The following is a 57,671-nucleotide window of genomic DNA, read 5'->3' as shown; positions in this document are numbered from 1 at the left end:
CGCGGCGAGCCCGCTCGCGCGGGGGTGGGGCGTCGAGGTCGGGCTGACCGTCGACGTGCTGCTCGCCGGGATGCAGGTCGAGGAGGTGCCCTGCGAGCTGCACCACCGGGTGAGCGGCTCGGACTGGCGCGGCCAGGTGCACCGCGCCAAGCAGTACCGCGATGTCGCGCTCGCCCTCACCCAGCGCCGGGCGCGGCGCCGGCTGCGGTAGGCGGTCGCGTTCGTGGCGGCCCGGCTCCGCACGTGGCTGGCGTCCGTGCGGACGCCGGAGGACGTGCCGTGGACGCCCGGGCGCGTGCTCGCCTTTGCGTTCCTCGCGGTGTCGACCCTGCTGCTGGTCGCTGTCGGCACGGCCGGAGAGAGCGCGGCCAAGCCGGGACTGGGACGGAGTGAATGGGCCCCGACCGGGCTGTTGTCGTCATGGGCGCCGGGACCGGCTCTGGTCACCGGGATGCTGTGGGCCGCCTACGGCCTCGGCGCGGCCGGCGTCCTCCTGCACCTGCATCTCGGGTTGCCGAGGCTCTCGACGCGTGGAATGCCGTGGTGGCTGAGGCTCGGACTCACCTACCTCGCCGTGCTGGCCCTCTGGTCGGTGGGGCCGTTCGGTTCGGCCGACCACACCAACTACGCGGCGTATGGGCGGATCGCCGCGCTCGGCGGCGACCCCTACCTGACCCCACCCAATGCGTGGCCCGGCGCCGATGCCGTCATCTCGGCAGTGCGGCCACCGTGGGACGGGACGCCGAGTGTCTACGGGCCCTTCGCCACGCTGCTCCAGATGGTGGCGTCGTGGTTCGGTGGCGACAACCTGCACGACACGGTCTGGGCCTGGTTGCTCGTCGTGATCCTCGCCTGGGGGGCGGTGCCGGCGTTGCTCGTCTCCGCGGGCGCCCCCGCGACGCGGGTCCGGGCGCTGTGGACCGCCAACCCCCTCATCCTCGGTGTCGGGCTGTTCGGCGCGCACGTCGACATCCTCGTGGCGGCGCTTGTGGTGCTCACGATCTGGGCGGCGCCCCGCAGCGCGTGGGTCGCCGGCCTGTTTGCCGGGCTGACCGTGTCGACCAAGATCACCGCGGGTGTCGTGCTCGTGGGGGTGCTGGCGGCGTGGTGGTCACAGGAACGACGTGGGTTCGCCTGGCGGGCAACGCAGTTCGTCGGTGTGGCGCTGGTGACCGCGGGGGCCCTGCTCTGGTGGGCCGGGTCCCACGTCTTCGACCAGCTCGACCGTGCGCGGCGCTCGATCTCGTTCGCGACGCCGTGGCGGCCGCTGTTCCAGGCGCTGGCCGGACCGATGAGTGCGTCGAGCGCGCGCAACCTCGTGGCCGCCCTGTCGATCCTCGTGGCGCTGGTGCTCGTGGTCGTCCTCACCCGGCTGACGCAGCGGCTCGCGCCGGCGACCGTCGTCGGCGCCAGCGCCCGGTGGACGTTCGTCCTCGCCACTGCCTACGCCCTCGCGGCGGCATACTCACTGCCCTGGTATGTCCTCACGTCGTGGGCGCTGCTCCCGGTCCTCGCCGCGAGCGTCCTCGACCGTGCGATGCTGCTGCACCTGTTCGCCGTGACGGTCGCCTATGTGCCGGGTCGGGTGGAGACGATGACTCCGGCGGTCGAGCGCGTCACGCTGTGGGTGCGTCGGGTGCCGGTGCCGTATGCCGTGCTGGCAGTGTGGGCGTGGCTCACCCTCGCCGCAGTGCGCGGGTCGAGGCGCCCGTCTTCGCCTCGTCCTCCAGCACCCTGACCGCCACGGCGATGATGAGGGGGACCGCGATGACCGCACCGTTGGCGGGGATCGCGACGCCGGAGTCGTTGATCGCAAAGCCGATCGTCATGGTGATGAGCAGCGCGATGAGGCCGGGACGCAGGGTGGGGACGGCATCGTACGACCGCTGCAGCGCTCGCGACCCCCACGACGTCGGGCGGGCCAGGATGTAGATGACGAAGACGAGCGCGATCGGCACGAGCAGCGTGAGCCGGTAGTTGCCGAACAGGATGTCCATGTTCTGCTGGAACTTGCGGATGACGATGTCCGAGGCCGAGCCGTTGTTGCCGAGCAGCGCCTCGAAGAACCTCCCCAGGTGCGACTGCTTCTCGGGCGCGCGGAGCGAGTCGAGGAAGCCCACGAGCAGGAAGAGGGCGGCGGTGCCCCCGAGGATGATCGCGGCCCGCTTCCAGGTGATCTTGATGCCGAGGATGGCCAGCACGAGGTAGGCGAGCCCGGGCAGCAGCGCGGGCGGCCCACCGCCGTCGGCTCCCCAGCCGGGGTAGCCGTCGACGAACACCGCGACGAGCCCGATCGTCCCGGCCGCCACGGCCGCCGCCGTGCGCTGGCCCTTGCGCACGAAGTGGCTCGACACCGAGATCGCGAGCAGCAGCGCACCGGTGGCGAAGAGCGCGAAGGTCACGTTGCCCATGCCGTAGAACCGGCCACCGACGACCGGCTGCAGCCCCATGAGCGAGGAGATCTGCAGCCGCGACCCGAACATCACGTCGAGCCCCAGCACCAGCACCGTGGCGAGTGAGACGACGGTGAGCGGGCCGGTCACCCGGCGTGCCCACGGGCCGAGCAGCGCGAGCATCGAGATGATCGCGACGAAGACCCCGACGGACGCCACGACCGCCAGCATCGGCACGGGGAAGCGCCACCACGGGATGAGGTTTGCGAGGAAGGTCGAGGCCGGAACCGACGCGGCGACCACGGCCACCCGCCGCGTGATCCGCAGCAGGCGCAGTCGCAGGTCGGTCGACCCGAAGTCGCGCCGCCACACCACCGCGGCGAACAGGTAGATGGCCAGCTGGGCGTAGACCAGCCAGCTGAAGAACGGTGGCACCAGGGCGTGGACGTCGTGGCTGGCGTCGTCGAGGTCGACGAGGTGCTGCAGCCTGTCCTGCGCCGCGTCGGGGGAGTTGGACCCCTCGTCCCCGCGCTCGAGGACCGCGCCGCCGAGCCCCACGGGCTTCTTCATGCCGGCGAGCGAGAGGACCGTGGTGGTGAGGTCGGCGGCCTGCACCAGCGCCGGCTGACGCGTCGAGGGGGAGTAGAGGGTGCCCGAACCGTAGTGCGGCCCCTTGGCTGCGACGAGCCGCAGCCGTTCGCTGGAACCGGCGTCGGACAGGCTGGCGACGATGACGTCCGAGCCGCTCGGCGCCGCGGCCAGCACCTCACCGATGCGGGCGTCGATCGCCTTGACCTGCTCGGCGCGCGAGCCGGGGATGTCCACCCGCTCGCCCCGGGGGATGTCCGCGGGGTCACGCAGGGCACCGACGTCCACGAGGGTGACCCGGCACCTCGAGACGAGGCCGGTGAGCTGCTTGGCGTCGTACGCGGCATACCGGGGCACGGCCCCACTCCCGTAAGCCGCGCCGACCCCGCCGCCCGGCCCGACGGCCTGGATGCACTCATCGTTGGTGGCGAGGGTGTCGCCGAGGGTGCCGAGGGTGCTGTCGAACCGCAGCGCCTCCGTGGCCTTGACGAACCGGTCCCAGCCCGGCACCACGCCGCTCTCGACGGCCGGGATGGCCGGGCACGGGTCGGTGGTCGAGCGGCCGGAAGCCTTGCCCTGGCCCGGTGCGGCGGCGCGGTTGCCCGCCGACAGGCCGAGCCACCCGTCGATGGGGCAGGTGTTCGGGTAGACCGAACGCACCGACAGGGCCGCAGTCGAGCCGTCGCGCAGCAACGACCACAGGGACGGGGTGTCCTTGCTGTTGACGTCGGTCCAGGTGAGGCCGCCGGTGCCGACGAGGATGACCGGTGTGGGGGTGTCGGCCGAGGCCGCGGCGGAGCGCGGGGCACCCATCCCGAGCGTCGTGCCCACCAGCGCTAGCAGGCCGACGAGCAGGACGAGGGCGCGGCGGGTCACCCCTACAGGCTACGGGGCGGGTGGCACGACAGAATGCAGGCGTGACCGCCCTGCGCCGCATCGCCACCTGGTCGCCCGCCGCGAGGTGGGCGCTCGGGGCGGCGATCGTGCTCGCGGGCGCGAGCATCCCGGTGCTGCGCTACCTCGTCTTCTGGCCGATCGACCAGTGGCAGGTCGACGTCGAGGTCTACCGCGAGGCGGGGGTGTCGATCCTCACCGGTCGCCCGGTCTACTCGGCGATGACCGAGGCGCCGCAGCTGTTGCCGTTCACCTACCCACCGTTCGCGGCCGTCGTCGCGATTCCGTTGGCGTTCTTGCCGTTTGGCGTGGTCGGCTGGCTGTGGACGTTCGCCCAGATCGCGGCCACGACAGCGATCGTCTGGTATGCCGGGTGGCGCCTCATCCATCGCACGGGCGCCTGGGCGCCCATCACGTTGGCGCTGCTGACCGTGCCGATGATCTGGCTGCACCCGGTATCGGACGGCATCCGGTTCGGTCAGGTCAATGCGTTCATGGTGCTGGCATGCCTCATGGACCTGCGCCGCCCGCGGCCGGGTGTGCTGCGGCACGTGCCCGCCGGTGTCCTCGTCGGCCTGGCCATGTCGATCAAGCTGACCCCTGGTGTGTTCGTCATCCACTACATCGTGACCAAGCGGTACCGCGAGGCCGTCACGGCGGTTCTCACGGCGGTCGTGGTGACGGTGGGCGCGTGGGTGCTGCTGCCGGAGGCGTCGTTCGCGTTCTGGGGCGGTGCGCTGCAGGACCCGACTCGGCTGGGGCCGAACGCCGGCACGTCGAACCAGTCCATCCGCGGCTTCCTCCTGCGGGTCGGCCCCGACGGCGCCGCCGGCACCGTGCTGTGGCTGGCCATCGTCGCCGTCGTCGGCTTCTTCGGCTACCGGCTCGCGCGCCGGGCCTACCGTGCCGGTGACTCGATCAGCGAGGTGGCGGCGGTCGGGCTCATGGCGGTCCTGCTGTCGCCGGTCGCGTGGATCCACCACCTGCACTGGATGGTCGTGGTGGTCTTCGCGATCCTCGGGGTCGACCCGCTGCGCGACCGCCGACGGCTGTGGGCCGCCGGCTTCATCACCGTGTTCTTCCTGTGCCGTATGCCGTGGTGGGGCATCACCTGGCTGAACCACCCCGAGTGGCCGCGATGGTTCGGTCGTGTGCTGCAGAACGCCGACACCTTCGGGTCGATCTTCGCCCTGGGGCTGCTGTGGTGGGCGCTGCACCTGCGCGAGCCCTGGTCGACTCCGGGTGAGGACGGCACGGATGCCGTCGACCACACGGATGGCGCCGCCCGCTCCGTGACAGGACGAGGTCGGTGAGGCATCCTCATGCCGTGATCCGCCCGAACTCCGCCTCCGGCACGGCGCCCGCGTCCATGGGTGGAGGCGCACACCGTGCCTAGCGCGGGAGTCGCGAACCTGCGACGGGACAACGCTGGGCTGGTCGCGCGGGCGGTGTTCGACGAGCCGGGCGTGAGTCGGTCGGACCTCGTCGAGGTCACGGGCCTGAGCGCCGGGGCCGTGACGAAGATCGTGAGCCACCTGCTGTCGCAAGGCGTCGTGCGCGAAGGTGCGCCCACGACCAGCTCGGTGGGCGGGCGACCTCGGGTGCCGCTGCGGCCGTCGGACGAGCCCTACCGGGTGATCGGGATCCACATCGGCCTGCGGTGGTTGGTCGGGGCACTCGCCGACCTGGGCGGCACCATCGTGCACGAGGAGACGGTGGCTCACGGCTCGACCAAGCCGGGTCCGGTGCTCGACGGAGTCGCTGCCCTGCTGGACCGGTTGGAGAGGGTGGCAGGGCGCCGCCACGTCGTGGCGGCAGGCCTGTCCACCGCCGGGTGGGTCGACTCGCGCCGCCAGGTGGTGGTCGCCAACCCGGACATCGGCTGGGTCGACGTCGACCTGCGTCCGCTGCTGGCCCAGCGGCGTTATGCGACCCATGTCGACAGCACCGTCCGTGCCCTCGCCTCGGCCGAGTCGCGCTTCGGAACGAGCCGTGGTGTGGACGACAGCGTGCAGGTGTTCGTCGGAAACTTCGTGGGAAGTGCGGCCAGCCACCGGGGTGTCATCCAGCGTGGCTCGCACCAGGCGGCGGGGCTCGTCGACCACCTCCCCGTCGGTGCACCCGGCCCGGTGCGCTGCCGGTGCGGTCGGTCGGACTGCTTCGGAGTGCTCGCCACCGACCTGGCCGTCGCCGAACAGGCTCGCCGTGACGGGCTGATCGGCGAGTCCGGTCAGATCGAGGACCTGCTCGAGCTGTGGCGGTCCGGCGACCGCGGTGCCGACCGGTTGCTGCGCCGCCGGGCGGTTCAGGTCGGGCGTGCGGTCGGTCTCCTGGCCAACCTCTACGACCCGGACACGGTGGTCGTGTCGGGGCACGTGGCTCAGGAGCAGCACCTCATCGATCTCCACAAGGGTGCCGCCGAGCGCCTCGAGCGTGCGGACATCGTGTCGCGGCTGGTCCACCTCACCGCGCTGGGCGAGCACGCGCTGACCCGGGCGCCGGCGGCCGTCGCGCTCGCTGCCTTCTACCAGGACCCGCTCGGCGCGCTCGGGGCGCTCGGCTCGGCCTGACCCGCCGTAGACCCTGCGTCCACGGGTCGGACTTTTTCGCTGAGGTACTTGCGTCGTCGTTGCACGCATGGAATATTTCCGATGGAAAGAAACCCACCCCGAGGACAACGATGTCTGACCATCGCCTGAACCTGTACCGCGTCGCGGTCTCGCCGCGCACGACGTGGTGGTTCATTGAGCTGCACACGCCCGCCGGCACCGGCCTCGGCGAGTGCTCGGACGCCGGTACGGCTGCAGCCGTGCTCGACGAGGTGGTCAGGGCTGCCGACGCGGTGCGTGGGCGCGACGTCCTGGGTGAACGCGAACTCGTGGTCAGCGGGCTTGCTGCCCGAGTCGGGGAGCTGCACGCCGCACGGGCGCACACCGCCGCCACCGTGCTCGGCGGGCTCGAGCAAGCCCTCAGTGACCTCGCTGCGCGGCACAAGGGCATCCCCCTGTGGGAGTGGCTCGGCGGACGTCCCCAAGGCCCAATCCCGTTGTACGCCAATATCAACCGTATGCCGGGATCCCGGGCTCCGGAGGCCGTCGCCGCTTCCGCGGCCGACGCCGCCGCGCAGGGCTTCCGCGCCGTGAAGTGCGCCCCGTTCGACGTCCCCGACGCCTCACTGCCGCTGGCCGACGTGGGAGTGGCTCGTCTGCGAGCGGCCTCGGCCGCGCTTCCCGACGGGGTCGAGCTCTTCGCCGACTTCCACGAGCGGTTGACGTGGCAGGAGGTCGAGTCAGTGCTTCCGTGCGTCGAGGACGCCGGTGTGGCCTGGGTCGAGGACGTCGTGCCCGTCGACGCGGTCGACCGCCTCCGCGAGCTGCGTGACCGGATGCCGGCCAAGGTCGCCGGCGGCGAGATGATCTTCCACGCCGCGGAGGCCGAATCCGCCGCCACCGCAACGGTTCTCGACGTACTCATGCCCGACGTCAAGCACGCAGGCGGCGTCACCCGCGCCGCCGGCATCGCGGCGGCATACCCCGAGCTGCTCATCTCCCCCCACAACCCCTCAGGGCCCGTCGCGACCCTCGCCGGGGCCCACCTGCTCAGCACTGCCGTCCGACCCGGTCTCCTCGAGTACGCCCACGGCGAGGTGCCGTGGCGTGCTGAGGTCCTGCGCGGTGCCGAACGCGTCGAGGACGGCTACCTGCACCTGCCCGACGCACCCGGTCTCGGCGCCGACCTCGACACCGACCACCCCTCCGTCCAGCTCGTCTGGTCCTGCCCCCTCTAGGAGTCACCATGGCCAACCCCCTCACCACGGCCCCGTTCAGCCGCCGAGCACTGCTGGCCGGTGCAGGCATCGGCACGGCATACCTCCTGGCGGGGTGTCGCTCGGCAGTCGACACCCAGGGCCAGGCCAGCAGCGGCACAGCCACGGCGAAGCGAGGCGGCACCCTGCGCATCGTGCAGGGCGCCGACATCGCCCCCACCAGCGTCCTGGCCCAGAACAACGTCAACCTGTCGTTCCTGCGCCTCGTCTACAACACCCTCATCGAGCTCGACCACAAGACCCTCGAGCCCAAGCCGTCGCTCGCCGAGTCGTGGACACTCTCGCCCGACAGCAAGAACCTCGAGTTCCGGCTGCGCGACGGCGTCACCTTCCACAGCGGACGCGCGTTCACCTCCGCCGACGTGGCGTTCACCCTCGACTACATCCGCCGTGAGGAGGTCGCGAGCCAGCTCAAGCACGTCGCCAAGCAGATCACCGACGTGCAGGCCAAGGACGAGCGCACCATCGCCATCACCTTCGGCAAGAGCATGTCGAACGTGTGGGACCTCTTCGAGCTGCTGCTGATCCTCGACAAGGACACCGCCGCCAAGATCCCGAGCGGCACCTTCGTCGGCACCGGCCCCTTTGCCGTGGCCAGCTACGCACCCGGCTCCAAGCTCACGCTGGGGCGCCACGAGAAGTACTGGAAGGACTCGCGTCCCCTCCTCGACGGTGTCGAGATCGCCATCGTGCGGCAGTCGCAGTCCATGCTGTCCTCACTGCGTGGCGGGCAGGCGCACCTGGCCGTCGACCTCGCCCCGCTCGACGCCGCCAGCATCAAGGGCGACTCCCGCTTCGAGGTCGTGCGCGCTGACCCGCAGGACTCCGCGTTCTACGTCGGCACGAATGCCGCCGCGGCGCCGTTCACCGACAAGCGGGCGCGGCAGGGAGTCGCGTGGGCCATCAACCGAGAGCGCATCCTCACCCAGGTGCTCGGCGAGATCGGGCAGACCAGCTCGCTGCCGTGGTCGCCCACCTCACCGGCCTACGACAAGGCGCTCGCGGGCACCTACTCGTACGACGTGGCCAAGGCCAAGGCGCTCTTCGAGCAGGCCGGGGTCGCCGGCGCGCCCGTGCAGGTCAACTACAACGCGGGCCTGGCGACCAACGCCGCGATCGCCGAGATCGTGACCTTCGACCTCAAGGCCGCCGGCCTCGCCGCGACGACCACGCCGCTGCAGGGACCGGACTTCCAGGCCAAGCTCACCGGCGGCGGGCTCACCGGCCTGTTCGTCAACAACCACGGGTTCGGGCAGCTCGCCCCGGCCACGCTGGTCAAGGGCTCGTTCCCCTTCAACGCAGACAAGAACGCCGCGAGCTTCGACAACGCCGACTACAAGGCGCTCGCCGAGAAGCTCTGGACCACGACCGACGAGGCCGGCCAGAAGTCCGTGCAGGACGAGATGAACGCCTTCCTCCTCGACCAGCAGTTCATCGTCGACCTCGTGGTCAGCTCGCACACCTTCACGATCTCCAACCAGGTCAAGGGCATCGCCTACTCCATGTACGACTACCTCAACCTCGACGACGCGGGCATCGCCTGAGTCGCGCGTGGAGAAGCCAGCCATGTGGTCCTACCTCCTGCGTCGAGCGCCCTCAGCGCTGCTCGTGCTCCTCATCTCCTCGGTCGTCATCTTCTTCGTGCTGCGACTGGCCCCCGGTGACCCCGCGGTCCTGGTCGCCGGACCGGACGCGTCCGCAGAGACCATCGAGGCGGTGCGGCGCCAGCTGGGTCTGGACCAGGGGATCGTGAGCCAGTACCTCACCTGGATCTCCGGGCTGCTCACGGGTGACCTCGGTCGCAGCTACGTCCTCGGCGCGCCGATCGCGCAGCTCATCGCCACCGGCGCCGCGGGCACGCTGACCCTCACCGCCGCTGCGTGCGTCATCGCGGCGGTGGCCGGCGGGGCCGCCGGGGTCATCCTGGCCACCACCGGCAACCGGTGGCTCCGCTCGGTCGTCGACGCCCTCACCTCGCTTGCCTTCGCGGTTCCCACCTACGTCAGCGGGGTGCTCCTCGTCCTCGTCTTCGCGGTGACCCTGCGGATCCTCCCGGCGAGCGGGCAGTACCCCGGCGGCTTCTGGAGCGCCCCGGACCTGGCCCTGCAGTACCTCCTCATGCCGGCGATCTGCCTGGCCCTGCCGGCAGCCGCGGTGGTGGCGCGGTTCCTTGCGGCGGCGATGCGCTCGACGCTCGACGAGGACTTCATCCAGACCGGGGTGGCCAAGGGACTTTCCAAGCGCCGCAACACGATGCGGCACGTCCTGCCCAACTCGCTCCCGCCGGTGGTGACGGTGTTCGGCATCCAGGTCGGTCAGATGCTCGGTGGTGCGATCGTCGTCGAGGCCATCTTCGCGTGGCCGGGTGTGGGTCAGCTGCTGCTGCAGGGCGTCCTCAACCGCGACTACCTGCTGGTGCAGGACCTGCTGCTGCTCGCGGTGACGGTGTTCGTGGTGATCCAGCTCCTCACCGACATCGTCCACGCGCTCATCGACCCGCGGATCCGGGAGACCCTCTGATGTCCACCGCTCTCGTGCGCACCTCCCCAGACGCGGGCCTGGCCCGCCCCGCCCGGGCCGCCCGCCTGCGCGGCCTCGGAGCCCAGGCCCTCACCGGGCTGGCCCTCGCCGGATTCCTCCTGCTGGCTGGGGTGCTCGCGCCGTTGCTCGCGCCGCACGACCCGCTCGGCCAGAGCGCGCAGTCCCTCACCGGGCCGAGTGCTGACCATCTCCTCGGCACCGACGAGTTCGGTCGCGACCTCTTCTCGCGGGTGCTCTACGGCCTGCGCCAGGACGCCGTCGTCGCCCTGCTGGCCGTGCCCGTGGGTGCCGTCGTCGGCACCCTCCTCGGGCTCCTCGGTGGGGTGAACCGGTGGGCCGACGCGATCATGCAGCGCACCTTCGACGTCCTGCTCGCCTTCACCGCCCTCATCATGGGTGTCACCGTCGCCTCGATCATGGGCCCGGGGCTGCCGGCGGTGGTCCTCACCGTGGCCCTGGTCAACATCCCGATCTTCGGACGCATCGCGCGCAATGCCGTTCTTGGGCAACGCAATCGGGACTATGTGGTGGCCGCCCGGGTGCTCGGCGTCTCACCGACGCGGGTGACCTTCCGGCACATCCTGCCCAATGTCCTCGACGGGCTGATCGTCCAGGTTGCACTGTCGCTGTCGATGGCGGTGTTCATCGAGGGCGCCATGAGCTTTGCCGGCATCGGCATCACGCCTCCAGAGCCCTCGCTCGGTTCGCTGCTGCGCACGAGCATCGCCTTCCTCGACCAGAACCCGGCGTATGCCGTGGGGCCGATGGTCGTGGTGACCCTCCTCGTCGTGAGCTTCCAGCTGGTGGCCGAGGGGCTGACCAAGAAGCTGCTGCGCCGATGAGCTTCGAAGTCGTCGGAGAGGTGCGGGCGCACCTGGGGGAGAGCCCCAGGTGGGACGCAGCCCGTCAGCGGTTGGTGTGGGTTGACCTGTGGGGCAACGCAATCCACTCGACCGACCCCACGACCGGAGTCACCACGACGATCGACACGGTTGACCCGGCCACCTCCGTCACGCCGACGACGTGGGGACACCTCGCCACGATCGGGGACCGCCTCTATGCCGTGAGTGACGGTGAGGTCCTCGCGGTCTCCGAAGCGTTGGCCCGGCCGGGCGGGCGGTGCAACGACAGTGGCGTCGACCCGCGTGGCCGAGTCGTCGTGGGCACGATGGCCTGGACGGCTGCCGACCCGGGCCTCGGCGACCTGTGGTCGGTCGACCCCCGGTCCGGTCGCCGGTTGCTCGTGGCCGATGTGGGCCTGGCCAACGGGATCGCGTGGAGCGCCGACGGCGCCACGCTGTGGCTGGTCGACACCCGCGCACGCACGCTCACGGCATACCCCCACGATCTCGAGTCGGGGACCGTCGGGGAGCCGACGGTCGTCGTCGACGTGCCCGAGGGCGACGGCGTGCCGGACGGCATCGCCATCGACGCCGCCGACCACGTGTGGGTGTGCCTGCACGGAGGTGGCGTGGTGCGCCGCTATCGGCCCGACGGCACCGCAGTCGGTGACCTCGAGGTGCCCGTCGCGGGTGTCACCGCGTGTGCCTTCGGCGGACCCGACCTCGACCAGCTGTTCGTCACGACCGGCCGGGGCCCCCGTGTGAGCGCAGGCGAGGTGGATCCGCTCACGGGACGCGTCTTCGTGGCGCAGATCGGCACGCGTGGAAGGCTCGTGGCCACGGCCGACTGGCCGGCGCCGAGCGTGAGGAGCACCCCGTGACCGACAGCCAGATCACCCTCGTCCTGCCCGACACCGTCGTGGTCGCGGGCGCCGCGCGCGGGATCGGCCGGGCCATCGCCACCGACCTGTCCGCGCTCGGCTGTGCCGTCGTCGCGGTCGACGTCGAGGCCGCGGTCGAGGAGTTCGCGTCCGCCGGCGGGCGACGCTCCGCGCTCGTCGCCGACGTCACGGCTGACGACACCGCCGCCCGGGTGGGTGAGCTGGTCACCGCTACCGAGCCCGGCACGACCCGTCTGGTCTACGCCGCGTTCACCGAGGAGCGCGCGGCCTTCACCGACGGCACGCGCGACGGCTGGGGCCGCACCTTCGAGGTCAGCGTCGGGGCCGCAGCGAACCTGCTGCGCGCCTTCGCCACGTGGCCCGGCGCGCGCTCCGCCGTGCTGGTCGGGTCGGTGCACGCACGGGCGACCATGCCGGGCTTCTCGGCGTATGCCGTGGCCAAGGCCGGCCTGACCGGTCTCGTCCGCGCCGCTGCGCTCGAGCTCGGACCGCTCGGCATCCGGGTCAACGAGGTCGACCCCGGCTTCGTCCGCGTCGAACGCAACGAACACGTCTGGTCCGACCCGGCGCAGCGTGACCGCGTGGTCCGCTCCTACCCCCTCGGTCGCCTTGCCGAGCCGCGCGACGTCTCCACCGTCGTGCGGTTCCTGCTGGGCGACGACTCCGCCTACGTCACCGGGGCCAGCATCCCGGTCGACGGCGGACTGCTCACCCAACTGCCGGAGAACCGATGACCATGACCCCCTCACTGTCCGCCGAGCCCACCGTGGCCGAGCCCGTCGACGAGAGCATGCCGCTGCTCGAGGTCACGAGCCTGCGGACCCACTTCCAGACCCCGCGGGGGACGCTGCGCGCCGTCGACGGGGTGAGCTTCGACCTGCTGCCGGGCGAGACGTTGGGCATCGTCGGTGAGTCGGGGTCGGGCAAGTCGGTGACGGCGATGTCGTTGCTGCGCATGGTCCGTCGGCCCGGCAAGGTCGTCGGGGGCGAGGTGCGGTTCCGCGGTCAGGACCTGCTGGGCATGGACGAGGACCAGTTGCGCACGGTGCGTGGCAGCGGGATGTCGATGGTGTTCCAGGACCCGATGTCCTCGCTCGACCCGATCATGCGGATCAAGGACCAGCTGGTCGAGGCGATGCTGAGCCACGGGAAGTTCTCCGGGGCCCAGGCGCAGGCGCGCGCCCTCGACCTGCTGCAGCAAGTGGGCATCCCGGACCCGCAGGCGCGGCTCGACGACTACCCGCACACCTACTCCGGCGGCATGCGGCAGCGCGTCATGATCGCGATGGCGCTGGCCAACGACCCCGACATCATCATCGCCGACGAGCCGACCACGGCCCTGGACGTGACGATCCAGGCGCAGATCCTCGACCTGCTGGCCGAGCTCAACCGCGACCTCGGCACCGGCATCATCCTCATCACCCACAACCTTGGCGTCGTGGTGCGAGTCTGCTCCAAGGTCGCCGTCATGTATGCCGGCCGGGTCGTCGAGTCGGGACCGACCGAGGAGATCTTCGCCGCACCGCGTCACCCCTACACGCAGGCGTTGCTCGCCGCGACGCCCCGGCTCGAGGCCGACCGCGACGCACCTCTGTTGCCGATCCCCGGCCGCCCGCCGGGTCTCGTGGAGCCCATCGCGGGCTGCGCGTTCGCCTCGAGGTGCGCGCATGCCGACCAGCGGTGCCACGACGAGGCGCCACCCGTCAGCGCCGCTGACGGCCGCGCCTGGTCGTGCTGGCGGTCCGCCGAGACCGGAGTCCTGGCGCCGCAGCCACGACCTGCGGAGGCAGATGAGTCGACGGCTGTCGACGCGGAACCCGCCGCCGCGCAAGACAGTTCGTCGTCCGATGCCAAGGCACTGTTGTCCGTGACGGACGTCAGCAAGGAGTTCGCGTCCAGGGGACGTGGCCTGCTGCGGCGCGAGCGGCACGTGGTCAATGCCGTCGAAGGGGTGACGATCGACATCGCGCCCGGGGAAACCGTCGGCGTGGTCGGTGAGTCCGGCTGCGGCAAGTCGACCCTCGGCAAGCTCATCATGGGCATCCACGACGTCACCCGTGGGCGCATCGAGTTCGACGGGCGCGACCTCACCCACGCGAGTCGCAGTGACCGGGACTGGTTCCGGCGCAACGTGCAGCTCGTCTTCCAGGACCCGATGTCGTCGCTCAACCCGCGCATGACGATCGGCGACGCCATCCGCGAGCCCCTGGAGATCCACGGCATCGCCACCGGCGCGGCCGCCCGCACCCGGGTCGCCGAGCTGCTCGAGCTGGTGGGCCTCGACCCCGCGGTGGCTCCCCGCCTGCCGCACGAGTTCTCCGGCGGCCAACGACAGCGGGTCGTCATCGCGCGGGCGCTCGCGGTGGAGCCGCGCCTGCTGGTGTGCGATGAGGCCGTCGCCGCCCTCGACGTGTCGCTGCAGGCGCAGATCGTCGGTCTGCTGCAACGACTGCAGCGTGAGCTGGGGCTCGCCTACCTCTTCATCAGCCACGACCTCGCGACTGTGCGGCACCTGTCGCACCGCATCGCGGTGATGTACCTCGGCCGGGTCGTCGAGCTCGGCCCTGCTGCCGATGTCGTGGCGAACCCTCTGCACCCCTACACGGCCGCGCTGCTCAGCGCCGTGCCCGAGCCGGACCCGGTCGTCGAGCGTTCGCGGTCGAGGATCCTGCTGCAGGGCGATGTGCCGAGCCCGCTCAACCCGCCCGCCGGCTGCCGATTCCACACGCGGTGCCCCATCGGTCCGATGGTCAACGCCGAGCGCACCATCTGTGCCACGCAGCAGCCGGAGCTCGCCCCCGGTGTGCACCACGCTGCCTGCCACTTCAGCGGTGAGCTGCGCGCCGCTGGCCTGGAGGACCCGCGATGACGCCCGAGCCCATGACTGCTCCCCTCGTGGATGCCGTCTCGGCGGCGATCGAGCGCACGCATGTGGTCGCGATCCTGCGGGCTTCTGCACCGACGCACCTGGTGGACGCTGTGGCGACCTTGGTCGAGCAGGGCATCGACGTGCTCGAGCTCCCACTGACCACGCCTGGTGCGCTCGAGGCGATCGCTTCGGCTCGTGAGCGGCTCGGCGACAGGGCATTCGTCGGGGCCGGCACGGTGCTCACTGCCGCCCAGGCCCGTGACGCCGTCGCGGCCGGTGCGCAGTTCCTCGTGTCACCAGCCACCTGCCTCGATGTCGTGCAGGTTGCCGTCGATCGCGGGATCGTCTCTCTCCCAGGGGCTTTCACGGCCACCGAGGTCCTGGCCTGTCATCAGGCAGGGGCGAGCCACATCAAGCTCTTCCCAGCCTCCCAGGCCACGCCGGGACTGCTCGGGCAGCTCTTCGGCCCGTTCCCCGGGCTGCGGTTCGTCCCCACCGGCGGGGTCGGCCTGACGGATGCGCCAGGCTGGCTGAGCGCCGGCGCGTGCGCTGTCGGGGTGGGGTCACCGCTGGTGGGTGACGCCCTCGAGACGGGGGACCTCGACGCCCTGGCAGCGCGGGCCTGGGCCTGGCGCGAGGCGGTGCGATGACGCTGGACGTGGTCACCCTGGGTGAGACGATGGCAGTCCTCGCCCCGGAACGCGTGGGTCCGTTGCGTGCCGCCACGTCGGGACGCCTCACCGTGGCGGGTGCCGAGAGCACCGTGGCGATCGGGGTATGCCGCCTGGGCGGCACCGCGCGCTGGCTCGGCTCGCTGGGTGAGGACGAGCTGGGCGAGCTCGTCATCTCGCGCCTACGAGCCGAAGGTGTCGACGTACGGGCCGAACGCCGCTCTGCCGCAACGGGTCTCATGATCAAGGAGCGACGCACCGCAGCGACCACGCGGGTCCACTACTACCGTGCCGGTCTCGCCGGGTCGCAGCTCTCTGCCGACCAGGTGTCGGCGGACGCCCTCCCGGCGGCCCGGTGGCTGCACGTCACCGGCATCACACCGGCGCTGTCGTGGACCGCCGCAGAGGCTGTCGACGTAGCGGTGGACGCTGCGGTCTCGGCAGGCACCCGGGTCAGCTTCGACGTCAACCACCGCACCCGGCTGTGGTCGGCGCACGACGCCGCCGCCCCGCTTCGTCGGCTGGCCGAGCGTGCCGACGTCGTCTTCGCCACCCGTTCCGAGGCCGAGCTGCTCACGGGTCAACCCAGCCGGGACGACGACGCGGCGTTGCGTCAGCTGGCCGACGTCACGGCGGGGACCGTGGTGCTCAAGCGTGGTGCACAGGGGGTGCTCGCCCTCGAAGCCGGCACGCGCCGCTCACTGGAGCAGGCGGCATACCCGGTCACCGTGATCGACCCGGTGGGGGCAGGCGACGCGTTCGTCGCCGGTTACCTCGCCGAGGCAAGTCGTGAGGGAGCCCTGGAGGCCTGTCTGCGGCTCGGTGCCGCCGTGGCCGCTGTCGCGATCTCCTGCGACGGCGACTGGGAGGGCCTGCCCACCAGGGAGGAGGTGCAGGCCCTGTTCGACGCCGACGACATCGTGCGCTGACGCCGTCGCCGACGATTGCGGGCCTGAGTCCGGAATACGTCAGTCATCGCAAAGGAGCGATTCGTGTTGCTACGCAAGAACATCCGCAGATCCGGCAGTTCACCCGGTCGATGGCGCCCCTTCGCGGGTGTAGCCATCCTCACCGCCGCCATCGCGGCGACCTCGACGGCACCCGCTTCGGCCGCACCGCAGGACACCGCTGCGGCTGCCCGCACCTACTACGTCGACTGCTCACGGGACGGCACGGGCAACGGCACCCTCCAGTCACCCCTGACCTCGATCGAGGCCGCCAACGCCGTGGTGCTCCAGCCTGGCGAGTCGATGCTCTTCCGCCGGGGCGCGACGTGCCTGGGGCAGTTCGCCCCCAAGGGCGACGGCACGGCACAGGCGCCCATCACCATCGCCGGCTACGGCCCGCAGACCAAGCGCGCGGTGATCAACGCGGACGGCGCGACCAACGCCGTCCTCCTGGACGCCACGGCATACCTCCACCTCACCGAGCTCGAGCTCACGGCCCCCGGCGACAACAAGACCGTGCGCCGCGGCGTCTACGTCTACGGCAAGGACGCCGGCACCGTGAAGGGCGTCGTCGTCCGTGACCTCTACATCCACGACGTGCGGGGCGAGCTGCCCGCGGTCCTCGACCCGGGCAACATCGGCAGCTTCGTGGGCAAGGCCGCCAACGCCTCCGGCGGCATCATCGTCGAGGCGCAGGGCACCGCGGTCCCGACCGCCTTCGACGGGCTGGTGGTCGAGAAAAACCGTATCGAGGACGTCGACCGGCAGGGCATCTACACGTGGTCCAACTGGTGCGCACGCCCCGAGCTCGGGCGCTGGAAGGGGAGCATGTGCTTCGCCAACTGGTTCCCGCACACCAACATGACCTTCCGTGACAACCAGCTGAAGTCCATCGGTGGCGACGGCATCGTCATGAAGGGCGTGGCCGGTGGCGTGATCGAGGGCAACCGGCTCGACGGGTTCAACCGGCGGTCGAAGTCCAACAACGCCGGCATCTGGATGGCCAACGCCGACGACATCGTCGTGCGCGAGAACATCGCAGAGCGCGGTCTCGGCACCTTCGACAGCCAGGGCTACGACGTCGACCACGCCACCCACCGGATCACGGTGGAGCGCAACATCTCTCGCAACAACGACGGTGGCTTCCTGCTGATGTGTCCCGATGGCACGGGCAGCAGCGACGTGACCGTCCGCAACAACATCAGCATCAACGACGGCACCAAGCACGTGATCTTCCACGGGTGTGGTGGACCGGTGACGCGCGGCGTGCTCGAGAACAACACGATCTACATCGGTTCCGGCTTGTCGCCCAAGGTGTACGACGGCACGCGCACCATCGACCTGACGATCCGCAACAACATCATCGTCAAGGAGGGTGCGGGCTCTGCTCCGTTCACCGTCCCGGCCGGCATGACCGTCGACCACAACGCCGTCAACGGCACCACGCCACCGGCGACGGCAACCAACACCGTGACGGCTCCCGTGCTGCTCATGGCCGGAGGGGTGCCCACTGCTGACGGGTACCGCCTGCAGGAGGGCAGCTCGGCACTGGCGGCGGGTGTGGGGACGGGCTACACGGGTCCGGACTACTTCGGGAACCCGACGCCGGCGCAGTCGCCCAACATCGGTGCCTACCAGGGGCCCGGGCTGGCGCGCACCGTCGCGAACGGGTGCGTGCCCGACCTGTCGAGCACGCCGGGGTCCATGACCACGAAGGAGCGCGACGTCGCGGTGACCTTCACCGTGAGCAACGACTGCGGCGCGGTCATGCCCCGCTGGCGCCTGTCGTTCGCGGCGTCGGATGGTCTGACGATCAGCAGCAGGACGCTCCAGCTGCCCGCGCTGCGTCCCGGCCAGAGCGTGACCCGCACGGTGAGGGGCACGATCAGCCCGGAGCTGGTCGATGCCCGGCTCACCCTCACGGCGACGCTGACCCGGGCCGGTGCAACCGTGCGCGAGCTGACCGTCCCCATCACCTTCCGTGACACGACGGGATGGACCACGACCCAGTCCGAGACCTTCGACGCGATGCCGACCGGTGCACCGCCGACCGGGTGGGCGGTCAGTGGCACCAAGCCTCCGGTGGTCGCGGATGTCGCCGGTGAGCGGGCACTGCGCGCCGACGTCGCGACCGGCACCAACGCCGCGGTCTGGACGACGTCACCGATGCCCGAGACGGTCCGTGTGGTGAGCCGCCTGCGTGCCACCGGCAGCGACGCCGCGCTGGGTCTGCAGCTCCTCGACGCCGCCAACGCGCCCGTGGTGCGCCTCAGCCTCAACGCGAGCGGTGGCGTGTCCTACACCGACGGCTCGAGCTGGGTCGACACGTCGGTGTCCTACCCGGTCGGTGAGTGGATGACGCTCGAGGCGGTCATCACCGGGTCGACCTACACCGTCTACCTCGACGACCAGCTGGTCGGCCAGGGCAAGGTCGAGCGGACGGGTGCCACGAAGGTGCGGGTGCAGACGCCAAGCCAGTCAGGCGGCGTCGGCCAGTCCTTCGCCCTCGATGAGATCAGCATCCAGACCCGCTGATCACCACGATCCCGGTGGGCGTCGCTGCTTCCCTCACGACGGCGGCGCCCACCGGCCCCAACCCGCTCTCGCGTTCCGCACCTAGGCTGCCACCATGCGGATCGCGATCCTGGACGACTATGCGGGAGCCTTCGCGCAGACGCAGGCGGCGCGTCGCCTCGCCGGTCACGAGGTCGTCGCGTTTGCCGACTCGGTCCGGGGCGATGAGCTCGTCGCGCGGCTCGACGGCTTCGACGCTGCGGTGCTGCTCCAGCAGCGCACCCGGGTGCCCCGAGAGGTGGCCGAACGCCTCACCACAGTGCGGCTCGTCACCCAGACCGGTCGCAGCACCGCGCACCTCGACCTCGATGCCCTTGCGGCCCAAGGCGTTACGGTCTGCGCCGGCGGTCTGAGCGACCCGGTGACCACGGCGGAGCTGACGTGGGCGCTCATCCTGGCGGCCCAACGCAACCTGCCCGAGGAGGCCGCGCGGTTGCGCTCCGGTCAGTGGCAGCACACCGTCGGGCGACGGCTCGCCGGTCGCACGCTGGGCATCTGGGGGCTCGGCCGGATCGGCGGACTCCTCGCGCGCTACGGCACGGCCTTCGGCATGGACATCCTCGTGTGGGGTCGCGAGGGGTCGCTCGAGCAGGCACGCGAGCAGGGGTATGCCGTGGCGCCCGACCGCGCTGCCCTGTTCGCCATGAGCGACGTGCTGTCGGTTCACCTCCCTCTGAATGAGTCGACCCGGGGCATCGTGACGGCCGAGGATCTTGGTCGCATGGGCTCGGATGCGTTGTTCGTCAACACTTCTCGCGCCGCTCTGGTCGCGCCAGGTGCGCTCGAGGCGTCCCTGCTGGCCGGGCGTCCGGGGCGCGCAGCCATCGACGTCTTCGACGACGAGCCGGTGCTCGGGGCCTCTGACCCGCTGCTCGCCCTGCCGCAGGTCACCGCCACCCCGCACCTCGGCTACGTCGAGCGCGACGTGCTCGAGACCCTGTATGCCGCAGCCGCGGACCAGGTGCTCGCGTACGCCGACGGCAACCCCGTCGACGTGGTGGCCGCGCCCGCGAGGTGACCACGCGGCATACCCCCGGGTCTTGACAACGCCTCTCCCGCAGGCGCACTCTTTGCGGCTAGTAACACGAGTTACTAATCGTGATGGAGGATCCATGACAACGAAGTCTGTGCGTGCGGTGATCGCCGCCGCAGCCGGGATCGCGGTACTAACCACCGCCGCGTGCGGCGGTTCGTCCGACGCCGGCTCCGACGCCGGCCCGGCCAAGGCCGAGCTGACCGTCTGGCACTACTGGGACGGCAACAACGCTGACACCTTCGCGGCGATGGCCAAGGCCTACGAGGGTGCTCATGCCGGCACCACCATCAAGCTCGTCAACGTGCCCGGCGCCGATCTGCTCACCAAGCTCCAGGCGGCCGCCCAGTCGCGCACCCTGCCCGACGTGGTCATCGGCGACCTGGTCACCGTGCCTCGGATGGCCCAGACCGGCAAGGCTGTCGACCTGAAGTCGCTGGTGCCCGAGAGCACCTGGTCCGACATCTACCCCGAGATGCTCAAGTTCGGCCAGCAGGACGGGAAGCAGGTCTCGGTGCCGGTCTCGTCCAACACGATGGCGTGGATGTACAACAAGACGCTCTTCACCAAGGCCGGGCTCGACCCCAACAAGCCCCCGCAGACGTGGGATGAGCTCAAGGCAGCGTCAGCGACGATCCGGGCCAAGACCGGTATGCCCGGGTTCGAGCTGTTCACCACCCCCGGCGCCGACGGTGAGGGCGTCACGTGGAACTTCCAGGTGTCCTTGTGGCAGGCGGGCGGTGAGTTCCTCAACGACGACAACACCAAGGCCGCGTTCAACTCCGAGGCGGGCAAGGAGGCGCTGCAGTACTGGGTGGACCTGGTCAAGACCAAGGACAGCCCACTGACCCAGTGGGGTGAGTTCGAGAAGGGCAAGGCCGCCTCGGCCCAGGAGGGTTCGTGGATGGCTGGCATCTGGAAGCCCAAGCCCCCGTTCGACTTCGGCGTCGCCCAGATTCCATACCCCAGCAACGGAAAGCCGGCGACCAACATGGGTGGCGAACAAGCCGTCGTCTTCGCCGCGGACAAGAACAAGCAGAAGGCTGCAGGCGCCTTCCTGACCTGGTTCGTCGACCCGGCGCAGAGCGAGTCCTGGAGCGAGAAGACGGGCTTCCTGCCAGTGCGCAAGACGGTCGCCGACTCCTCCACCTACAAGGACTTCGTGAAGACGAACCTGCCTGAGCTGCAACCGTTCGTGGACGCCCTGCCGACGGCCAAGGCGCGACCGGCGACCCCTCTCTACCCACAGGTGTCGCTCGCGTTCGCCAAGCAGGTGGAACAGGCGCTGCACGGCAAGCCTGTCGACAAGGCGCTGGCTGACGCTGAGTCCCAGGTCAACGGCATCCTCGCAGCCAAGTGACCAACAGCGTGGTGGGCACGGTGACCAGGGTTTCGCACACTCGTGGTGAACCCGCCGTGCCCACCACGCGACCGCGTCCGCGAGTGCGATTCCGTTCCCGTTCGCGCGAGCGCTACTCGCGGACAGAGGTGCTGACGGCCGTCGCCTGCCTTGCGCCCGCCCTCGTGGTCATCGGCCTGTTCGTCGTCTACCCCCTGGTTGCCACCGGGCTGCTCTCCCTCACCGACTGGGACGGCATCAGCCCGGACAAGCCGTTCGTAGGGCTCGACAACTACCGCAAGCTCGCAGGCGACGCCGACTTCCGCAACTCGATGGTCGTCACCCTCCTCTACGGGGTCGGCGTCAGCGTGCTCAGCGTGGTCACCGGACTGGGCGCTGCGGCCTTGCTCAACAAGGCGATTCGCGGTCGAGCTGTCTACCGCACGGCATTCTTCCTGCCCGTGGTCACGTCCTCGATCGCAGCCGCCGCGGTCTGGAAGTACCTCTTCGGTGCGTCCGGCCCGGTCAACGCCGGCCTCTCGGCGGTGGGGCTCGGCGCACCCAACTGGTTGGGAGACCCGCACCTGGCGCTGTTGTGCCTGACCCTGCTCACCGTGTGGAAACAGCTGGGGCTCAACACTGTTCTCTACCTCACCGCGATGCAGACCATCCCCACCTCGGTCTACGAGGCGGCCGCCCTCGACGGGGCGGGACCGTTCCAGACGATGCGTCGAATCACCTTTCCGCTGCTGGCACCGATGACGTTCTTCGTCGTGGTCCAGGCACTCGTGGCGACGTTCCAGGGCTTCGACCTCGTCTACCAGCTCACTTCGGGTGGCCCACTCGGTGGCACGGAGGTCGTCGGCTTCCTCGTCTACCGCACGGCGTTCGTCACCGGACAGTTCGGTTACGGAGCGACGATCGCGTATGCCGGGTTCGCCCTGGTCTTTGGGCTCACCTGGGTGCAGTGGCGCCTCGGCGGCAGGGCTGAGGCATGAGCGCCCTGCGGCAACTCAGTCGTCACGCAGTCCTGCTGGGCCTGAGCCTGCTCGTCGTCGCACCCTTCGCATGGATGATCACCACCAGCCTCAAGTCGGCCGACAAGGTCAACACCGGCCCCTACCTGGTGCCGCATCAGTTCGAGTGGGGCAACTACCCCCAGGCGCTGTCCGCAGCGCCCTTCGGTCACTACTACGTCAACTCGGTCGTCATGACGGCGGGCATCGTGGCCGGCCACCTCGTCCTGGACACTCTCGCGGCATACGCCCTCGCCCGGCTGCGCTTTCCCGGTCGCAACGTCGTCTTCCTCGGTCTGGTGGCCACGATGCTGGTGCCGACCTTCCTCACCGTCCTGCCTGCGTTCGACCTCGTCATCCGGTTCGGGTGGTTCAACAGCTACACCGCCCTGATCGTGCCGAGACTTGCGGACGTGTTCGGCATCGTCGTCATCCGGGGTTACCTCCTGTCGCTGCCGCGCGAACTCGACGAGGCCGCACGGATCGATGGTGCCAACCGGATGCAGGTGCTCGTGCGGGTGCTCCTGCCACTGTGCAAGCCGGCGCTCGCCAGTACTGCCGTGTTCAGCTTCCTCTTCGCCTGGAATGACTTTCTCTGGCCATTGCTGGTGACGAGCGATGACCAGTACCGCACCATCCAGCTCGGCCTGGCGGCCTTCACGAGCAAGTACGCGCCATACCCGCAGTACCTCATGGCGGGGACGGTCGTGGCAGCGGTGCCCGCCATCGTCGTGTTCGTCTACCTGCAACGGAGCCTGGTACGCGGCTTGGCTGCGACCGGGGTCAAGGAGTGATGGCCCAGTGAGTGACGAGACCGGGGTCGACACACCCCGCGAGGACGTACCCGGCCCGGACTGGGTACGCGACGCGATCTTCTACCAGGTCTTCCCGGAGCGGTTCGACAACGCCGACCCGACGACCAACCCGGAGAACGTCGTGCCATGGGGCAGTCCACCCACCCGCGACAACTTCATGGGCGGCGACCTGCCGGGGATCACCCGGCGGCTCGGACACCTCGAGTCGCTGGGAGTGAACGCTCTCTACCTGACCCCGGTGTTCGCGTCTTCGACAAACCACCGGTACGACGGCACCGACTACTACGCCATCGACCCCCGGCTCGGTGGCGAGGTGGCCTTCGACGGACTGGTAGCCAGCGCCCATGAGCACGGGATCAAGGTGGTTCTCGATGCGGTGTTCCACCACTGCGGTTGGGACCACCCCTTCTTCCAGGACGTCGTGAAGCGTGAGGGGGAGTCGGAGTACGTCAACTGGTTCCTCGTCCAGGACTTCCCGATCTCGGCACAGCCGGTGCCCAACTACCAGACCTGCTCTGGTTGCTGGTACCTGCCCAAGCTGAACGTGCAGAACCCGGTGGTGCGGGACCACCTCTTCGGCGCGGTTCAGAAGTGGATGAACAGCGGCATCGACGGATGGCGGCTCGATGTGCCCTACATGCTCGAGAACGAGCCCTTCTGGGAGCAGTTCCGAAGTGTGGTCAAGGCGCACGACCCGGACCAGTACATCGTCGCCGAAGTGTGGGAGGCCGCGACGGAGTGGACCACTGGACGCACGTCCGATGCCGCCATGAACTACCGCCTGCGTGACGCGATCCTCGGGTTCGTGTCCGAGTGGCGCAATGGCGGCGAGCACTTCGCCAAAGAGCTTGCGTCGATCGACGCCGAGATTCCCGCTGGCCGAAAGGGCTTGATGCTCAACCTGCTGGGGAGCCATGACACTGAGCGCCTCCTGACTCACGTCGGGGGTGACGTGGCTGCAGTAAAGCTGGCACAGGCGCTCCTGTTCACGGCCGAGGGCGCACCGATGCTCTACTACGGCGACGAGGTCGGTCTGACCGGCTTCAACGACCCGGACTGCCGTGGAGCCATGCCGTGGGACGAGTCGACCTGGAACCTCGAGCTGCTCGACTGGGTGCGGCTGCTGGCCCGCCTGCGACGCGAGCACGTCGCCCTGAGGCGTGGCTCGGAACAGACCCTGTCCGCCAGCGAGAACACGATCGTGCGCCTGCGGCAGCATGAATCCGAGTCGATCGTGGTGTGCGCCAACCGGATCCGAGGAGGCACCGAGATTTCGGTCCGGCAGTATTCGGGCCGGACCGGTGTTGACCTGGTGACCAACGAGCGGGTGCGGCTGGACGCCGTGCCGGTTCCGGGAAGGGGAGTGTCCATTGTCCGGCTCGACTGATGGAGCCAAACGGCCCACGTCCCGCGACGTTGCCACCGCCGCGGGGGTGTCGCGAACGGCGGTGTCATTCGCATTCAACGACCCGGGCCGGCTCTCAGCCGCGACTCGTGACCGGATCCTCGAGGTGGCAGCCCGCCTAGGTTACCGGCCTGATCCGGTAGCCCGGATGCTCGTCCAGGGCCGCACCAACTCATTGGGAATCCTTCTGCCGCAAGACATTCCGCAGGCGATGGAGAACCCCTACTACGCGCAGTTCCTCGTCGGGGTGGGGCAGGTCTGTCACCAGGAAGGTTTCACCCTCCTGCTCGTACCGCCCTTGCGGAACTCGATGCTCGACGCCATCCCGTATGCAGCAGTCGACGGCTTCGTCGTGACCGGGCTCGAGCGCGACCGCGGTGAGGTGGCCGAACTGGAGCGACGGGGAGTCCCGTTCGTCCTCGTCGACAGCGAGAGCGACGAGGACGTACCCACGGTCGAGGTCGACGACCAGGCTGGTGCGGCCGCCATGATGACCCACCTCCTCGAGCTGGGGCATCGGGACATCACGGTGCTGGCGTTCGAGGCCGGGCCCGACAGCGTCATCGATGCGGCGCGCGGGCCGCTGGGCCGACGCATGGCCGGCGTCGATGACGCTCTCGACGGGCTTGGACCTGTCGCCTCCGACGTCCGGCTGCGCGTCGTGGAGGCGCGGGCCACGCGGGCGGAGGGCTACAAGGCGGGTCTGGACATCCTCGACTCGGACGACCGTCCCACGGCTGTCTTCGCGCTCTCGGACATCCTCGCCGCAGGAGTTCTCGACGCGGCATACGAGCTCGGGATCTCGGTCCCCGGCGACGTCTCGGTCGCTGGTTACGACGACCAGCCCGAGGCGGTCTGGCTGCGACCGCGGCTCACCACCGTCCGGCAACCGATCGAGGCGAAGGGGCGGGTCGCTGCCGACTTCCTCGTCTCGGCGATCCGAGGCAGCTCACGACACCACCACCACACGCTGCACACGGCGCTCATCGTCCGCGAGTCCACCGCCACTCCACGCAAGACCCCCGTCCGAGGAACAGGAGCGTGATCTACATGAGAATGCCACGCAGGACACGAGTCGCCGGTGTCGTAGCGACGGGTCTCGTCGCTGTTGCGGCGTTGACCACGACCGGTGTCAACGCAACCACCGCCACTGCGTCGCCCGCCGCAGGGCCGGGCCCTCTGACTGAGGGTGACGTCATCTATCAAGTGCTCGTCGACCGGTTTTCCAACGGGAGCACGGCCAACGACAACACCGGCAATGGTGAGTACAACCCCAGCGACCTCGGCTTCTATCACGGAGGTGACTGGACGGGGCTCACGAACAAGCTGTCCTACATCAAGAACCTTGGCGTGACAGCGATCTGGCTCTCACCAGTCTCTGAACAGCAGCCGCTCAGCCGAGACGGCAAGGAAGCCAGCTACCACGGCTACTTCACAAAGGACTTCGCGACACCCAACTCCCACTTCGGCTCCAAGGCAGAGCTGCAGACCCTCATCGACACCGCCCACAGTATGGGTCTGAAAATGATCCTGGACGTCGTCCCCAACCACACGGCCGACTATCTGGCCGGTACGTCGACGACATACAGCCCCTCGACGAACAAGCCGGCATCGCCGCTCGACAACTCGGCGTACTTCCACCACAACGGAGACTGTCGCTTCGACGGGTCAGAGACCCAGACGCAGATCGAGAACTGTGACCTTGGCGGTCTCGATGACCTGGACCAGTCCAACAGCACCGTGTCCAGCTACCTCATGGCCACCTACAAGGACTGGATAGGCATGGGATTTGACGGGATCCGCGTCGACGCGGCCCGGTCCGTGCCCAAGCCCTGGCTGCAGTCGTTCGAGCAGACCATGGGTGTGCCCACCTTTGGAGAGGTTTTTGTGGGGGACATCGACTATGTCTCCGAGTACCAGAAGTACGAATGGGGGGTCCTGGATTTCCCATACTTCTTCACCGTCAGGGACACGCTCGTGGCTGATGGTGACATGCGGAACCTCGGGGGTCTGTTCGACCAGGACTACAAGTACACCAACGCCAATCGGCTCGAGACTTTCCTCGACAACCACGATCGTGCTCGGTTTCTCACGCGGGCTGATGACAACTACCAGAGGCTCCGCTCGGCGCTGACCTTCCTTTTGTCCTCACGTGGGGTGCCGGTCATCTACTACGGAACCGAGCAGGCCGACGACGGCAATGGCAACCCCAACGAGGTGCCGATCGCGAACAAGGACAATCGCAAGGACATGACATCGTTCAGCGAAACGTCGACGATCTACACGCACATCAAGCGGCTCAACGCCATGAAGAAGGCGTATCCCGCGCTGCGCGTTGGCACCCAGCGCGAGATGTGGAAGGACCAGCAGGTCTACGGCTTCTCGCGGCGAGTCGACAGCAGCGGGGCCGAGGCGGTGACGCTCATCAACGGCACGTGGCCCAACCAGACGCGGACGATTCCTCTGCGGGCCGAGAGCAGCCTGACCGTCGGCACGGTCCTCACCAACATCATGAACACCGCCGACACGGTGACAGTGCAGGCCGGTGGGACCACCGGCAAGCAGATCACCACCACCCTGGGTGAGCACGAGGCGAAGGTCTACGTGCCAGGCTCCGTCACGGCATACACGCCTCCGGCTCGGAACGTGACCAAGATCCGCGTCCACTACAACGTGGGACTCGGAAACTCGATCGCCATACGTGGCAACACCTATCCCTTCACGTGGACCTACGGTCGTGGAGCGCGAAACATCGCCCCTGACGTCTGGGAGTTCGAGCTCGAGCGCATCCCGGCGGGGCAGGCCTTCGAGTTCAAGCCTCTGGTCAACGACAGCCAGTACTCCACCGGCGCCAACTACGTGGGAACCGGCGGCCAGACCATGGACGTGTACCCGACGTTCTGACAAGCCCCGGTGGGCGTCGCCGTATCCCCTCATCGGCGGCGCCCACCGGCCACCACGTCAGCCGATGACGCCGACGACCTGGAGCGCGGTGACGAAGGCGAGGATGAGGCAGACCACGCCGCCGATGCGGCGGATCAGCGCCAGCTTCACGCGCCTGAGGAGCGCTCGACCGAGTGCCGCCCCGAGCGCGGACACCGTTGCCAAGGCGGCGAACGCGCCGATGAAGACCGACACGGGCTCGTGGAAGCGCAGCACCATGTTGGCGGTGAGGATCTGCGACAGGTCGCCCCACTCGGCGAGGAAGAGGATCGAGAACGACACCACGATCGCCTTCAGCCCCACGGCCCGCGCGGCGCCCTTGTGCGAGAACTCCTCCTCGGCCTCCTGCTCCTCCTCGTCGGCTTTGCCGGCACCGCGCAGCAGGATGATGCCGCCGACCAGGAACATCAGCGCGGCGAAGATCTCGACGGGGCGTTTCGGCAGCTGTGCCAGCAGACCTCCGATCGTGACCGCGACGAGGGTCTGCACGAGGAATGCGAGGCACACGCCGATCCACACGAACAGCGGGCGGTACCGCGTCGCGAGGACGAGCGTGGCGACGAACGTCTTGTCGGGCAGCTCCACGAAGAAGATCGCGCCGAAGACGATCGCCATGGTGGCGAGGTCGAAGTCCATGTCGCGTCGACTCTATCCGCGTGACCCCAATACGCTGGCCGCGTGTCCGACGCCAACGTGATCGCCGTGGTGGCGGTCGTGGTGGCGGTCCTCGCGCTCGCAGTCGCCGTCACGACCGTGGCTCGTGCCCGCCGCCTCGAGCGCCGCCTGCGCGCCCTGGAGACCCAGCGCCCTGTCGGTGCCGGCGACCTCGCCGCGCTGCGCGCCGACATCGGCCAGGCCCTTCGGCATGTGGCGGTGGTCCGCTACGACGCGTTTGGCGACATGGGCGGTCGACTGTCGTTCAGTGCGGCCGTCGTGGACGACTCCGGCGACGGGCTCGTCCTGTCTTCGATCCACGCCCGCGGCGAGTCCCGCACCTACGCCAAGGGCGTCGTCGGCGGGCAGTCCGACGCCACCTTGACCCCGGAGGAGCAGCAGGCGCTGGCCTCCGCCCGCACCGGCTCGAAGGATGCCTGAGACGATGACGACCTACGCCTACCTCGGCCCCGAGGGCACCTTCACCCAGATGGCGCTCGACGCCTGGGCACCGGCGCGCGGCGCGGAGCACCGCCCGTGCGGCTCGGTCGACCAGGCCCTCACGCTCCTGCGCGCGGGCGAGGTCGACGGTGCGATGGTGCCGATCGAGAACTCCGTCGAGGGTGGCGTCAGCGCCACGCTCGACGCGCTCGCCAGTGGCGACCCCCTCGTCGTCGTGGCCGAGGTGCTCGTGCCCATCACCTTCGTGCTCGCTGCGCGACCGGGTATGCCGCTGGGCCAGGTGCGTGCCGTGGGCACCCACTCGCACGCGTGGGCTCAGGTGCGTGGCTGGATGGAGTCCAACCTCCCCGACGCCGTCTACGTGCCGACCCTGTCCACCGCCGCAGCGGCGGAAGGCCTTGCAGCGCAAGGCGGCTCACCGGCATACGACGCGGCCGTCTGTGCCCCTGTCGCGGCGAGCAACCACGGCCTCGAGATCCTCGCGGAGGGCATCGGCGACAACGCGGCCGCGGTGACGCGCTTCGTCCTCGTCGCCCGGCCGGGGGACCTCCCGGAACGCACCGGCGCCGACAAGACGACCCTGGTGCTGTTCCAGCGCGACGACCACGCGGGCGGCCTGCTCGAGCTGCTCGAGCAGTTCTCGGTGCGCGGCATCAACATGTCCCGGCTGGAATCGCGGCCGACCAAGGAGTCGATGGGGTCCTACTGCTTCTCGATCGACATCGAGGGGCACGTCCTCGACGAGCGGGTCGGCGAGGCGCTGCTCGGGCTCAAGCGGGTCTGCGCCGACGTGCGGTTCCTCGGCAGCTATCCCGCGGCGCACGGCACCGCGGTGCAGGTCAGCCCGGTCACGACGGACGCGGCGTTCGCCGACGCCCGCGCCTGGCTCCGCGACCTGCGCACCCTCACCTGACCGGGCTCAACTTTTACGCGTCATGCGCGAAACATGCACTTCGCTCGGGCTACTGGTGCGTGTGAAGATCAACCTTCCAGCGTGACGCGTAAAAGTTGTGACAGCGCGCGGGGCTACTTCTTCTCGCGCCAGGCGCGTTCGAAGGGCAGCCGCCAGGCGTGCGGCGCGATCAGCTGGTGGATCGCGTTCGGGCCCCACGAGCCCTCGGGGTAGGGCTTGGCCTCCGGCGGGTCGTCGAGCAGCGGCTGCGAGCGCTCCCACAACGACTCGATGCCCTCGGCGGTCGTGAACAGCGTGTGGTCGCCGCGCATCGCATCGAGCATGAGCCGCTCATAGGCCTCGAGCACGTCACCGGCGCGCTCGGTCTCGCGGGTGGAGAACTGCATCGACAGCTTCTCCAACCGCATGCCGGGCCCGGGTCGCTTGCCGTAGAACGACAACGACACCTTCGACTCGTCGGCGAGGTCGAACGTCAGGTGGTCCGGCCCCGCCGACCCCACACCCGAGTTGTGCGGGAACATCGACCGCGGCGCCTCCTTGAAGGCGATCGAGATGATGCGCGCCCCCTCGGCCATCTTCTTGCCGGTGCGCAGGTAGAACGGCACGCCCGCCCAGCGCCAGTTGTCCAGGCCCACCTTGAGCGCGATGAAGGTCTCGGTGTCGGAGTCCGACGCCACCCCGGGCAGCTGGGTGTAGCCGGCGAACTGTCCGCGCACCACGTCGTCGGGGTCGATCGGCAGCAGCGACCGGAAGACCTTGTTCTTCTCCTCGGAGATGGCGCGCGGCTCCAGCGCGGTCGGCGGCTCCATCGCGACGAACGCCATCACCTGGAACAGGTGCGTCACCACCATGTCCTTGTAGGCACCGGTCGACTCGTAGAAGTTGGCGCGCTGGTCGAGCCCGAGCGTCTCGGGGATGTCGATCTGCACGTGGTCGATGAAGTTGCGGTTCCAGATCGGCTCGAACAGCCCGTTCGCGAACCGGAAGGCGAGGATGTTCTGCGCCGCCTCCTTGCCGAGGAAGTGGTCGATCCGGAAGATCTGCTCCTCCGAGAACGTCTCGTGCACCTTGTCGTTCAACGCGATCGCGCTCGCGAGGTCGGTGCCGAATGGCTTCTCCATGACCACCCGCGACCCGTCGACCAGGCCCGCCTCGCGCAGCGTGTTGAGCACCGCCACCGCGGCCTTCGGCGGCACCGACAGGTAGTGCAGCAGCAGCTTGGAGCTGCCGCCCAGCTGTTCCTGCGCGCGGTGCACGGCGTCGGCGAGTGCCTTGGGCCCGGCACTCTGTGGCACGTAGGTCAGGTGGTCGTCGAACTCGTCCCACTGCTCCGCTGTCAGCTTGTGCGACCCGAACTCGTCGATCGCCTGCTTGGCGAACTCGCGGAACTGCGCGTCGTCCATCTCCTCCAGCGACGTGCCGACGACCCGGATGTCCGGCGCCAGGTCGCTGGTCACGAGGTAGGCGAGCCCGGGCAGCAGCTTGCGTCTCGCCAGGTCACCGGTGGCGCCGAACAGGACGACGACGTGGGGTTCGACCGGTTCGAGCGGGCTGCGACTGCTCACCCGTTCGCTCGCCGGATAGGAGATCGTCTGCGGGCGGGGCGGTGTGGCTTCGGGCACGTTCTCGATCATGGCACCGCGGATGGGTGGGTGCACGGGGCGGGTATGCCGCGTGGTCGACTTGACGAGGCCAGTTAGGTAAGGCTTACCTTATCGCCCGTCGCCCAACCCAAGGAGAACCATGCGCACGTCCCTCGTCCCCGCTGCCCTCGGCGCGGCACTCGTCCTCGCCACCGCGGCCTGTGGCAGCAGCGGTGACGACCGCGCGGTGCAGGCGCTGGACCCACGGACCACGGCGGCGGTCGAGCAGTACGAGGGCTTCGTGAGCGAGCAGGCCGACCAGCTGCTCGAGCGCACCACGACCTTCGTCACGGCGGTCAAGGCGCGCGAGGTCGAGGCCGCCAAGGCGGCATACCCACTCGCCCGCGGGCCGTGGGAGCGGATCGAGCCGGTCGCCGAGTCCTTCGGCGACCTGGACCCGCGGATCGACGGTCGCGAGGACGTCGTCGAGGACGGCCAGGAGTTCACCGGCTTCCACCGGCTCGAGAAGGACCTGTGGGTCGACGGTCTCCAGCCCGACTCCGCGGCGGTGGCCGACCGACTCCTGGCCGACGTGGTGGAGATCGTGGCGAGGGCCAAGGCAGTCGAGCTCGCCCCGGACCAGCTCGCCGGCGGCGCCAAGGGCCTGCTCGACGAAGTCGCGACCGGCAAGATCACCGGCGAGGAGGACCGCTACTCCCACACCGACCTCTACGACTTCGACGAGAACGTCAAGGGCAGCAAGGCCGTCGTCGACGCGCTGCGACCGGTCCTGCAGGAGCGCGACCCGCAGCTGCTCACCGAGGTCGACGCCCGGTTCGCCGCTCTCGACGCCGAGCTCGAAAAGCACCGCACCGACAAGGGGTTCGCGCTCTACACCTCCTTGTCCAAGGACGAGGTCAAGGAGCTCTCGGTCGCCCTCGACGCGCTGAGCGAGCCGATCGCCCGGGTCTCCGGCGTCGTCGCGGCGAAGTGAGCCGCCTCGACGCGGGCCTGAGCCGCCGCCACCTGATCGGGGTCGGTGCGGGTGCTGCGGCCGCCGGTCTCGTGGCGGGCGCCGGTGGGGCGTATGCCGCGGGGCTGGGTCACGATGACGCCATCGCCTCCGCGGCAGTCGCCGCCGGCAGCGACCAGGTGGTCCCGTTCCGCGGCGCCCACCAGGCCGGGATCATCACCCCGGCACAGGACCGGATGCACTTCGTGGCGCTCGACGTCGTCACCAAGGACCCGCGCGAGCTCCGTGAGCTGCTCATGGCCTGGACCGGCGCCGCCGAGCGCATGGTCGCCGGTGCCGAGGCGGCACCGGGCGGTGTCATCGGCGGTGGTCCACACAAGGCTCCGGCGGACACCGGCGAGGCATTCGACCTCGATGCCTCGAACCTGACCATCACGATCGGCTACGGCCCGGCGCTGTTCGACGGCCGCTTCGGGCTGGCCGGGCGCAAGCCGTCGCCCCTGCGCGAGCTTCCCGGGTTCGTCGGCGACGACCTGGACCCCGCTCGCAGTGGCGGCGACCTGTGCATCCAGGCCTGCGCGAACGACCCCCAGGTCGCGGTCCACGCGGTGCGCAACCTCGTCCGGCTCGGCTTCGGCACCGTGTCGGTGCGGTGGAGCCAGCTCGGTTTCGGCCGCACGTCAGCGACGACCCGCACCCAGACCACCCCACGAAACCTGTTCGGGTTCAAGGACGGTACGGCCAACATCAGGGCCGAGGACACCGAGGCGCTGGACCGGCACGTGTGGGTCCAGCCCGCCGACGTCACGGGTTCGGCCGCCTGGCTGGCGGGTGGCTCCTACCTGGTGGCGCGCCGCATCAGGATGCACGTCGAGGTGTGGGACCGCAGCACGCTGCAGGAGCAGCAGGACGTGATCGGCCGTGACAAGGGCGAGGGGGCGCCACTCGGCCAGCAGTCCGAACTCGATCCGGTCGACTTCGACGCCAAGGGTGCCGACGGCCGGCCGGCGATCCCGATGGACGCCCACGTGCGCCTCGCGCATGAGAGCCGGCTCGGCGGCATACGGATCCTGCGTCGTGGCTACAACTTCACCGACGGCAGTGACGGGCTGGGCCACCTCGACGCGGGGCTGTTCTTCGTCGCGTTCATGCGCGACCCGCACGAGCAGTTCGTCCCGATGCAGCGGGCGCTCGCGGCGCGGGACGCACTGAGCGAGTACATCGAGCACACCGGCTCAGGCCTGTTCGCCTGCCCCCCGGGGCTGGACGACGGGGACGACTGGGGCCGGCAGCTGTTCGGCTGACGCGGCCCGCGACCGGTGTCGCCACCAGCCATACGCGAGCAGGGCGCACCCGATGCCGTTGAGCATGCCGACTGCGACGTCGGTGACGTGGTGCATGCCGCGGTAGAGCCGCGCGTAGGTGACGAGGAGTGGCAGCAGGAGGCACAGCACCGTCGTGAGCCACCGCAGCCAGGGCCGGGCGATCCGTCCTGCCATGAGCGCCAGCACGAGGTAGAGCGCGGTGGAGGCGCCCACGTGACCGCTGGGGTAGCTCGAGGTGGGTGGTGCCGGGTCCAGGTGCTCGACGGTGGGTCGGGGGCGCCCGATGATCGCCGTCGCGATGACGAAGATGGTGGCCTGTAACGAGATCGCGATGGCCGGCACGACCGACCAGCGCCAGTCGCGGGTCCGCCACAGCAGGACCGCGGTCACGAGCACGCACACACCGATGACGTACTCGGTGTTGCCGATGTGGGACCACAGCATCGTGATGGTGTTCCACGTCGGGTTGCGCTCGTCCGCGAGGACGCGGTTCACCGCCTCCTCGTCCCGGGCCAGTCCCCGGAAGGGTCCGGTGAGCAGCGCCCCGATGCCCAGGATCGCCAGCCAGACGCCTACGCCGGGGGCGATGGCGCGGCTGACGAAGGCCCTTGCGTCGTCCCGATGAAACCGACCCACGACGCGAGGCTAATGCCGAAACCCAGAACCCACCCGGCAACCACGTCAGAGGCGAAGTGGACGCCCAGGAAGACCCGGTCGAGCCCGACGGCCAGCACGCCGACCACCGCGACCATGGTGGACACCCGACGAGCCGTCGGGCTCAGCAGCGGCCAGAGCAGGAAGACCACGACCGTGGCGACCACGGCCGCGTTGAAGGCGTGACCCGACGGGAACGAGTAGCCCGGCGCATGCGAGAGGGGGTCGTCGATGACGGGACGGGCCCGGTGCACCACCAGCTTCAGCAGCAGGCCGACGTTCCAGGCGACCATCATCGTCACGAACGCCCACAGGGCCCGGGTCCGCAGGCCGCGCGCGAGCCAAGCCCAAACGCACGTGGCGGTCGCCACGGCATACAGCACCCAAGGCTGGCTCACCGCCTGCAGGACCGTCAGGGACGGCCCGAGCCCGGCGCCGCGGGCGAGGTCGGTCGCGCGGACGGCGACCGTCTCGTCGAGGCTGACCAGCGCGTCCCAGCGCTCACGCACGGCATACGCGACGAGCGCGACGGGCAGCGCGAACAACGCCATGCACACCGCTCCCCGGGCCAGCCTGCGGGCGCGGCCCGCGCCCCGGGGTGACGCCACGGGCTAGGCCGTCGCGCCCACCCGCACCACGAGCGAGCCGGGGAGGACCTCGGCCGAGATGGCGCGTGCCTTGCCGATGGTGTCGCCGTCGACCTGGGCCTCCTCGGGCCGGTCGGCGCGCACGGAGATCTCGCGGGCGGTGTGGTGGTCGACGCGCTGGTGCCCCTTGCGCTGCTTGGACGCGATGCGTGCTGCGACCGCGGCCCAACCCACGATTCCCTTGGGGGACAACAGGACTGCGTCGAGGTGGCCGTCGTCGACCTCCGCGTCCGGCAGGAGCACCAGGCCGCCGACGAGCTTGCCGACGTTGCCGATGACGACCGTGCGGGTGCGCCGCGTGAACTCCTCGGAGTCGTCGATCTTCACGCGCACCTTGAACTGCGGCCCGCGCAGGTTGCGGGTGCCGGAGACCATGTAGGCGAGCGGCCCCACCTTGGCCTTGAGGCCCTCCGGGGCGTCGGCCATGATCGCCGCGTCGAAGCCGAATCCGGCCATGACGAGGAAGATGTGCTGCTCGGGGCGCTGGTCCTCCCCGCTGCTGTTGACCGTGAGCCGGCCGACGTCGATCCGCTTGTTCTGGCCGGTGAGGGCGACGTCGAGTGCGTCGTCGAGGTCGGCGAACGGCAGGTCGAGGTTGCGTGCCAACAGGTTGCCGGTGCCGCCCGGCAACAGCCCCAGCGGGGTGTCGGTGCCGACGAGGGCGGCGGCCACGCTGCGGACGGTGCCGTCACCGCCGAGGGGGCAGACGAGGTCGACGTCCTGCTCGAGCGCCTCCTTGGCCTGGCCGGTGCCGGGGTCCTTCTCGGTGGTCTCGATGAACAGCGGTGACTCCCAGCCGTGCTGCACGACCTGGCGCGTGATGTGGGCCTTGGTGCCCTCGAGGTCGTCGAACTTGGTCGGGTTGACGATGATGGCGACGCGGCGCTTCGGTGTCTCGGTCACTGTCCCCTCCGGACGGAACTCGTTGCGGTGTGGGCGTCGGCTCCACCGACTGGCTCGATGGGCGCCACGGCCCCGCCGGCGAGGGCGGGCCGACAGCGACGCGATGAGCGCCGCGAAGGCGATGACGAGCACGATCGCGCCGATGGCGATCCAGCCTGGATGGTCCGAAAGCACCCGCCGAAACTACCCCACGCGGTGGTGCATATGCGCAGGCCAGGTGGTGGTTAGGGTGATCTCGTGGCTGACACCAAGGACTGGACCTGGACCCTGGAACGGGTCTGCCCCGAGTGCGGCTTCGACGCAGGCGGCGTGCCGGCCGACGGCATCGCCGGCCTGGTGCTCGAGCTGACCCGCCCGTGGCCGCAGGTGCTCCAGCGGTCGTCCGTGCGCGAACGGCCGGCTCCCGAGGTCTGGTCGGAGCTGGAGTATGCCGCGCACGTGCGCGACGTGTGCCCGGTCTTCGACGGCCGCGTACGCCAGCTGCTGGTGGAGGACCCCGCCGAGTTCGAGAACTGGGACCAGGACCAGGCAGCGGTCGACGGCCGCTACGACGAGCAGGACCCGGCGCAGGTCTCCGGCGAGCTGGTCGCGGCAGCCGCCGCGGTGTCGGCCCAGTTCGCCCAGGTGCCGGACGGCGCGTGGTCTCGCCGCGGCATACGCAGCAACGGCTCACACTTCACGGTGCTCACCCTCGGGCAGTACATGCTGCACGACCTGGCGCACCACCTGCACGACGTGCGTGCCTAGATGCGTGGGCCTCAGGCCTTCTGCGGGTGACCCGTCAGGGCGGCCGCCCCGCCCATGACGAGGAAGATCGAGCCGGACACGTACTTCTGCCGCTCGACCGCCTTGGGGTGCCGCTGGAGCCAGCGCCCCACACCGCCGGCGCTGAGCGCGTAGAAGCTGTCGAACACCGCGCCGATGACGACGAAGATGGCGCCGAGCACCAGCACCTGGGACCAGACCGCACCGGCGTCGCGGTGCAGGAACTGCGGGAAGAACGCGACGAAGAAGACGGCCGTCTTGGGGTTGGAGATGCCGACCGCGAAGGCGTCGACGAACGCGCGGCGCGAGCTCACCACGGGTGCCCGGTCGAGCGAGAAGTGCCCCTTGCTGCGGAACTCACGGACCGCCAGCCACAACAGGTATGCCGCGCCGGCGTACTTCACGACCGCGAACGCCACCACCGAGGAGCTGATGACCGCCGACAGCCCGAACGCGGTCGCGACCACCATGCAGGCGGTCGCCGACTCGATGCCGAGCATCGATGCCACGGCCAGCCGCGGGTTGCTCTGCCCGATGCCACGCGAGATGAGGAACAGCATGGCTGGCCCGGGCAGCAGGATCAGCGCGGTGGCGGCGAGGGCGAACGTGCCCAGGGTGGCGGCGGACGGCATACGGGAAAGGATCGGACCGGACCGGGCTGGGAGGCAACGGGTAATCACGTGGCGGACGCCCGCCGGGCCATCGGTAGGCTGACCCGGTGATCGACATCAAGCTCCTGCGCGACGACCCGGAGACCGTCCGGGCCAGCCAGCGCGCCCGTGGTGAGGACGAAGGGGTCGTCGACGCGGCCCTGGCTGCGGACGAGCGACGCCGGTCATCCCTCACCGAGTTCGAGCGGCTGCGCGCCGAGCAGAAGTCGATGGGCAAGCAGGTCGCCAAGGCGCAGGGCGACGAGAAGCACGCCCTGCTGACCCGCACCAAGGAGATCGCGGCCGAGGTCAAGTCGCTGCAGGCCGACGCGGACGCGGCACAGACCGAGCTCGACGGGCTCGTGCGGTCGATCGGCAACGTCGTCGAGCCGGGTGTGCCCGTGGGCGGCGAGGACGACTACACCGTGCTCGAAACCGTGGGAACGCCAACGGAGTTCGACTTCGAGCCGCTCGACCACCTCGCCCTTGGCGAGAAGCTCGCGGCCATCGACATGGAGCGCGGCGCCAAGGTCTCGGGGTCGCGGTTCTACTTCCTCACCGGCGTCGGTGCGCGGCTGGAGCTGGCGCTGCTCAACCTCGGCATCGCGCAGGCCGTCGAGCACGGGTTCACGCCGGTCATCACTCCCACGCTGGTCAAGACCGACGTCATGGCCGGAGCCGGGTTCATCGACAAGCACTCCGAGGAGGTCTACCGGCTCGCCGACGACGACCTCTGGCTCACCGGCACCTCCGAGGTCGCGCTCGCGGGCTACCACGCCGACGAGATCCTCGACCTCTCCGATGGCCCCAAGAGGTATGCCGGGTGGTCGGCGTGCTACCGCCGCGAGGCCGGGTCGCACGGCAAGGACACCCGCGGCATCATCCGCGTGCACCAGTTCCACAAGGTCGAGATGTTCACCTACTGCCGGGTCGAGGACGCGGTCGAGGAGCACCGGCGACTGCTCGACCTCGAGCGCGACATGATGGCCAAGATCGAGGTGCCCTACCGCATCATCGACACCGCCGCGGGCGACCTCGGTGGGCCGGCCGCGCGCAAGTACGACATCGAGGCGTGGGTGCCGACGCAGGGCCGTTACCGCGAGCTCACCTCGACGTCGAACTGCACGACCTACCAGGCGCGCCGGCTGAACACCCGTGAGCGAGACCCGGGCGGCGGCAACGGAACTCGCACCGTCGCCACCCTCAACGGCACCCTCGCCACGACGCGGTGGATGGTCGCGATCCTCGAGAACCACCAGCAGGCCGACGGCTCGGTCGTGGTCCCCGAGGCGCTGCGCCCGTTCCTCGGCCTCGAGGTGCTGCGCCCCGTGTGACCCGGGCGCAGCACCCGTCGGTCACTTGTAGAGGACGGCCTCGATCTTCGGGTCGGTGATGTTGGTCTTGTCGTACCAGTAGTAGCCGGTGTCGATCGTCTTCGGCAGGGACTCACCGTTGATGGCCTTCATGGCCGCCTTGACGACCTCCTCGCCGATGCCGACCGGGTTCTGGGTGATGGCGCCGGCCTCGAGCCCGGAGTTGATCGCGTCGATCTGGGCCTGGCCGGAGTCGAACCCGATGATCGTCAGGCCCTTCGTGCCGGCCTCCTGGACACCCTTGACGACGCCGATGGCCGACCCCTCGTTGGTGCCGTAGATGCCCTTGACGTCGGGGTTGGCGCGGATGATCGACTTGGTGATGTCGGCGCTCTTGGCCTGGTCGCCGTCGCCGTACTGGACGGGCAGGACCTTGATGTCGGGCGCGTTGCTCTTCATCCAGTCGAGGAAGCCGTCGCGCCGGTCCTTGCCCGTCTGGCTGGTCTGGTCGTGGGCGACGACGGCGACCGTGCCCTTGCCGCCGATGAGCTCGGACATCTTCTTCGCCGCCTCACCCGCCGCCTTCTTGCTGTCGGTGGCCGCGGTGGTCAGCGGCACGTCGGACTCGACGCCGGAGTCGAATGCGATGACCGGGATGTTCTGGCTCTTGGCCTGCTGCAACAGCCCCTCGGCCGCCTTGGAGTCCAGCGCCGCGAACCCGATGGCATCGGGCTTCTTCGCCATGGCGTTGGTGAGCATGGTGATCTGGGCCTCGACCTCCTTCTCGGTCGCGGGGCCCTCGAAGGTGATGCGGGCGCCCTGCTTCTTGGCCTCGTCCTCCGCCCCCTTCTTCACGGCCTGCCAGAACTGGTGCTGGAAACCCTTGGAGACGATGGCGATGTACGGCTCCTTCTTGTCCGTCGAGCCACCGCCGGCGTTGTCACCGGACTGGCCGCAGGCGGCGAGTCCCAACGTGACGAGGCCGGCGACGGTCACCGTGGCGATGCGGCGAGTGCGCATGAGTGGTGCTCCTTTGCGGGGTGGGGTGGCGGTATGCCGTGCTGCTTGCTGTGCGGGGTCGGTTCAGGTCGTGCTGGCGGCGCGCTTGCGGACCATGTCGGCGTAGACGGCGACGAGGATGACGGCGCCGAGGATGACGTTCTGCCACTCCTGCGGGATCGACATCAGCTGGAGGCCGTTGTTGAGCACCGAGATGATGAGGGCGCCGATCACGGTGCCGATGATCGAGCCCTTGCCGCCGGCCAGCGACGTGCCGCCGATGACGACGGCGGCGATGGCCTGGAGCTCGTAACCGGCGCCGGTTGCCGGCTGCGCGGACCCGAGGCGGGCCGAGATCATGACGCCGGCGAGGCCGGTGAACAGCCCGGCGAGGGTGTAGATGACGATCTTCCACCGGCGCACGTTGATGCCGGAGAGGGCCGTGGCCTCCTCGTTGCTGCCGATCGCGAAGGTGTACCGGCCGAGAACGGTGCGGTTGAGCAGGATGGCCGCGACCACGACCGCCAGGACGAGGACCAGGACCGCGTTGGGGAAGTTGACGCCGGGGATGAGGTTGCCCGTGGACAGCTTGAGATAGCCCGGGGTGTCGCTGAAGTAGATCGGCGCGCTGTGGGAGATCACCAGGGCCAGGCCCTGCGCCATGAGCATGGTCGCGAGGGTGGCGATGAAGGGCGGCAGCCCGAGCTTGGCGACGTTGAACCCGTTGACGAACCCCAGGAACCCGCCGAAGAGCACCGCCAGCAGCACGCCCAGCGGCAGCGGGATGCCCCAGGTGACGATGAACGTGCCGGCCATGACGGCGCACAGCGCCATGCCGGTGCCGATGGACAGGTCGATTCCGCCGGTGATGATGACGAACGTGGTGCCGAGCGCCAACAGCCCGATCACGACCGTCGAGAAGAGGACGTTGATGATGTTGCCGTAGGTGAGGAACACCGGGTTGGCGACGGCGAAGAAGGCTGCGATGACGATGAGGCTCGCGAACGCCAGCAGCTGCTGGAGCCTGGACCGCAGCGTCGAGCCGACACCGCTGGCCGGCGCCGCCGCGGTCGTGGTCGTGGTCTCGCTGGTGTCGTGGGTGGTCATGCCCGTCCTCTCTCGTCGTGAGGGCTGCCCTCGGGGTGCTCGGCCTCGGCCTCGGCGACGGTCGCCGGTGCACTGCGGCGCTGGGTGGCGAGCTCCATCACGCTCTCCTGGGTGGCCTCGTCCGGCCCGAGCTCGCCGGTGACCCGGCCCTCGCTCATCACCACCACGCGGTGCGCCAGCCGCAGCACCTCAGGCAGCTCGCTGGAGATGACGATGATCGACTTTCCCTGCGCGGCAAGGTCGTTCAGGAGCCGGTAGATCTCGTCCTTGGCGCCGACGTCGATGCCGCGGGTCGGCTCGTCGACGATCAGCACGTCGCAGTCCTTGGCGAGCCAACGGCCCACGACGACCTTCTGCTGGTTGCCGCCGGAGAGGTTCTTGACCTCCTGCTCCACCGACGGCGTCTTGATCCCCAGGCGTGTCACCGCACGCTCGGCCTCGCGGCGGATGGCGCGGTCGTCGACGAAGCCCTGCCTGGAGAACTTGTCACCCAGGGACGAGAGGGCGATGTTGCTCGACACCGTCTGGTCGAGCAACAGGCCGAAGTGCTTGCGGTCCTCCGACAGGTAGCCGATCCCGAGCTCGGCCGCCTTGGCTGCGTTCGGGATGCGCACCTCCTTGCCATCGACCGTGATGCGGCCCGCCGTGATGGGGTCGGCACCGACCAGGGCCCGCGCCACCTCGGTGCGGCCGGCGCCCATGAGGCCGGCGAAGCCGAGGATCTCGCCCTGGCGCAGCTCGAACGAGACGTCACGCAACAGGTGCTTGGTGCTGAGCCCCTCCACCGAGAGCACGACGGGACGGTCCGCCCGCACGTTCTCGGGACGGGCGCTGGTGTCGATGGCCCGCCCGACCATGCGGGAGATGACCTGCGGCATCGTCGTGGACTCGGTGTCGAGGGTGTCGATGTAGGCGCCGTCGCGAATCACGGTGATGCGGTTGCTGATCCGCTTGAGCTCGTCCATCCGGTGGCTGATGTAGATGACACCGGTGCGCGGGCTCACGAAGCCGCGGATGAGGTCGTGCAGCACCTCGACCTCGGCGTCGTTGAGGGCGGCGGTGGGCTCGTCCATGATGAGCACGCGGGCGTCGTAGGACAGTGCTCGCGCGATCTCGACCATCTGCTGCTTGGCGACGGTGAGCGTGCCGACGACGGCGCGGGGGTCGAGCACCAGCCCGAGCCGGTCGATCAGGTCGGCGGCCTGCCGGTTCAGGTCGCGGTCCGCGGTGAACCAGCCGCGCGAGCGTGGCTCCCGACCGAGGAAGAGGTTCTGGGCGACCGTGAGGTCGGGCACCAGGTTGAACTCCTGGTGGATGATGCTGATGCCCTGTTCCATCGCCTCCTTGGGGTTGTCGGCGTGGAAGGGCACCCCGTCGAGCAGGAAGTGCCCGCTGTCGGCCTGGTTGATGCCCGACAGCAGCTTCATCAGCGTCGACTTGCCGGCACCGTTCTCGCCGACGACGGCGAGCACCTCACCATGGCGAAGCTCGAGATGCATGTCCGACAGGGCCTGGACGCCGGGGAAGGCCTTGCTGACGCCGTCCACGGTCAGCAGGGCCGTGCTCGACGGCGCCGTCTGCTCGCTCACCGCCGCGCTCATGCGTCACCGCGAATCTCGCCGGGGAGGACCACGACTCCCTTGCGCAGCAAGGCATTTCCGTAGACCCGCGTCTCGCCGGTGCGGATCACGACGTAGGCCTCCTGGGCGAGGCCGTAGTAGTCGAACCGGTCGACGAACCGGGTCGACGTGTCGTCGACCCCGGCGGCTGCCATGAGCTCCTTCTGCACCGCGAGCACCGAGCCGTCCGCCGAGGTCATGAGGTCGAGGGCGGGCGCGTCGTCGAGCGGCACGACGGTGCGGACGGCGCGCAGCACGCGCGGTGTACCCAGCCCGGGCAGGTCGATCACCCGCTGGCCGAGGCGGTGGGCCGGGAAGTGGGCGTCGACCACGGCCACCGCGTCGGAGTGCCCCATGGCGTCGAGGTGCAGCAGCACCTGGCCGGTGAGCACCGGGTCCACTCCCTGCAGCATGTCGCGATCACATCCTCGGAATCGTCGTTCGGGTCGGCGGGTCAGCCAGTCAGTCGGTAAGTCCTCGTCGCGGTGCCGGACCACAGCTCGGCCTGCTCCGGCTCGGACAGCTCGCCGACCAGATCGGCGAGCACCCCGACCGTCTCGGCGTACGTCGCGTGCACCAGTGACACGGGCCAGTCGCTGCCGAGCATGAGTCGGTCGGGGCCGAACGCCTCGAGGGCGACGTCCCAGACGTGCCGCAGGGCGTCCACCGTGTATGCCGCGTCGGCAAGTCCCAGGCCCGACACCTTCGCGACCGTGTTGGCGTTGGCGGCGACGGCGCGGATCTGGCTCTCCCAGCGCCCCATGGCCTCCGCGTCCTCCCTGGGCGGCTTGCCCAGGTGGTCGACCACCACGACGAGCTCCGGCACCTGCTCGGCGATCATCGCCGCCTGGCCGAGGTGCCGTGGAAAGGCATCCGGCACGTCGAAGGCGAGACCGCGGGCGGCCACCTCGTGCAGGGTGCGCAGGACCTCGGGCCGCTCCAGCAGGTCGGCGCGCGGGTCGTCGTGCACGAGCTGGCGCACCCCGCTCAGCACCTCGTCCTCGCCCCACCGGTCGAGCGCCTCGGCAGCGCCCGCGTCGTCCTCGAGGTCGAGCCAGCCGACCACCCCGGCCACCCATGGGTGCCCGGCCGCGGCCAGCAGCATGGCGTCCGTGTCCGCGGTCGAGTCGGCCGCCTGCACGAGCACCGCGGCATCGATCCGGTTGTCCGCCAACACCTTCTGCGCTTCGTCCGCAGAGAAGGCACGGTTCAGCGGACCGAGCTCCGGGGTGATCCAGTCGTAGACACCCAGCGCCGGGTCCCACAGGTGCAGGTGCGCGTCGACCCTCATGTCGCCACCGTGGTGCCGATGAGCTCGAGGCCGGCGAGCTCGTCCCACAGCGACTCGGGCACGGCGGTGGACCACCGTTCGAGGTTGGTGCGCAGCTGGCCGGGCGTGCGTGCGCCGACCACCACGCGGCTGACGGACTCGTCGCGGCCGGCGAACTGCAGGGCGGCGGTGGGCAGGTCGACGCCGTGGCGCTCGCAGGTGGCGGCCACGCGCTGGGCGAGGGCGACGACGTGAGCCGGCGCCTCGGCATACTCGAAACGACCGCTCGGCCGTGGCGTCGCCAGCAGTCCGGAGTTGTAGACGCCGGCGACCGCGACCTCGGTGCCACGCCGCAGACACCTCGGCAGGAGGTCGGCGTCGGCCGACCGGTCGATCAGGGTGTGGCGGCCGGCGACCATCATCGCCGTGGTGGCCGGCTGGTCGAGGGTCGTGAGCATCGCGGCGACCGACTTGCTGCCGGTGCCGACCGCGCGCACGAGGCCCTCGTCGCGCAGCTCCGCGAGTGCTGCGATCCCGGTCTCGACCGACCGCTCGGTGGCGGGGTACTCGTCGGGGTCGTGCAGGTATGCCGTGTCGACGCGGTCGAGACCGAGCCGCACGAGCGATGCCTCGAGCGAACGGCGGACCCCGTCGGTGCTCGCGTCCCACACCCGCTCGTGGGTGGCGGGTACGTCGAAGCCCGCCTCGAGGTCGGTGGCAGAAGCTCGGTCAGGTGTCGGCGCCAGCAGACGGCCCACCTTGGTCGACACCACGGCCTCTGCGCGCTCGGCCGGCGTGAGCGTGGCGAGGAAGTTGCCGAGCCGCCGCTCGCTGAGTCCGAGCCCATAGTGCGGCGCCGTGTCGAACACGCGAACTCCGGTGTCCCAAGCCAGTTCCAGCAACTCCCGCGCTGAGGCGTCGTCGATCGCCTCGAAGAGGTTGCCCAGCTGGGCGCAACCGAGGGCGAGCGTCGGACGGGTGCGGTTCATGAGTCGTTGCGCACCTCGTAGGCGGCGATCGACTCGGGCAGCATCTCGGTGCCGGCGCCGGGCGCGGTCGGCGCGACGTAGTGGCCGTCCTCGATCACCACGGGCGTGGCGAAGTGCTCGTGCAGGTGGTCGACGTACTCGATGCAGCGGTCCTGGGTGGTCCCGGAGAGCGCGACGTAGTCGAACATCGACAGGTGCTGCACGGCCTCACAGAGTCCGACACCACCGGCGTGCGGACAGACCCGGACGCCGAACTTGGCCGCCAGCAACAACATGGCGAGGTTCTCGTTGACGCCGGCCACGCGGGTGGCGTCGATCTGCAGCACCTGCACCGCGCCTGCCTGGAGGTACTGCTTGGCCAGGACCCGGTTCATCATGTGCTCGCCGGTGGCGACGGGCGTCGGCGCGATGCCCTTGGCGATGGCGGCGTGGCCGAGGACGTCGTCGGGGGAGGTGGGCTCCTCGACCCAGGCGAGGTCGAACTCGGCGAGCTCACCCACCCAGTCGATGGCCTCCTGGACCTCCCACCGCTGGTTGGCGTCGATGGCGATGCGGATGTCGGGTCCCACCGCCGCGCGCGCGATCCCCATTCGGCGGCGGTCCTCCTGCAGGTCGGAGCCGACCTTGAGCTTGATCTGGGTGAAGCCCTCGCTGACGGCCTCCTTGCTGAGGCGCTCCAGCTTGGCGTCGTCGTACCCGAGCCACCCGGGGGTCGTCGTGTATGCCGGGTAGCCGGTGCGCAGGAGCGTCGCCATCCGCTCGGCGCGGCCGGGTTCGGCGGCGCGCAGCAGCTCGAGGGCGTCGTCCTCGGTGAGGACGTCGCGCAGGTAGCGGAAGTCGACGGCGGCGACGAGCTCCTGCGGTGACATCGTCGCGAGGAGCTGCCACAGCGGCATACCCGCCCGCTTGGCCTTGAGGTCCCACAACGCGGTGAGCACCGCGCCGGCCGCCATGTGCATGACTCCCTTCTCCGGCCCGAGCCAGCGCAGCTGGGAGTCCTGGGTCAGCAGCCGCCACGGCTCGCCCATGTCGGCCAGCAGCGGCTCGACCTCCAGCCCCACGACGTGGTCGGCCAGCGCCTCGATCGCCTTGACCTGGACGTCGTTGCCGCGCCCGATGGTGAAGACGAACCCGTGTCCGTCGAGGCCGTCGCCGGCGTCCGTGACGACGCGGACGTAGGCCGCGGAGTAGTCGGGATCGGGGTTCATCGCGTCCGAGCCATCCAGTGACTGGGAGGTCGGAAAGCGCACGTCGTGCGTCTGAAGACCAACGATCGTGCTCACTGGGGGCGACTCCGATCCCGTGGAGGTGGTGTTGCGCCATGAAACATCGGATCTTTAAGGTGTGTCAAGGACGTGAGCCAAAGGAGGCAGCATGGACGACTTCGCGGGTGCGGTCGCGGTGGTGACCGGTGGTGCGTCGGGAATCGGGGCCGCGGTGGTCTCGGCCCTGCGGGAGCGTGGCGCCCGGGTGGCGGTCCTCGACCTCGACCCCTCCGACGTCACCGCCGACGACCAGACCCTCCCGGTGCGCTGCGACGTCGCCGACGACGAGTCGGTGCGCGCAGCCGTCGCGCAGGTGGTCGACAACTGGGGCGGCATCGACGTCGTCGTCAACAACGCCGGCATCGGCGCACAGGGCACGGTCGCCGACAACGAGGACGCCGAGTGGGCGCGCGTCCTGGACGTCAACGTGGTCGGCATGGCCCGGGTGACGCGGGCCGCGCTGCCCCACCTGCGCGCCTCGTCACGGGCCGCCGTCGTCAACACCGGCTCGATCGCCGCGACCGCGGGCCTGCCGCAACGCGCCCTCTACTCCGCCAGCAAGGGCGCGGTCCACGCGCTCACCCGCGCGATGGCCGCCGACCACGTGCGCGAGGGCATCCGGGTCAACGCCGTCAGCCCCGGCACCGCCGACACTCCGTGGATCGGCCGGTTGCTCGAGAAGGCGGACGACCCCCAGGCCGAGCGCGATGCGCTCAACGCCCGGCAGCCGCACGGGCGCCTCGTCAGCGCCGAGGAGGTCGCCGGGGCCGTCGTCTACCTCGCGTCGCCGGCGTCCGGCTCGACCACCGGTGTCGCCCTGGCGGTGGACGGTGGGATGCAGGCGTTGCGGTTGCGGCCGGTCGAGCAGTAGGCCGGCTCAGGTCGCGTCGGGGGTCTGCCCGGTCGGCTGCTGCGACCCCAGCGACGCGCGCAGCCACTCCTCGACGCCGGCCACGTGGATGGTGGCGGCGGCGCGGGCCACGTCCGGTTGGTGCGACGCGATGGCGTCGACGATTGCATGGTGCTCGCGGATGGTCCGGTCGACCGCGTTGTCCTGGGTCATGCCGCGCCACACGCGGGCCCGGTGGGTCGGGCCGGAGAGGCTGTCGAGCAGCGAGCCCAGCACCTTGTTGCCCGAGCCGCGCGCCACCATCCGGTGGAACTCCAGGTCGGACTGGACCAGCTCCTCGACGCTCGGCTCGGCGGGCACGGCCGCGAGGTGGTCGCGCAGGGCCTGGACGTCCTCGTCGCTCATCCGCAGGCTCGCCATCGCGGTCGCCGCCGGCTCCAGCACGCGGCGCACCTCGAGGAACTCCAGGACGGTGTGGTCGCGGTGGAAGTCCACGACGAACTCCATGGCGCCCATGAGCAGTGCTGGTTCGAGGCTCGTGACGTAGGTGCCGTCACCCTGGCGCACATCGAGGACATGGATGAGCGACAGCGCCTTGACTGCCTCGCGCAGGCTGTTGCGGGACAGGCCGAGCCGCTCGGCCAGATCGGCCTCGCGCGGCAGCCGGTCGCCCGGCCCCAGGTCGCCCCGGACGATCATGTCCTTGATCTTGACGATCGCCTCGTCGGTGACGGCCACCCGCACCACCTCTTCCCTGTCGTGTCCCGCCCGTATCGCTGCGCGGAGCCTATCTGTTGCCGACCTGCGCCCAGTTGCCCTACATTCATCCCACCTTTGCCTCACCCATTCGTCCAGGAAGGGCCGGGTTATGCGCCAACGTCGTCGCGTGATCAGTCTAGTCATCGGGTCAATCATCGGAGGGTTGCTGGCCTCGGGAGCCGCCGTGGCGGCTCCGGCCGCCCCGAACGCCGCCGCGGCCCCGAGCGGTCGGGACGCGCTCGTGCCGCGCCCGACGTCATGGACCGCCGCGACCGGCTCGGTCACCCTGGGCGCGTCCTCGCGCATCCTCGTCGACCCGACCTCGCGTGACCTCATGCTGCGCCCGGCCGGCAAGGCCGAGTTCCCCGGACCGGTCAAGCAGGACACCCAGACCCTGGCCAAGCAGACCCAGGTCGAGCTCCGGGAGCTCACCGGGTTGCCGCTGCAGATGACCGGTCAGGTCAAGGACGCCCAGCGCGGCGACCTCGTCCTGCGCCTGGTGGACGACAAGGCGCTCGGGGCCGAGGGCTACCGGCTCGACACCCGCGGGCCGATCACCATCGAAGCGGCCTCCACCCACGGGCTGTTCTACGGCACCCGCACCCTCGTGCAGCTCCTCGGGGCCAGCGCCGACAAGCGCACCGTCCCGCGGGCCCAGAGCACGGACGTGCCGGCCCAGGCGGTGCGGATGGTCCAGCTCGAGTCCGGCCGCAAGTACTGGGAGATGGGCTACCTGGAGAACCTCATCCGCCGGATGGGCCAGCTCAAGCTCAACACCCTGTTCCTCCACCTCGCCGAGTCCGAGGGCTTCCGGCTCTACAGCGACAAGTTCCCCGGTCTGGCCGAGCCGGACAGCTCCTACAGCCGTGCGGACATCGAGCGGCTCAAGGCGCTCGCGGCCACGCAGCACGTCCAGATCATGGCCGGCCTGGAGATGCCGGGCCACGCGACGCGCATGAACGAGACGTTCGACATCGGCATGGGCTCCGGCGCGAAGCCATGCGCGCAGCAGTACACCCACTCCCACCTGACGCCGAACTGGATCACCGACTTCACCCGCCCCGAGGCCGTCGCGAAGACCAAGGAGATCGTCGCCGAGTTCTCGAGCTGGTTCGACGCCCCGCTGTTCTCCCTCGGCGCCGACGAGCTGCCAGGTCAGCTGGCGAACTGCCCCAAGGTCAAGGACTTCGTCGCCGCCGACCCTGAGGTCGACACCATGGGTGATGCCGTCGTGCGCTACCTCAACGAGCTCGACGACGTCGTCAAGAAGACCGGTGCCCGTTCGGCGATCTACAACGGTGTCGAGCACATGAGCACGCCGAAGCAGGACCTGGACTCCTCGGTCGTGATGCTCACGTGGGAGGGCACCGGCGCGCAGCCGGCGATCCCCGGGTATGACGAGATCGCCATCGGGCCCTTCTACCTGACGCCGAACAACTACCACAACCTCTACCCCGACTCGGCGTGGATGTACGACGAGTGGGAGCCGAGCACGGCCAAGGACATGCTCGGCTCGGGCATGCCGCACTGGGCCGACTACAACTTCTGGTCCGAGGACCAGTACTGGGAGAACCTCAGCAACCTGCCGCGTGCCGTGATCGCCGACCGGTCGTGGAACGCCTCACCCACCCCGGACACGTTGGCGGACTTCGAGGCGAGGTATGCCGCCCTCCCGCTCCCCCGCGGGTACGTCACCAAGGCGACCCCTCCTCGGGTCGACGACGGAAAGCCAAGCCACCGTTGGACATTCGAGCCCGCGGCATACCCCAAGGGTTGGACGTGGGCCGGCAGCCCGGGCAACACGCTCTTCGTCGACGACGTCGCGGGCAAGCTCGACGGCTCGACGTACATCATCAACAACCCCGAACCCGTCAAGGACGGTGTGGTCGGCGGCTCGTTCCGCTTCGACAACGGAGGGGACGGCGTCGGCTTCGGTGGTGTCGACGTGGCCGAGCCGTGGAGCGTCTCGACCTGGGTCAAGCTCAGCGACACCAGCGGCGAGCAGGTGCTGCTCAGCTCCAAGGACGGCGCGCTCAAGCTGCGCCAGGCCGGCACCGGCAAGGTCGGGTTCAGCAAGACCGGTGTCGGTGACTTCTCGTTCGACGTGACGTTGCCGGGCGACCGCTGGGTCAACGTCATGTGGACGGCCCGCAAGGGCGAGACGACCCTCTACGTCGACGGCCAGCGCGTGGGCCGGGTCGCGGCGTCGATCGCGTTGCCGCTGCGGTCGATCGGCGTCAAGGGGACCACCCTCAAGGGCAACCTCGACGAGCTGACCACGTGGGACGAGCAGCTGGGTGAGGCCGCCGTGAAGTCCTACGTCGGTGGCTTCGAGCAGCCGGCCTGGAAGTACGAGCCCACCGTCGCGTCCCTCAACAGCCACGAGGTGCCGGCCTGGTTCAACAACGACAAGTTCGGGATCTTCATCCACTGGGGCGCCTACTCGGTGCCCGCCTGGGGACCGCGCGGCTCCTATGCCGAGTGGTACTGGAACTACATGCAGTCGTGGGGCACGCCGACCAACGCGTACCACAAGGAGACCTACGGCCAGGACTTCAACTACGACCAGTTCATCGGCCAGTGGAAGGCGGAGAAGTTCAACCCGCAGGAGTGGGTCGACCTGTTCAACGAGGCCGGCGCGAAGTACTTCGTCCTCACCTCCAAGCACCACGAGGGGGTGTCGCTCTTCGACTCGAAGGTGAGTGGGCGCGACACCGTGGACCTGGGGCCGGGGCGCGACCTCGCGGGTGACCTGTTCAAGGCAGCCAAGGCCGACGGCAAGCTCAAGGCCGGCTTCTACTACTCGCTCTACGAGTGGTTCAACCCGAACTACACCGGGCGGCCCTACACGAACCCCTACACCGGGGCGCAGGTGCCCTACACCGGGATCGGGCCGGTCAACAGCTACGTCGACGACTACATGCTGCCGCAGATGCGTGAGCTCATCGACCAGTACGACCCGGACATCCTGTGGTGCGACGGACAGTGGGACAAGCCCGCGTCCTACTGGAAGACCGCCGGAGTCATCGCCGACTACTACAACAAGGCGAGGGACCGTGAGCGCGACGTGGTCGTCGCCAACCGGTGCAAGATCCAGACGGGCAACCTCGACTCCGAGGAGCTCGACTTCCAGACGCCGGAGTACACCGTCAAGCCCGACATCACCACGGACAAGTGGGAGTCGAGCCGCGGCATCGCGCACTCCTACGGCTACAACGCCAACGAGCCGATCGAGGACTACCAGACCACCGACCAGCTGGTCGACTCGTTCGTCGACATCGTCAGCAAGAACGGCAACCTGCTGCTCGACATCGGGCCCAAGGCCGACGGCACCGTCCCGGAGCTCATGGCCCAGCGGCTGCGTGAGATGGGTCAGTGGCTGAAGGTCAACGGCGAGGCGGTCTACGGCACGACCTACTGGAACCGAGCCGAGGAGCCGGCCTCGAGCGTTCCGGTGCGGTACACCGTCAAGAACGGCGCGTTCTACGCGACTGCGCTGGACTGGCCGGGCGCCACCCTGACGCTCGGCGCCGACGTGCCCGTCGCCGACAACAGCACCATCAGCCTGCTCGGCTCCGACGGCAAGGCACTCGCCTGGAAGCGGGACGCGAACGGACGAGTCGTCGTGACGATGCCCGCGGCCGGCGCCGACGCCACCACGAGCAAGAACGCCTTCACCTTCAAGGTGACCACGCCGGGTGTCAGCACCCAGCTGCGCACCACGCTCACCGGCGCCAGTGAGCTCGCGCCCGGCTCCAGCGGCATACTCCAGGCGGCGATCCGCAACGTCGGCGGCACGTCCTCGGCGCCGGCCACAATCCAGGTCGCCGGCCCGTCCGGGTGGACGGTCTCGCCGCAGAGCGCCGACGTGCCGGCCCTGGCCCCGGGCGAGACCTACACAGTGCCCGTGCAGGTGACCGTGCCCGAGGGGGCCACCGGCTCGGGGACCGTCACCGTGCGCACGACCAGCGCGGGGGTCACCACGACGGCCTCGGCGACCATCGCCGTGCAGCTGCCCAACCTCTCGCGGGGCAAGTCGGCGACGCAGTCGTCCCTGGCCTGGGGCGGCGTGCCGGAGCGCGCGGTCGACGGCAACCGTGACGGCAACTTCAACGGCAACTCGGTGACGCACACGGCCGAGCCGTCCAACCAGGCCTGGTGGCAGGTCGACCTCGGCGCCGTCGCCGCGACCGACCGCGTCGAGCTGTGGAACCGCACCGACTGCTGCTCGGACCGGCTCAGCAACTACTGGGTCATGGCGTCGCAGCAGCCGTTCCCGAGCGGGTCCTTGGAGACGGTGCGCACCTCACCGGCTGTGACCGCGGTGCGGGTGGCGGCCACCGCGGGGCGCCCGTCGGCCGTCAAGCTGCCCGACGGCACGAAGGCGCGGTACGTGCGGATCCAGCTCGAGTCGGCGACCAACCCGTTGTCCCTGGCGGAGGTTGAGGTGCGCGGCACGCCGATCACCCCATGACGTGGCAGGGTGGAAGGGTGCCCGTGACGTTGCCGCCCGGAGGTGCGCCAAGCGATGAGTGATCGTCAGCTGCCGAAGTGGTCGGAGCTCAAGCCGCTGCTGCGGCCCAAGCCGATCACGATCAACGCGACCGACCGGCGGCTCGCGTCGGCCGTGACGATCGCCGACCTGCGCCGGATCGCCAAGCGCCGCACCCCCACATCGGTGTTCGACTACACCGACGGGGCCGCCGAGGAGGAGCACAGCCTGCGGCGGGCGCGCGAGACCTACCGTGACCTGACGTTCCACCCGCGGGTGCTCACCGGCCACGGCGAGGTCGACACCACGACGACGGTGCTGGGCAAGCCGTCCGCGCAGCCATTCGGTTTCGGGCCAACTGGTTTCACGCGGATGATGCAGCACGAGGGTGAGGCGGCCGTCGCGCACATCGCCGAGAAGATGGACATCCCCTACGGCCTGTCCACGCTCGGCACCACCAACATCGAGGAGCTGGCGGCCGCCGCGCCAGGCACCCGCAAGTGGTTCCAGCTCTATGTCTGGCGCGACCACGCACCGGCCGAGGACCTCATGGCGCGGGCCAAGGAGAACGGCTTCGAGGCGCTCATGCTCACCGTCGACTGCCCGGTCGGCGGCAACCGGCACCGCGACGTCCGCAACGGGTTCGCCATCCCGCCGGCACTCACCGCCAAGACCGTCCTCGACGGGGCGATGCACCCCAACTGGTGGGTCAACTTCCTGACCACCCCGCCGCTGCGGTTCGCCTCGCTCGAGTCGTGGGGTGGCACCGTCGGGGAGATGATGAACGCGCTCTTCGACCCGACCATGTCGCTCGACGACCTCGACTGGGTGCGGCGCTCCTGGGACGGCCCGCTCATCGTCAAGGGCGTGCAGACGGTGGAGGACGCCAGGGCGATCCTCGACCACGGCGCGGACGCGATCGTGCTCTCCAACCACGGCGGTCGCCAGCTCGACAAGGCCCTGCCGCCGGTGCGGCTCCTGCCCAAGGTGCGCGAGGCGGTCGGTCCGGACGCCGAGGTCATGGTCGACACCGGCGTGATGTCGGGCTCCGACGTGGTCGCGGCGGTGGCGCTCGGGGCGAGCTCGGTGCTGGTCGGTCGCGCCTACCTCTACGGCCTCATGGCAGGCGGCGAGCGGGGTGTGCAGCGCGCCGCCGACATCCTCGCCTCGGAGGTGAAGCGCACGATGGCCTTGCTGGGGGCCGCGACCGTCACCGACCTGAGGCCCGAGATGGTCGAGCTCGCGCCCCAGGGTGCGTCGCGTTAGACGCAGGTATGCCGTGTGGTCACTCGAATCGGTAGGCGGTCTGGCCGTGCGGTGACTTGGTGAACGAGCGCACGGTCCGCGGCCTGACCCAGAAGACCAGGGCCGGGTTGTCCGGGTTGAAGTGCTCCTCGTCGACCTCGAAGTCCCAGTCGGACCCGTACTTGACGCGGTAGGCCTCGGCGACCGCGCGCAGGTTGTCGCCGCCCTGGATCCGGGTCACGGTTCCCTCGACCACCACGTCGTGACCGTCGGCCCACGTGTTCGACCCGGTTGTCACGGCCACGTCCGGGTTGTCGGCCAGGTTGCGCGCCTTCTGCTCGCGGGGACCGGTGCAGAAGGCGAAACCGTCCTCGTGCCAGATCCCGACCAGGGGCGTGACGTGCGGGCTGGACCCGTCGCGGATGGTGGTCAGCCAGTAGAGCTCCGCGTCGGCGAGCAGCTGCCGCACGGCCGGCCACTGCGGCGCTTCCGCCTGGGCCTCGCTGTACCTGGTGTCGAACTCGGTTGTCGGTTCGCCTGTCATGGTCGCCTCCCTTGTCGTGCCCACCCGCGGGTCCCGTACCCACTATGGACCCGTCCGGAGACCAGAACTCATCGCTGCTCGCGCACCCTCGCTGGATAGGTTGGGCACATGGCCGACTCCTTCGCGCCCCACCTCGTCGCCCTCGACGTCGACGGCACCACGATCAACCACGCGGGTGACCTCTCGCCGGCCGTTGCCGAGGCCGTGCGCGCCGTCGCGGACGCGGGCCACCACGTCGTCATCTCGACCGGTCGCTCCATCGTCGCCACCACGCCGATCCTCGACGTGCTCGGCCTCACGACCGGGTATGCCGTGTGCTCCAACGGGGCAGTGACGCTCGGCCTGGATCCCAGTCAGGACAAGGGGTTTCGCGTCGAGGAGGCCGTCACCTTCGACGCCCGTCCTGCGCTCGAGCTGCTGCGGGCGGAGTGGCCGGACGCCGTCGTCGCCGTCGAGGAGCTGGGCGTCGGGTTCAAGCTCAACGCACCCTTCCCCGACGGAGAGCTCCAGGGCGAGCTGCGGATCGTGCCCTGGGAGGAGCTCGTCGCCGACCCGGTGACCCGCGTGACCTTCCGGGCCCCCGAGGGCACGGCCGAGGACTTCCTCGCACTCACCGAACGCATCGGCCTGCACGGCGTCAACTACGCGGTCGGCTTCTCCGCCTGGCTCGACCTCAACCCCGAGGGCGTCTCCAAGGGATCCGCGCTGGAGCTCGTGCGTCGTCGCCTCGGGGTCGAGCCGGCATACACGGTCGCGGTGGGCGACCAGCGCAACGACGTCGAGATGCTGCACTGGGCCGCCCGCGGGGTCGCCATGGGCAACGCCCCGGACGAGGTCAAGGAGGTCGCCGACGAGGTCACGGCCGACGTCGACGACGACGGGCTCGTGCCGGTACTGCGCTCACTGCCGGGCGTCGACTGAGCGCCCCCGCAAGGTCGGGCTGCGGAACCCGGTCATCCACTTCTGCCGCGCGTCGGTGGTGACGAACCGGAAGACCAGCCGCATCACCGCCTCCTGGACGATGCGGCCGACCCGGCCGGGGATCTTCGAACTCGACGAGCGGGCACCGACGGCGACGATCTTCTCGACCCGGGCGCGCCGGGCTGCCTCGTAGCTCGACAACGCCTCCGGTACGGACGGCGCGTCACGAAGCGCAGCGGCGAGTGCGACCGCGTCCTCCAGCGCCATCGATGCCCCCTGGCCGGAGCTGGGGGAGGGCGCGTGGGCGGCATCCCCGACGAGGACGAGACGGTCGTCGTGCCAGACGGGGACGTGCCCGAGGTCGTAGGTGTTGTCGCCGGCCAGCTGTAGCTCGCCGGCCGCGACCAGGGCCGCGGCGTCGCTGCGGTCGCCGGACAGGAGGGACGTCAGCCACTCCTTCCACCGAGTGTCGGTGGTGCTGGCGCGCTCCTCGCGGCTGATCTCGGGTCGGGGGACGTTGACGAACCACACGACGTCGCCGTTCGGCTCGGGGAACGCCCCGAAGAACGCGCGCCGCCCGAAGACGAAGGTCCAGTCTTGCGGGGTCAGGCGGTCAGCGATCGGCGAGTTCCGAGTGATGCCGCCGAAGTTCGTCAGGCCGACGTACCGCGGGGCCGGTGCGCCGGCATCGAGGGTGCGGCGCGCGACTGAGTGGATCCCGTCGGCCGCGACCACGAGGTCGGCGTCCAGCTCGGTGCCGTCCTCGAGCGTGACGACGGCACGCTCGGGTGAGGTGCGCACGGAGGTGACGCGGGCGGCATACCTGACGGGTATGCCGCGGCGCGCGGCCTCGTCCATGAGCGCGCCGGTGAGGTCGCCGCGACGCATCGTCAGCGACGGGGTGCCGTCGGCGAGTGGGGTGCCGAGCGTGACGCGGCCCAGGAGGCGACCCGTCGCGCCGTACATGAGGCTGTCGTGGGCAGGGGAGCCCAGCGCGCGGGCGAGGTCGAGCGCGCCGATGGCGTCGAGGGCGCTGAGGCCGTTGGGGGCGATGGAGAAGTAGGAGCCCGTCGCGCGCCCGTCGTCGGAGCGCCGCTCGAGGATGGTGACGTCGACCCCGACCTGCTGGAGGGCCATGGCGGTGGCGGGTCCGGCGATGCCGCCACCGATGACGATTGCCTTCATGGTGCTAGCCTTTCTTACGAGAAACATATCTTTCGATTATCGAAAGGATTGCACTGTGGCGCGCTCACGTCAAGCTGCCGTCGACGAGCTGGGCACCGCGATGCAGCGGTACCAGCGCAGCGTGCAGGCGTTCGACGACGCCGTGGGCCGGGCGCTCGGGCTGGGTCCGGCTGACCTGCGCTGCCTCGACGTCCTGGTCGAGGGGCCACTCAGCGCCGGCGACCTGAGCACGGCCACGGGGCTGAGGCCGGCGGCGACGACCACGCTGATCGACCGGCTCGCGGATCGGGGACTGGTCCGGCGAACGCCGAGCCCCACCGACCGGCGCAAGGTGCTCGTCGAGCTCACGCCGGAGGGAATGCAGCGCACGTGGGAGCTCTACGGGCCGATGGTGCAGGAAGGGCAACAGGCGCTGGCGTCCTTCACGATCGCCGAGCTCGACCGGATGCGTGCCCTGCTCGAGGTGTTCACCGAGGTCACCGACCGCCACCGCGCCCAAGTTCCGTCCTGAGGGGGAGGGCGCCGCTCGGGGCGGTCAATAGGCTGGTCCGGTGAGCCAGTCGACGACCCCGCACCGCAGCGTGCGCCAGCGGGTCGCCCAGTTCTTCGCCTTCGACGACCCGTGGGTGCGGCCCGGTGGGCTGACCACCCAGGACTGGGTCGTCGGTGCGGTGGCAACCGTCGTCTCCGTGGTGCTGCTGGAGCTGACCCGGGGGCTGGGCGCCATGAACGAGCTCGAGGCGCCGCGCTGGGTGCAGGTCGGAGCCGTGGTCGTGGGGGCCATGCTGCTCGTGGGCCGCCGGCAGTGGCCGCTCGTGGTGGCGGTGCTCGGGGCCGCGCACATGTTCGTCGTCGGGGTGACCATGCCCCAGGTCATGGCCCAGTTCGCCATGCAGGTCATCTACTTCGCGATCTTCTTCTCTGGTGTGGCCTGGGCGCGCAGCCGACGGGACATGGGCGTCGTGCTCGGTGGGGTCGTGGTCTTCATGTTCGCGTGGCTCGCCTGGCAGATGGCGGTCGGCGTCGGAATGGACTCGCTGCGACGCGAGCTCGAGCCGCGGGCGGCCGAGTCGGACGGCCTTCTACCGCTGGTCACGTCCTACGTCCTGCTGACCGCCATCACCAACGTCATCTATTTCGGCGGCGCCATCATCGGTGGTCAGGTCTCCTGGCGCGCAGCGCGGCAGGGTGCGCGGCTCGGGGAGCAGGCCCGGACCATCGCCGACCAGGCCGAGGAGCTGCAACGGCAGGCGGTCCTCGCCGAGCGGCTGCGCATCGCCCGTGAGCTGCACGACGTCGTCGCCCACCACGTCTCGGTCATCGGCATCCAGGCGGGCGCCAGCCGTCGGGTGCTCACTACCGACCCGCCCGCAGCGACCGCCGCGCTCAGCCAGGTGGAGGCGTCATCGCGCGAGGCGGTCGCCCAGATGCGCTCGCTCGTCGGAGCGCTGCGCGACCCGGCTGACGGAGTCTCCGATGGCCGCGAAAGGCGGGCCCCCGAGCCGGGCCTCGCCGACCTCGCCACCCTGGTGGGTGAGGCCGAAACCGCAGGCCTGACAACGGCATACGAGGCGGTCGAGGCGACGCCGGGCGCGCTCGAGGAGCTGCCGGGGCCGCTCGGCCTCGCCATCTACCGCATCGTCCAGGAGGCGCTGACCAACGTGCGCAAGCACTCCACGGCCAACCACGTCGGCGTCGTGGTGCGCGTCGACCCGAGCGGGGACAAGCCCTTCGCCGAGGTGGAGGTCGTCGACAACGGGCGCCCGCGACCCGGCACCTCGGGGTCGGGTCTGGGACTGCTGGGGGTGCGTGAGCGGGCGGCTGCCCGACGAGGTCTCGTCGAGGTCGGCCCGCGCGTGGGTGGCGGCTACCGGGTGCGGGTGCGGTTCCCGCTCGAGGAACGCGAGGGTGCGCGATGACGCGAGTCCTGCTCGTCGACGACCAGGCGCTGGTGCGATCGGGGTTCCGGATGATCCTGTCGGTCGA

The 57,671-nt window shown here is 69.9% G+C and carries 51 protein-coding genes (2 of these 51 cut by a window edge); 34 read left to right on the top strand and 17 right to left on the bottom strand.

The window, feature by feature from the left end:
* Positions 1 to 211, top strand: the end of a protein-coding gene (locus HJG52_RS15650) for a glycosyltransferase (RefSeq protein ID WP_171244526.1). 530 nt of this gene lie to the left of the window's left edge; only the last 211 of its 741 coding nucleotides appear in the window; its start codon lies off the left edge, out of view; its stop codon occupies positions 209 to 211.
* A gap of 12 nt (positions 212 to 223) precedes the next feature.
* Positions 224 to 1,738 carry an MptA/MptB family glycosyltransferase gene (locus HJG52_RS15645; protein ID WP_171244525.1) on the top strand — a complete coding sequence of 505 codons (1,515 nt, stop codon included), beginning with the start codon at positions 224 to 226 and terminating at the stop codon, positions 1,736 to 1,738.
* Here HJG52_RS15645 and HJG52_RS15640 read toward each other — a convergent pair.
* Complete coding sequence (locus HJG52_RS15640) at positions 1,677 to 3,857, bottom strand: hypothetical protein (RefSeq protein ID WP_346767775.1); 2,181 nt, start codon at positions 3,855 to 3,857, stop codon at positions 1,677 to 1,679. The genes HJG52_RS15645 and HJG52_RS15640 overlap by 62 nt on opposite strands.
* Positions 3,858 to 3,898: 41 nt before the next feature.
* Between HJG52_RS15640 and HJG52_RS15635 the strand changes: the two genes are divergently transcribed.
* From HJG52_RS15635 to HJG52_RS15545, 19 genes are all read left to right on the top strand, one after another.
* Positions 3,899 to 5,188, top strand: coding sequence for a glycosyltransferase 87 family protein (locus HJG52_RS15635; protein WP_346767774.1), 1,290 nt, complete (start codon positions 3,899 to 3,901; stop codon positions 5,186 to 5,188).
* Positions 5,189 to 5,263: 75 nt separating this feature from the next.
* Positions 5,264 to 6,445, top strand: a complete 1,182-nt coding sequence (locus HJG52_RS15630) for an ROK family protein (protein WP_171244524.1) — start codon at positions 5,264 to 5,266, stop codon at positions 6,443 to 6,445.
* A 110-nt stretch (positions 6,446 to 6,555) separates the two neighbouring features.
* Complete coding sequence (locus HJG52_RS15625) at positions 6,556 to 7,662, top strand: enolase C-terminal domain-like protein (protein WP_171244523.1); 1,107 nt, start codon at positions 6,556 to 6,558, stop codon at positions 7,660 to 7,662.
* Positions 7,663 to 7,670: 8 nt separating this feature from the next.
* Positions 7,671 to 9,245 carry an ABC transporter substrate-binding protein gene (locus HJG52_RS15620; protein WP_171244522.1) on the top strand — a complete coding sequence of 525 codons (1,575 nt, stop codon included), beginning with the start codon at positions 7,671 to 7,673 and terminating at the stop codon, positions 9,243 to 9,245.
* A gap of 22 nt (positions 9,246 to 9,267) precedes the next feature.
* Complete coding sequence (locus HJG52_RS15615; RefSeq protein ID WP_171244521.1) at positions 9,268 to 10,221, top strand: ABC transporter permease; 954 nt, start codon at positions 9,268 to 9,270, stop codon at positions 10,219 to 10,221.
* Positions 10,221 to 11,084 (top strand): ABC transporter permease, encoded by an 864-nt coding sequence (locus tag HJG52_RS15610; protein ID WP_171244520.1) that lies wholly within the window; start codon positions 10,221 to 10,223, stop codon positions 11,082 to 11,084. The genes HJG52_RS15615 and HJG52_RS15610 overlap by 1 nt, the downstream gene beginning before the upstream one ends.
* Positions 11,081 to 11,965 carry an SMP-30/gluconolactonase/LRE family protein gene (locus HJG52_RS15605; protein ID WP_171244519.1) on the top strand — a complete coding sequence of 295 codons (885 nt, stop codon included), beginning with the start codon at positions 11,081 to 11,083 and terminating at the stop codon, positions 11,963 to 11,965. Before HJG52_RS15610 ends, HJG52_RS15605 begins: the two co-directional genes overlap by 4 nt.
* A complete protein-coding gene (locus HJG52_RS15600) occupies positions 11,962 to 12,720 on the top strand; it encodes an SDR family oxidoreductase (RefSeq protein WP_171244518.1) in 759 nt (252 codons plus the stop codon). The genes HJG52_RS15605 and HJG52_RS15600 overlap by 4 nt, the downstream gene beginning before the upstream one ends.
* Positions 12,721 to 12,722: 2 nt before the next feature.
* Entirely contained in the window at positions 12,723 to 14,855 is a 2,133-nt protein-coding gene (locus HJG52_RS21365; protein ID WP_277352165.1) for an ABC transporter ATP-binding protein, read from the top strand.
* Positions 14,852 to 15,505 (top strand): bifunctional 4-hydroxy-2-oxoglutarate aldolase/2-dehydro-3-deoxy-phosphogluconate aldolase, encoded by a 654-nt coding sequence (locus HJG52_RS15590; RefSeq protein ID WP_206070882.1) that lies wholly within the window; start codon positions 14,852 to 14,854, stop codon positions 15,503 to 15,505. The genes HJG52_RS21365 and HJG52_RS15590 overlap by 4 nt, the downstream gene beginning before the upstream one ends.
* Positions 15,502 to 16,455, top strand: a complete 954-nt coding sequence (locus HJG52_RS15585; protein ID WP_171244517.1) for a sugar kinase — start codon at positions 15,502 to 15,504, stop codon at positions 16,453 to 16,455. The genes HJG52_RS15590 and HJG52_RS15585 overlap by 4 nt, the downstream gene beginning before the upstream one ends.
* 63 nt (positions 16,456 to 16,518) lie before the next feature.
* A complete protein-coding gene (locus HJG52_RS15580) occupies positions 16,519 to 19,008 on the top strand; it encodes a right-handed parallel beta-helix repeat-containing protein (RefSeq protein ID WP_171244516.1) in 2,490 nt (829 codons plus the stop codon).
* 94 nt (positions 19,009 to 19,102) lie between these two features.
* Complete coding sequence (locus HJG52_RS15575) at positions 19,103 to 20,065, top strand: D-2-hydroxyacid dehydrogenase family protein (RefSeq protein WP_171244515.1); 963 nt, start codon at positions 19,103 to 19,105, stop codon at positions 20,063 to 20,065.
* 94 nt (positions 20,066 to 20,159) lie between these two features.
* On the top strand, positions 20,160 to 21,440 hold the full coding sequence (locus HJG52_RS15570) for an ABC transporter substrate-binding protein (RefSeq protein ID WP_171244514.1): 1,281 nt from the start codon (positions 20,160 to 20,162) through the stop codon (positions 21,438 to 21,440).
* An 83-nt stretch (positions 21,441 to 21,523) separates the two neighbouring features.
* The gene (locus tag HJG52_RS15565) at positions 21,524 to 22,417 is read left to right on the top strand and encodes a carbohydrate ABC transporter permease (RefSeq protein WP_346767773.1); all 894 of its coding nucleotides are present in this window, start codon (positions 21,524 to 21,526) and stop codon (positions 22,415 to 22,417) included.
* Positions 22,414 to 23,229, top strand: a complete 816-nt coding sequence (locus tag HJG52_RS15560) for a carbohydrate ABC transporter permease (RefSeq protein ID WP_171244513.1) — start codon at positions 22,414 to 22,416, stop codon at positions 23,227 to 23,229. The genes HJG52_RS15565 and HJG52_RS15560 overlap by 4 nt, the downstream gene beginning before the upstream one ends.
* Before the next feature lie 7 nt (positions 23,230 to 23,236).
* Complete coding sequence (locus tag HJG52_RS15555) at positions 23,237 to 24,637, top strand: alpha-amylase family glycosyl hydrolase (protein ID WP_171244512.1); 1,401 nt, start codon at positions 23,237 to 23,239, stop codon at positions 24,635 to 24,637.
* Positions 24,621 to 25,700, top strand: a complete 1,080-nt coding sequence (locus tag HJG52_RS15550; protein WP_171244511.1) for a LacI family DNA-binding transcriptional regulator — start codon at positions 24,621 to 24,623, stop codon at positions 25,698 to 25,700. Before HJG52_RS15555 ends, HJG52_RS15550 begins: the two co-directional genes overlap by 17 nt.
* Positions 25,701 to 25,861: 161 nt before the next feature.
* Positions 25,862 to 27,559, top strand: a complete 1,698-nt coding sequence (locus HJG52_RS15545) for an alpha-amylase family glycosyl hydrolase (RefSeq protein WP_346767772.1) — start codon at positions 25,862 to 25,864, stop codon at positions 27,557 to 27,559.
* 57 nt (positions 27,560 to 27,616) lie between these two features.
* Here the strand turns inward: HJG52_RS15545 and HJG52_RS15540 are convergent, their stop codons facing one another.
* On the bottom strand, positions 27,617 to 28,234 hold the full coding sequence (locus HJG52_RS15540) for a TMEM165/GDT1 family protein (protein WP_171244510.1): 618 nt from the start codon (positions 28,232 to 28,234) through the stop codon (positions 27,617 to 27,619).
* Between the two features lie 42 nt (positions 28,235 to 28,276).
* Between HJG52_RS15540 and HJG52_RS15535 the strand changes: the two genes are divergently transcribed.
* Both HJG52_RS15535 and pheA read left to right on the top strand, forming a co-directional pair.
* A complete protein-coding gene (locus tag HJG52_RS15535; RefSeq protein ID WP_346767771.1) occupies positions 28,277 to 28,693 on the top strand; it encodes a DUF4446 family protein in 417 nt (138 codons plus the stop codon).
* 4 nt (positions 28,694 to 28,697) lie between these two features.
* The gene (gene pheA / locus HJG52_RS15530) at positions 28,698 to 29,627 is read left to right on the top strand and encodes a prephenate dehydratase (protein ID WP_171244509.1); all 930 of its coding nucleotides are present in this window, start codon (positions 28,698 to 28,700) and stop codon (positions 29,625 to 29,627) included.
* A 113-nt stretch (positions 29,628 to 29,740) separates the two neighbouring features.
* Here the strand turns inward: pheA and zwf are convergent, their stop codons facing one another.
* Positions 29,741 to 31,261, bottom strand: a complete 1,521-nt coding sequence (gene zwf, locus HJG52_RS15525) for a glucose-6-phosphate dehydrogenase (protein WP_171244582.1) — start codon at positions 31,259 to 31,261, stop codon at positions 29,741 to 29,743.
* A 109-nt stretch (positions 31,262 to 31,370) separates the two neighbouring features.
* On the opposite strand from zwf, the gene efeO reads away from it, so the two are divergent.
* Both efeO and efeB read left to right on the top strand, forming a co-directional pair.
* The gene (gene efeO / locus HJG52_RS15520) at positions 31,371 to 32,204 is read left to right on the top strand and encodes an iron uptake system protein EfeO (protein WP_171244508.1); all 834 of its coding nucleotides are present in this window, start codon (positions 31,371 to 31,373) and stop codon (positions 32,202 to 32,204) included.
* Complete coding sequence (gene efeB, locus HJG52_RS15515) at positions 32,201 to 33,487, top strand: iron uptake transporter deferrochelatase/peroxidase subunit (protein ID WP_171244507.1); 1,287 nt, start codon at positions 32,201 to 32,203, stop codon at positions 33,485 to 33,487. Before efeO ends, efeB begins: the two co-directional genes overlap by 4 nt.
* Here efeB and HJG52_RS15510 read toward each other — a convergent pair.
* Genes HJG52_RS15510 through HJG52_RS15500 form a run of 3 tightly spaced genes read right to left on the bottom strand, consistent with a single transcriptional unit; the run spans position 33,419 to position 35,886 of the window.
* On the bottom strand, positions 33,419 to 34,144 hold the full coding sequence (locus HJG52_RS15510; RefSeq protein ID WP_171244506.1) for a phosphatase PAP2 family protein: 726 nt from the start codon (positions 34,142 to 34,144) through the stop codon (positions 33,419 to 33,421). The two genes, efeB and HJG52_RS15510, sit on opposite strands and share 69 nt — an antisense overlap.
* On the bottom strand, positions 34,081 to 34,713 hold the full coding sequence (locus HJG52_RS15505) for a phosphatase PAP2 family protein (RefSeq protein ID WP_171244505.1): 633 nt from the start codon (positions 34,711 to 34,713) through the stop codon (positions 34,081 to 34,083). Before HJG52_RS15505 ends, HJG52_RS15510 begins: the two co-directional genes overlap by 64 nt.
* A 60-nt stretch (positions 34,714 to 34,773) precedes the next feature.
* A complete protein-coding gene (locus HJG52_RS15500; RefSeq protein WP_171244504.1) occupies positions 34,774 to 35,886 on the bottom strand; it encodes a diacylglycerol kinase family protein in 1,113 nt (370 codons plus the stop codon).
* A 63-nt stretch (positions 35,887 to 35,949) separates the two neighbouring features.
* On the opposite strand from HJG52_RS15500, the gene HJG52_RS15495 reads away from it, so the two are divergent.
* Entirely contained in the window at positions 35,950 to 36,459 is a 510-nt protein-coding gene (locus HJG52_RS15495; RefSeq protein WP_171244503.1) for a DinB family protein, read from the top strand.
* 11 nt (positions 36,460 to 36,470) lie between these two features.
* Here the strand turns inward: HJG52_RS15495 and HJG52_RS15490 are convergent, their stop codons facing one another.
* Entirely contained in the window at positions 36,471 to 37,109 is a 639-nt protein-coding gene (locus HJG52_RS15490) for a LysE family translocator (RefSeq protein ID WP_171244502.1), read from the bottom strand.
* Positions 37,110 to 37,195: 86 nt separating this feature from the next.
* Here HJG52_RS15490 and serS point away from each other — a divergent pair, with 86 nt between their 5' ends.
* Entirely contained in the window at positions 37,196 to 38,461 is a 1,266-nt protein-coding gene (gene serS, locus HJG52_RS15485; RefSeq protein WP_171244501.1) for a serine--tRNA ligase, read from the top strand.
* Positions 38,462 to 38,482: 21 nt separating this feature from the next.
* Here serS and HJG52_RS15480 read toward each other — a convergent pair whose 3' ends face one another.
* The 7 genes from HJG52_RS15480 to HJG52_RS15450 all read right to left on the bottom strand — a co-directional run bounded on the left by HJG52_RS15480 (position 38,483) and on the right by HJG52_RS15450 (position 45,707).
* Positions 38,483 to 39,460, bottom strand: coding sequence for an ABC transporter substrate-binding protein (locus tag HJG52_RS15480; RefSeq protein WP_171244500.1), 978 nt, complete (start codon positions 39,458 to 39,460; stop codon positions 38,483 to 38,485).
* Between the two features lie 63 nt (positions 39,461 to 39,523).
* A complete protein-coding gene (locus tag HJG52_RS15475; RefSeq protein ID WP_171244499.1) occupies positions 39,524 to 40,546 on the bottom strand; it encodes an ABC transporter permease in 1,023 nt (340 codons plus the stop codon).
* Positions 40,543 to 42,135, bottom strand: coding sequence for a sugar ABC transporter ATP-binding protein (locus HJG52_RS15470; RefSeq protein ID WP_346767770.1), 1,593 nt, complete (start codon positions 42,133 to 42,135; stop codon positions 40,543 to 40,545). The genes HJG52_RS15475 and HJG52_RS15470 overlap by 4 nt, the downstream gene beginning before the upstream one ends.
* An 8-nt stretch (positions 42,136 to 42,143) precedes the next feature.
* Positions 42,144 to 42,578, bottom strand: a complete 435-nt coding sequence (locus HJG52_RS15465) for an RbsD/FucU family protein (protein ID WP_171244497.1) — start codon at positions 42,576 to 42,578, stop codon at positions 42,144 to 42,146.
* Positions 42,579 to 42,619: 41 nt separating this feature from the next.
* Complete coding sequence (locus tag HJG52_RS15460) at positions 42,620 to 43,456, bottom strand: amidohydrolase family protein (RefSeq protein WP_171244496.1); 837 nt, start codon at positions 43,454 to 43,456, stop codon at positions 42,620 to 42,622.
* Entirely contained in the window at positions 43,453 to 44,424 is a 972-nt protein-coding gene (locus HJG52_RS15455) for an aldo/keto reductase (protein ID WP_171244495.1), read from the bottom strand. The genes HJG52_RS15460 and HJG52_RS15455 overlap by 4 nt, the downstream gene beginning before the upstream one ends.
* Entirely contained in the window at positions 44,421 to 45,707 is a 1,287-nt protein-coding gene (locus tag HJG52_RS15450) for an enolase C-terminal domain-like protein (protein ID WP_171244494.1), read from the bottom strand. The genes HJG52_RS15455 and HJG52_RS15450 overlap by 4 nt, the downstream gene beginning before the upstream one ends.
* 91 nt (positions 45,708 to 45,798) lie before the next feature.
* Between HJG52_RS15450 and HJG52_RS15445 the strand changes: the two genes are divergently transcribed.
* Positions 45,799 to 46,560 carry an SDR family NAD(P)-dependent oxidoreductase gene (locus tag HJG52_RS15445; RefSeq protein ID WP_171244493.1) on the top strand — a complete coding sequence of 254 codons (762 nt, stop codon included), beginning with the start codon at positions 45,799 to 45,801 and terminating at the stop codon, positions 46,558 to 46,560.
* A gap of 6 nt (positions 46,561 to 46,566) precedes the next feature.
* On the opposite strand, the gene HJG52_RS15440 is transcribed toward HJG52_RS15445, so the two are convergent.
* Positions 46,567 to 47,277, bottom strand: coding sequence for an FCD domain-containing protein (locus tag HJG52_RS15440; RefSeq protein ID WP_171244492.1), 711 nt, complete (start codon positions 47,275 to 47,277; stop codon positions 46,567 to 46,569).
* Positions 47,278 to 47,425: 148 nt separating this feature from the next.
* Here HJG52_RS15440 and HJG52_RS15435 point away from each other — a divergent pair, with 148 nt between their 5' ends.
* The gene (locus tag HJG52_RS15435) at positions 47,426 to 51,772 is read left to right on the top strand and encodes an alpha-L-fucosidase (RefSeq protein WP_206070876.1); all 4,347 of its coding nucleotides are present in this window, start codon (positions 47,426 to 47,428) and stop codon (positions 51,770 to 51,772) included.
* Between the two features lie 54 nt (positions 51,773 to 51,826).
* Positions 51,827 to 53,056, top strand: coding sequence for an alpha-hydroxy acid oxidase (locus tag HJG52_RS15430; RefSeq protein WP_171244490.1), 1,230 nt, complete (start codon positions 51,827 to 51,829; stop codon positions 53,054 to 53,056).
* Between the two features lie 19 nt (positions 53,057 to 53,075).
* On the opposite strand, the gene HJG52_RS15425 is transcribed toward HJG52_RS15430, so the two are convergent.
* On the bottom strand, positions 53,076 to 53,579 hold the full coding sequence (locus HJG52_RS15425) for a pyridoxamine 5'-phosphate oxidase family protein (protein WP_171244489.1): 504 nt from the start codon (positions 53,577 to 53,579) through the stop codon (positions 53,076 to 53,078).
* A gap of 108 nt (positions 53,580 to 53,687) precedes the next feature.
* On the opposite strand from HJG52_RS15425, the gene HJG52_RS15420 reads away from it, so the two are divergent.
* Positions 53,688 to 54,500, top strand: coding sequence for an HAD family hydrolase (locus tag HJG52_RS15420; protein WP_171244488.1), 813 nt, complete (start codon positions 53,688 to 53,690; stop codon positions 54,498 to 54,500).
* On the opposite strand, the gene HJG52_RS15415 is transcribed toward HJG52_RS15420, so the two are convergent.
* The gene (locus tag HJG52_RS15415) at positions 54,480 to 55,685 is read right to left on the bottom strand and encodes an FAD-dependent oxidoreductase (protein ID WP_171244487.1); all 1,206 of its coding nucleotides are present in this window, start codon (positions 55,683 to 55,685) and stop codon (positions 54,480 to 54,482) included. The two genes, HJG52_RS15420 and HJG52_RS15415, sit on opposite strands and share 21 nt — an antisense overlap.
* A gap of 55 nt (positions 55,686 to 55,740) precedes the next feature.
* Between HJG52_RS15415 and HJG52_RS21360 the strand changes: the two genes are divergently transcribed.
* The 3 genes in view from HJG52_RS21360 to HJG52_RS15400 are tightly spaced (at most 40 nt apart) and all read left to right on the top strand, a layout consistent with a single transcriptional unit that may run on beyond the window.
* Complete coding sequence (locus tag HJG52_RS21360) at positions 55,741 to 56,196, top strand: MarR family winged helix-turn-helix transcriptional regulator (RefSeq protein ID WP_346767769.1); 456 nt, start codon at positions 55,741 to 55,743, stop codon at positions 56,194 to 56,196.
* 40 nt (positions 56,197 to 56,236) lie between these two features.
* Complete coding sequence (locus HJG52_RS15405; RefSeq protein WP_171244486.1) at positions 56,237 to 57,604, top strand: histidine kinase; 1,368 nt, start codon at positions 56,237 to 56,239, stop codon at positions 57,602 to 57,604.
* Positions 57,601 to 57,671, top strand: the 5' end (the start) of a protein-coding gene (locus HJG52_RS15400; protein ID WP_171244485.1) for a response regulator. 604 nt of this gene lie beyond the right edge of the window; only the first 71 of its 675 coding nucleotides appear in the window; the start codon lies at positions 57,601 to 57,603; the stop codon falls past the right edge of the window. The genes HJG52_RS15405 and HJG52_RS15400 overlap by 4 nt, the downstream gene beginning before the upstream one ends.

Origin of the sequence: Knoellia koreensis (genome assembly GCF_013041615.1) — a bacterium.
GTDB lineage: Bacteria > Actinomycetota > Actinomycetes > Actinomycetales > Dermatophilaceae > Pedococcus > Pedococcus koreensis.
Note: the sequence above shows the minus strand (reverse complement) of the source record. Positions and strands in the feature narration are given on the sequence as shown.

Coding starts and splice junctions, on each gene's coding strand:
- HJG52_RS15625 (WP_171244523.1), top strand. CDS start 6,556: ATGTCTGACCATCGCCTGAACCTGTACCGCGTCGCGGTCTCGCCGCGC.
- HJG52_RS15620 (WP_171244522.1), top strand. CDS start 7,671: ATGGCCAACCCCCTCACCACGGCCCCGTTCAGCCGCCGAGCACTGCTG.
- HJG52_RS15560 (WP_171244513.1), top strand. CDS start 22,414: ATGAGCGCCCTGCGGCAACTCAGTCGTCACGCAGTCCTGCTGGGCCTG.
- HJG52_RS15575 (WP_171244515.1), top strand. CDS start 19,103: ATGCGGATCGCGATCCTGGACGACTATGCGGGAGCCTTCGCGCAGACG.
- HJG52_RS15465 (WP_171244497.1), bottom strand. CDS start 42,578: ATGCTGCAGGGAGTGGACCCGGTGCTCACCGGCCAGGTGCTGCTGCAC.
- HJG52_RS15605 (WP_171244519.1), top strand. CDS start 11,081: ATGAGCTTCGAAGTCGTCGGAGAGGTGCGGGCGCACCTGGGGGAGAGC.
- HJG52_RS15585 (WP_171244517.1), top strand. CDS start 15,502: ATGACGCTGGACGTGGTCACCCTGGGTGAGACGATGGCAGTCCTCGCC.
- HJG52_RS15420 (WP_171244488.1), top strand. CDS start 53,688: ATGGCCGACTCCTTCGCGCCCCACCTCGTCGCCCTCGACGTCGACGGC.
- HJG52_RS15505 (WP_171244505.1), bottom strand. CDS start 34,713: ATGGCGTTGTTCGCGCTGCCCGTCGCGCTCGTCGCGTATGCCGTGCGT.
- HJG52_RS15415 (WP_171244487.1), bottom strand. CDS start 55,685: ATGAAGGCAATCGTCATCGGTGGCGGCATCGCCGGACCCGCCACCGCC.
- HJG52_RS15490 (WP_171244502.1), bottom strand. CDS start 37,109: ATGCCGTCCGCCGCCACCCTGGGCACGTTCGCCCTCGCCGCCACCGCG.
- HJG52_RS15610 (WP_171244520.1), top strand. CDS start 10,221: ATGTCCACCGCTCTCGTGCGCACCTCCCCAGACGCGGGCCTGGCCCGC.
- HJG52_RS15475 (WP_171244499.1), bottom strand. CDS start 40,546: ATGACCACCCACGACACCAGCGAGACCACGACCACGACCGCGGCGGCG.
- HJG52_RS15445 (WP_171244493.1), top strand. CDS start 45,799: ATGGACGACTTCGCGGGTGCGGTCGCGGTGGTGACCGGTGGTGCGTCG.
- HJG52_RS15425 (WP_171244489.1), bottom strand. CDS start 53,579: ATGACAGGCGAACCGACAACCGAGTTCGACACCAGGTACAGCGAGGCC.
- HJG52_RS15570 (WP_171244514.1), top strand. CDS start 20,160: ATGACAACGAAGTCTGTGCGTGCGGTGATCGCCGCCGCAGCCGGGATC.
- HJG52_RS21365 (WP_277352165.1), top strand. CDS start 12,723: ATGACCCCCTCACTGTCCGCCGAGCCCACCGTGGCCGAGCCCGTCGAC.
- HJG52_RS15480 (WP_171244500.1), bottom strand. CDS start 39,460: ATGCGCACTCGCCGCATCGCCACGGTGACCGTCGCCGGCCTCGTCACG.
- HJG52_RS15430 (WP_171244490.1), top strand. CDS start 51,827: ATGAGTGATCGTCAGCTGCCGAAGTGGTCGGAGCTCAAGCCGCTGCTG.
- HJG52_RS15615 (WP_171244521.1), top strand. CDS start 9,268: ATGTGGTCCTACCTCCTGCGTCGAGCGCCCTCAGCGCTGCTCGTGCTC.
- efeO (WP_171244508.1), top strand. CDS start 31,371: ATGCGCACGTCCCTCGTCCCCGCTGCCCTCGGCGCGGCACTCGTCCTC.
- pheA (WP_171244509.1), top strand. CDS start 28,698: ATGACGACCTACGCCTACCTCGGCCCCGAGGGCACCTTCACCCAGATG.
- zwf (WP_171244582.1), bottom strand. CDS start 31,261: ATGATCGAGAACGTGCCCGAAGCCACACCGCCCCGCCCGCAGACGATC.
- HJG52_RS15540 (WP_171244510.1), bottom strand. CDS start 28,234: ATGGACTTCGACCTCGCCACCATGGCGATCGTCTTCGGCGCGATCTTC.
- HJG52_RS15460 (WP_171244496.1), bottom strand. CDS start 43,456: ATGAGGGTCGACGCGCACCTGCACCTGTGGGACCCGGCGCTGGGTGTC.
- HJG52_RS15455 (WP_171244495.1), bottom strand. CDS start 44,424: ATGAACCGCACCCGTCCGACGCTCGCCCTCGGTTGCGCCCAGCTGGGC.
- HJG52_RS15590 (WP_206070882.1), top strand. CDS start 14,852: ATGACGCCCGAGCCCATGACTGCTCCCCTCGTGGATGCCGTCTCGGCG.